General features: G+C 56.0%; 50 protein-coding genes and 1 other RNA gene (2 of these 51 cut by a window edge). 24 read left to right on the plus strand and 27 right to left on the minus strand.

The window, feature by feature from the left end; all coding sequences use genetic code 11:
• From Q334_RS0106815 to Q334_RS0106830, 4 genes are all read right to left on the minus strand, one after another.
• A protein-coding gene (locus Q334_RS0106815) for an aldo/keto reductase (protein ID WP_376836921.1) crosses the window boundary here: on the minus strand, nt 1-667 show its 5' portion. 122 nt of this gene lie to the left of the window's left edge; 667 of the gene's 789 nt are visible here — the first part of the coding sequence; its start codon is at nt 665-667; its stop codon lies beyond the left edge, outside the window.
• Nucleotides 667-1815 carry an FAD-dependent oxidoreductase gene (locus Q334_RS0106820; protein WP_027312551.1) on the minus strand — a complete coding sequence of 383 codons (1149 nt, stop codon included), beginning with the start codon at nt 1813-1815 and terminating at the stop codon, nt 667-669. The genes Q334_RS0106815 and Q334_RS0106820 overlap by 1 nt, the downstream gene beginning before the upstream one ends.
• Nucleotides 1812-3167, minus strand: a complete 1356-nt coding sequence (locus Q334_RS0106825; protein WP_027312552.1) for a sigma-54-dependent transcriptional regulator — start codon at nt 3165-3167, stop codon at nt 1812-1814. The genes Q334_RS0106820 and Q334_RS0106825 overlap by 4 nt, the downstream gene beginning before the upstream one ends.
• Nucleotides 3168-3269: 102 nt before the next feature.
• Nucleotides 3270-5081 (minus strand): autotransporter domain-containing protein, encoded by a 1812-nt coding sequence (locus tag Q334_RS0106830; protein WP_027312553.1) that lies wholly within the window; start codon nt 5079-5081, stop codon nt 3270-3272.
• Between the two features lie 310 nt (nt 5082-5391).
• Here Q334_RS0106830 and Q334_RS0106840 point away from each other — a divergent pair, with 310 nt between their 5' ends.
• From Q334_RS0106840 to Q334_RS0106850, 3 genes are read left to right on the plus strand one after another with little or no spacing between them, the layout of a single operon-like run.
• A complete protein-coding gene (locus Q334_RS0106840) occupies nt 5392-6348 on the plus strand; it encodes a magnesium transporter CorA family protein (RefSeq protein ID WP_027312554.1) in 957 nt (318 codons plus the stop codon).
• A gap of 18 nt (nt 6349-6366) precedes the next feature.
• A complete protein-coding gene (locus Q334_RS0106845; protein WP_027312555.1) occupies nt 6367-6933 on the plus strand; it encodes an NnrU family protein in 567 nt (188 codons plus the stop codon).
• 12 nt (nt 6934-6945) lie between these two features.
• Entirely contained in the window at nt 6946-7695 is a 750-nt protein-coding gene (locus tag Q334_RS0106850) for an SDR family oxidoreductase (RefSeq protein ID WP_027312556.1), read from the plus strand.
• Between the two features lie 76 nt (nt 7696-7771).
• On the opposite strand, the gene Q334_RS0106855 is transcribed toward Q334_RS0106850, so the two are convergent.
• Both Q334_RS0106855 and Q334_RS0106860 read right to left on the minus strand, forming a co-directional pair.
• Nucleotides 7772-11143: a mechanosensitive ion channel domain-containing protein gene (locus Q334_RS0106855; RefSeq protein ID WP_027312557.1), complete on the minus strand. Its 3372-nt coding sequence runs from the start codon at nt 11141-11143 to the stop codon at nt 7772-7774.
• 93 nt (nt 11144-11236) lie between these two features.
• Complete coding sequence (locus Q334_RS0106860; protein ID WP_027312558.1) at nt 11237-13519, minus strand: ATP-binding protein; 2283 nt, start codon at nt 13517-13519, stop codon at nt 11237-11239.
• Nucleotides 13520-13635: 116 nt separating this feature from the next.
• On the opposite strand from Q334_RS0106860, the gene Q334_RS0106865 reads away from it, so the two are divergent.
• Entirely contained in the window at nt 13636-14553 is a 918-nt protein-coding gene (locus Q334_RS0106865) for an AEC family transporter (RefSeq protein WP_027312559.1), read from the plus strand.
• Nucleotides 14554-14658: 105 nt separating this feature from the next.
• Here Q334_RS0106865 and Q334_RS0106870 read toward each other — a convergent pair whose 3' ends face one another.
• Nucleotides 14659-15120, minus strand: a complete 462-nt coding sequence (locus Q334_RS0106870) for an EVE domain-containing protein (protein ID WP_027312560.1) — start codon at nt 15118-15120, stop codon at nt 14659-14661.
• Nucleotides 15121-15220: 100 nt separating this feature from the next.
• Between Q334_RS0106870 and Q334_RS20605 the strand changes: the two genes are divergently transcribed.
• Nucleotides 15221-15352 (plus strand): hypothetical protein, encoded by a 132-nt coding sequence (locus Q334_RS20605; protein WP_281172998.1) that lies wholly within the window; start codon nt 15221-15223, stop codon nt 15350-15352.
• A gap of 43 nt (nt 15353-15395) precedes the next feature.
• Here Q334_RS20605 and Q334_RS0106880 read toward each other — a convergent pair whose 3' ends face one another.
• From Q334_RS0106880 to Q334_RS0106890, 4 genes are all read right to left on the minus strand, one after another.
• A complete protein-coding gene (locus Q334_RS0106880; protein ID WP_027312561.1) occupies nt 15396-16022 on the minus strand; it encodes a 5-formyltetrahydrofolate cyclo-ligase in 627 nt (208 codons plus the stop codon).
• A gap of 9 nt (nt 16023-16031) precedes the next feature.
• Nucleotides 16032-16216: non-coding RNA, 6S RNA (gene ssrS, locus Q334_RS20260), on the minus strand.
• 68 nt (nt 16217-16284) lie between these two features.
• The gene (locus Q334_RS0106885; RefSeq protein ID WP_027312562.1) at nt 16285-16581 is read right to left on the minus strand and encodes a cell division protein ZapA; all 297 of its coding nucleotides are present in this window, start codon (nt 16579-16581) and stop codon (nt 16285-16287) included.
• Entirely contained in the window at nt 16578-16787 is a 210-nt protein-coding gene (locus Q334_RS0106890) for a hypothetical protein (RefSeq protein ID WP_027312563.1), read from the minus strand. The genes Q334_RS0106885 and Q334_RS0106890 overlap by 4 nt, the downstream gene beginning before the upstream one ends.
• Before the next feature lie 103 nt (nt 16788-16890).
• Here Q334_RS0106890 and Q334_RS0106895 point away from each other — a divergent pair, with 103 nt between their 5' ends.
• Genes Q334_RS0106895 through gcvH form a run of 5 tightly spaced genes read left to right on the plus strand, consistent with a single transcriptional unit; the run spans nt 16891 to nt 21694 of the window.
• On the plus strand, nt 16891-17469 hold the full coding sequence (locus tag Q334_RS0106895; protein WP_035461034.1) for a UPF0149 family protein: 579 nt from the start codon (nt 16891-16893) through the stop codon (nt 17467-17469).
• A gap of 18 nt (nt 17470-17487) precedes the next feature.
• Nucleotides 17488-18810, plus strand: coding sequence for a Xaa-Pro aminopeptidase (pepP, locus tag Q334_RS0106900; RefSeq protein WP_027312565.1), 1323 nt, complete (start codon nt 17488-17490; stop codon nt 18808-18810).
• A 1-nt stretch (nt 18811) separates the two neighbouring features.
• Entirely contained in the window at nt 18812-20053 is a 1242-nt protein-coding gene (ubiH, locus tag Q334_RS0106905; protein WP_027312566.1) for a 2-octaprenyl-6-methoxyphenyl hydroxylase, read from the plus strand.
• Nucleotides 20054-20063: 10 nt separating this feature from the next.
• The gene (locus tag Q334_RS0106910) at nt 20064-21272 is read left to right on the plus strand and encodes a UbiH/UbiF/VisC/COQ6 family ubiquinone biosynthesis hydroxylase (RefSeq protein WP_027312567.1); all 1209 of its coding nucleotides are present in this window, start codon (nt 20064-20066) and stop codon (nt 21270-21272) included.
• Between the two features lie 26 nt (nt 21273-21298).
• A complete protein-coding gene (gcvH, locus tag Q334_RS0106915; protein ID WP_027312568.1) occupies nt 21299-21694 on the plus strand; it encodes a glycine cleavage system protein GcvH in 396 nt (131 codons plus the stop codon).
• Between the two features lie 87 nt (nt 21695-21781).
• Here gcvH and Q334_RS0106920 read toward each other — a convergent pair whose 3' ends face one another.
• Nucleotides 21782-22663, minus strand: coding sequence for an HDOD domain-containing protein (locus tag Q334_RS0106920; RefSeq protein ID WP_027312569.1), 882 nt, complete (start codon nt 22661-22663; stop codon nt 21782-21784).
• Nucleotides 22664-22907: 244 nt separating this feature from the next.
• Here Q334_RS0106920 and Q334_RS19910 point away from each other — a divergent pair, with 244 nt between their 5' ends.
• Together Q334_RS19910 and Q334_RS0106930 are read left to right on the plus strand one after the other, a co-directional pair.
• On the plus strand, nt 22908-25208 hold the full coding sequence (locus Q334_RS19910) for an ABC transporter substrate-binding protein (protein ID WP_051527585.1): 2301 nt from the start codon (nt 22908-22910) through the stop codon (nt 25206-25208).
• Nucleotides 25209-25261: 53 nt separating this feature from the next.
• The gene (locus Q334_RS0106930; RefSeq protein WP_027312570.1) at nt 25262-26458 is read left to right on the plus strand and encodes a class I SAM-dependent rRNA methyltransferase; all 1197 of its coding nucleotides are present in this window, start codon (nt 25262-25264) and stop codon (nt 26456-26458) included.
• A gap of 70 nt (nt 26459-26528) precedes the next feature.
• Here the strand turns inward: Q334_RS0106930 and maoP are convergent, their stop codons facing one another.
• Both maoP and Q334_RS20415 read right to left on the minus strand, forming a co-directional pair.
• On the minus strand, nt 26529-26888 hold the full coding sequence (gene maoP, locus Q334_RS18310; protein ID WP_051527586.1) for a DUF413 domain-containing protein: 360 nt from the start codon (nt 26886-26888) through the stop codon (nt 26529-26531).
• 192 nt (nt 26889-27080) lie between these two features.
• Complete coding sequence (locus Q334_RS20415; protein ID WP_051527587.1) at nt 27081-27959, minus strand: LysR family transcriptional regulator; 879 nt, start codon at nt 27957-27959, stop codon at nt 27081-27083.
• Between the two features lie 166 nt (nt 27960-28125).
• Between Q334_RS20415 and Q334_RS0106945 the strand changes: the two genes are divergently transcribed.
• The 5 genes from Q334_RS0106945 (at nt 28126) to hemW (ending at nt 33326) form a co-directional block, all read left to right on the plus strand.
• On the plus strand, nt 28126-29163 hold the full coding sequence (locus Q334_RS0106945; protein ID WP_027312571.1) for an NADP(H)-dependent aldo-keto reductase: 1038 nt from the start codon (nt 28126-28128) through the stop codon (nt 29161-29163).
• A 25-nt stretch (nt 29164-29188) separates the two neighbouring features.
• Entirely contained in the window at nt 29189-29893 is a 705-nt protein-coding gene (locus tag Q334_RS0106950; RefSeq protein WP_027312572.1) for a response regulator, read from the plus strand.
• On the plus strand, nt 29893-31353 hold the full coding sequence (locus tag Q334_RS0106955; protein ID WP_027312573.1) for an ATP-binding protein: 1461 nt from the start codon (nt 29893-29895) through the stop codon (nt 31351-31353). The genes Q334_RS0106950 and Q334_RS0106955 overlap by 1 nt, the downstream gene beginning before the upstream one ends.
• 98 nt (nt 31354-31451) lie before the next feature.
• On the plus strand, nt 31452-32042 hold the full coding sequence (gene rdgB, locus Q334_RS0106960; RefSeq protein ID WP_027312574.1) for an RdgB/HAM1 family non-canonical purine NTP pyrophosphatase: 591 nt from the start codon (nt 31452-31454) through the stop codon (nt 32040-32042).
• 147 nt (nt 32043-32189) lie between these two features.
• Complete coding sequence (gene hemW / locus Q334_RS0106965; protein WP_027312575.1) at nt 32190-33326, plus strand: radical SAM family heme chaperone HemW; 1137 nt, start codon at nt 32190-32192, stop codon at nt 33324-33326.
• A 233-nt stretch (nt 33327-33559) separates the two neighbouring features.
• Here hemW and Q334_RS0106975 read toward each other — a convergent pair whose 3' ends face one another.
• The gene (locus tag Q334_RS0106975; RefSeq protein WP_035461036.1) at nt 33560-34192 is read right to left on the minus strand and encodes an arylesterase; all 633 of its coding nucleotides are present in this window, start codon (nt 34190-34192) and stop codon (nt 33560-33562) included.
• Here Q334_RS0106975 and Q334_RS0106980 point away from each other — a divergent pair.
• Together Q334_RS0106980 and Q334_RS18320 are read left to right on the plus strand one after the other, a co-directional pair.
• Nucleotides 34191-34901 (plus strand): ABC transporter ATP-binding protein, encoded by a 711-nt coding sequence (locus Q334_RS0106980; RefSeq protein ID WP_027312577.1) that lies wholly within the window; start codon nt 34191-34193, stop codon nt 34899-34901. The two genes, Q334_RS0106975 and Q334_RS0106980, sit on opposite strands and share 2 nt — an antisense overlap.
• Entirely contained in the window at nt 34891-37362 is a 2472-nt protein-coding gene (locus tag Q334_RS18320; protein ID WP_051527588.1) for an ABC transporter permease, read from the plus strand. Before Q334_RS0106980 ends, Q334_RS18320 begins: the two co-directional genes overlap by 11 nt.
• A 102-nt stretch (nt 37363-37464) precedes the next feature.
• Here Q334_RS18320 and Q334_RS18325 read toward each other — a convergent pair whose 3' ends face one another.
• Together Q334_RS18325 and Q334_RS0106995 are read right to left on the minus strand one after the other, a co-directional pair.
• Complete coding sequence (locus tag Q334_RS18325) at nt 37465-38793, minus strand: sensor histidine kinase (RefSeq protein ID WP_051527589.1); 1329 nt, start codon at nt 38791-38793, stop codon at nt 37465-37467.
• Nucleotides 38794-38885: 92 nt separating this feature from the next.
• Complete coding sequence (locus tag Q334_RS0106995; RefSeq protein ID WP_027312578.1) at nt 38886-39590, minus strand: response regulator; 705 nt, start codon at nt 39588-39590, stop codon at nt 38886-38888.
• A 177-nt stretch (nt 39591-39767) separates the two neighbouring features.
• Between Q334_RS0106995 and Q334_RS18330 the strand changes: the two genes are divergently transcribed.
• Nucleotides 39768-42566: a putative bifunctional diguanylate cyclase/phosphodiesterase gene (locus tag Q334_RS18330; protein ID WP_051527590.1), complete on the plus strand. Its 2799-nt coding sequence runs from the start codon at nt 39768-39770 to the stop codon at nt 42564-42566.
• A gap of 71 nt (nt 42567-42637) precedes the next feature.
• Here Q334_RS18330 and Q334_RS18335 read toward each other — a convergent pair whose 3' ends face one another.
• From Q334_RS18335 to Q334_RS0107040, 8 genes are all read right to left on the minus strand, one after another.
• Nucleotides 42638-44239: an acyl CoA:acetate/3-ketoacid CoA transferase gene (locus Q334_RS18335; RefSeq protein WP_051527591.1), complete on the minus strand. Its 1602-nt coding sequence runs from the start codon at nt 44237-44239 to the stop codon at nt 42638-42640.
• 122 nt (nt 44240-44361) lie between these two features.
• Complete coding sequence (locus tag Q334_RS0107010) at nt 44362-45750, minus strand: sigma-54 interaction domain-containing protein (RefSeq protein WP_027312579.1); 1389 nt, start codon at nt 45748-45750, stop codon at nt 44362-44364.
• Entirely contained in the window at nt 45722-46423 is a 702-nt protein-coding gene (locus Q334_RS0107015) for an ABC transporter ATP-binding protein (RefSeq protein ID WP_027312580.1), read from the minus strand. The genes Q334_RS0107010 and Q334_RS0107015 overlap by 29 nt, the downstream gene beginning before the upstream one ends.
• Nucleotides 46424-46426: 3 nt before the next feature.
• Nucleotides 46427-47194 carry a high-affinity branched-chain amino acid ABC transporter ATP-binding protein LivG gene (gene livG / locus Q334_RS0107020; RefSeq protein ID WP_027312581.1) on the minus strand — a complete coding sequence of 256 codons (768 nt, stop codon included), beginning with the start codon at nt 47192-47194 and terminating at the stop codon, nt 46427-46429.
• Nucleotides 47191-48462 (minus strand): high-affinity branched-chain amino acid ABC transporter permease LivM, encoded by a 1272-nt coding sequence (locus Q334_RS0107025; RefSeq protein WP_035461082.1) that lies wholly within the window; start codon nt 48460-48462, stop codon nt 47191-47193. The genes livG and Q334_RS0107025 overlap by 4 nt, the downstream gene beginning before the upstream one ends.
• On the minus strand, nt 48462-49388 hold the full coding sequence (gene livH / locus Q334_RS0107030; protein WP_027312583.1) for a high-affinity branched-chain amino acid ABC transporter permease LivH: 927 nt from the start codon (nt 49386-49388) through the stop codon (nt 48462-48464). The genes Q334_RS0107025 and livH overlap by 1 nt, the downstream gene beginning before the upstream one ends.
• A 220-nt stretch (nt 49389-49608) precedes the next feature.
• Nucleotides 49609-50724 (minus strand): branched-chain amino acid ABC transporter substrate-binding protein, encoded by a 1116-nt coding sequence (locus Q334_RS0107035; protein WP_035461038.1) that lies wholly within the window; start codon nt 50722-50724, stop codon nt 49609-49611.
• A gap of 216 nt (nt 50725-50940) precedes the next feature.
• A complete protein-coding gene (locus Q334_RS0107040; RefSeq protein WP_027312585.1) occupies nt 50941-51312 on the minus strand; it encodes a diacylglycerol kinase in 372 nt (123 codons plus the stop codon).
• A gap of 59 nt (nt 51313-51371) precedes the next feature.
• Here Q334_RS0107040 and Q334_RS0107045 point away from each other — a divergent pair, with 59 nt between their 5' ends.
• Both Q334_RS0107045 and gshA read left to right on the plus strand, forming a co-directional pair.
• Nucleotides 51372-53711 (plus strand): Tex family protein, encoded by a 2340-nt coding sequence (locus Q334_RS0107045; RefSeq protein WP_155888971.1) that lies wholly within the window; start codon nt 51372-51374, stop codon nt 53709-53711.
• A gap of 102 nt (nt 53712-53813) precedes the next feature.
• Complete coding sequence (gshA, locus tag Q334_RS0107050; RefSeq protein ID WP_027312587.1) at nt 53814-55373, plus strand: glutamate--cysteine ligase; 1560 nt, start codon at nt 53814-53816, stop codon at nt 55371-55373.
• Between the two features lie 113 nt (nt 55374-55486).
• On the opposite strand, the gene Q334_RS0107055 is transcribed toward gshA, so the two are convergent.
• Entirely contained in the window at nt 55487-55903 is a 417-nt protein-coding gene (locus tag Q334_RS0107055; RefSeq protein WP_027312588.1) for a flagellar basal body-associated FliL family protein, read from the minus strand.
• 130 nt (nt 55904-56033) lie between these two features.
• Here Q334_RS0107055 and Q334_RS0107060 point away from each other — a divergent pair, with 130 nt between their 5' ends.
• Entirely contained in the window at nt 56034-56546 is a 513-nt protein-coding gene (locus Q334_RS0107060; RefSeq protein WP_027312589.1) for a disulfide bond formation protein B, read from the plus strand.
• 57 nt (nt 56547-56603) lie between these two features.
• Nucleotides 56604-57080: an Rsd/AlgQ family anti-sigma factor gene (locus Q334_RS0107065; protein ID WP_027312590.1), complete on the plus strand. Its 477-nt coding sequence runs from the start codon at nt 56604-56606 to the stop codon at nt 57078-57080.
• On the opposite strand, the gene Q334_RS0107070 is transcribed toward Q334_RS0107065, so the two are convergent.
• Nucleotides 57068-57671, minus strand: partial view of an HAD family hydrolase gene (locus tag Q334_RS0107070; RefSeq protein WP_051527592.1) — the 3' portion only. The gene runs 212 nt beyond the window's last position; the window shows 604 of its 816 coding nt (coding positions 213-816); its start codon lies off the right edge, out of view; it ends in the stop codon at nt 57068-57070. The two genes, Q334_RS0107065 and Q334_RS0107070, sit on opposite strands and share 13 nt — an antisense overlap.

Raw genomic sequence — 57671 nt, forward strand, 5'->3', positions numbered from 1 at the left:
GTACCGGGTCATTATAGGCATCACTGAGGTGGCCGGAAGCCAGGGCCTTTTTAATCAAGATGCCTTTACCGTGCGCGGCGGCATAGTCGATCACCGCCAGCTCATCCTGCTGATTCAAATTGAGGGTGACCATGGCACAGTCGCTTTGTTGTAGTGCCAGTAAGCCGCCCGCCACGGTTTTGCTGGAGATGCCGGTGGCGCGCAGTTTACCCTGTTGCTTCAGCTCATTGAGTACCTCTAAGGCACCATAGCGTTCGATGTTCGCCACATCATTGCCATCGGAGTGCAGCAGCATGATGTCGATCACCTCGGTCTGTAGTCGTTGCAGGGAGCGCTCCACCGAGTGGCGGATATGTTCGGGGGTGTAGCAGTACTGTGATTGGCCCTCGCTAAACTCTTCCCCCACCTTGGAGCAGATCAGCCAGCGCTGGCGCTGACCGCGCAGTAGCTGACCGAGGCGCTCTTCGCTACTGCCATAGGCGGGAGCGGTATCGAGCAGATTGATGCCCAGCTCCTGGGCCAGCGCCAACAGATTGGCGGCCTCTTGATCGCTGGGAAGGGCAAAGCCCTGGGGATACTTCACCCCCTGATTACGGCCAAACTTGACCGTCCCCAGTCCAAGGGGAGAGACCTGCATGCCGGTTTGGGCAAAGGGACGTAGCGGCATCATAGCAGTTGCTCCCAAATCGGTTGGCTGATGGCCGGTTGGGGCAGTTCGCTGGGCAGCTCATAGCACGCTAGCCCGGCGGGAGGCGCCAGCATCGGCAGCACCTGATCACTGAGGTTGGGGGCCAGCGCCAGCTTGGTTGGCCAGCAGAGGATAAAGTCGCCGAGATCTTCCGCATAGGCGCTGTCTGGTCGGCTGAGGCTATTCTGTTTGGGTTCGGCACGGTTAATCCGCAGGGTGGCCCAGTCTGCCTGGCCCAGGTCGACCCAGGGCAGCAGCTGTTGCAAGCTGTGTTTGGCATGGGCGATCTGCTCGGCTTCGCTGCGTTCGACGCCGGATTCCGCCACCTCACCGCCGATATACCACACCTGACTGCCATCGCTGTGGGGGTGGCTGGTGATGGTGGCCAGCGGCTTGCTGCTGGCACCAATGCAGTGGGCAAAGAGGCTGTCCGGGTAGCGGTGTTTGACCATCACCATATGCAGGGGGCGGCGTTGCATCGGCGTCTTTAAACCCAGATGCTGCTGCAGCGCCTCGCTGCCTTCCCCGGCACAGAGTACCTGGCGGCGGGCACGAATCTGCAGGCTGTATTCCGGCCAGTACCAGTGGTCGCCCTGCCAGCGCAGTGTTTCCCCGGCACAGCCTTGCAGCTGTTTACCCGCAACCTGTAAGCAGGCCAGCACCGAGGGCACATCCAGCACCAGCTCATTGAGGCGATAGCAGTTGCCCTTAAACTGCGGATGCTGGAACAGTGGCGGCAGGGGGGCATCGTTATTGACCCGTCCGCGCAGGGCCTTGCTGGCAAAGAAGGAGGTCAGCTTGCTGCTGAGGCTGGCGGTGGACCAAAGATAGTGGGCATCGCTGAGCAGTCTGGCCTGGCGCAGGTCAATCTCATCCTCACCGGCCAGGGCGGCCTGCCAGCGGGCCGGCATCTCGCCGATGGCGTTGGCGGCGGGAGTCAGCATGCCATTGAGGGCGTACTTGGTGCCGCCATGAATAATGCCCTGGGAGCAGACACTCTGTTTGCCGCCGAGGTTGGCGGCCTCTAACAGCAGGGTTTGATAACCGCGCTGCTCAAGACGTCGTTGTAACCAGAGGCCGGCAATGCCGCCGCCAATAATGAGTACATCGACTTCAATCCGCTTCATAGGTAATCCTGTTTATCTAAGCCGTATTTGCGCATCTTATCGGTCAGGGTTTTACGCGGCAGTCCCAGCGCTTCCATGGTGTCTTTAATGGAGCCGTCGTGGCGGCTCAGTTCGGCATGGATCAGCATTTTCTCAAAGCGTTCCACCTGCTCCGGCAGACTGGCCGGCTGACCGGGGCTGTCTTCGGTAATCAGGCGGTCAAACTCGAACACACAGGCTTCACCGAGCAGCACATAGCGTTCCGCCAGGTTGCGCAGTTCGCGCACATTGCCGGGCCAGTGATGGGTGAGCAGGCTGTGGATACGGCTGGCGGACAGGGGCAGCACTTCACGTTGATAGTGGGCCGAGGCCACCAGAGCAAAGTGGTGGAACAGCAGGGGGATGTCTTCCCGCCGTTCGCGCAGGGGCGGAATCATCACCTCGACGATATTCAGCCGGTAATAGAGGTCTTTACGGAATTCGCCGCTTTCCGCCAGGGTGAGCAAATCCACCTTGGTGGCGGCAATGATGCGGATATCCAGCGGCACCAACTCATTCGAGCCCAGGCGCTCCAAGGCCCGTTCCTCCAACACCCGCAGCAGCTTGATTTGCAGGTTCATCGGCATCGACTCAATTTCATCAAGGAACAGGGTGCCGCCGTTGGCATGTTCGAACTTGCCGATGCGTCTTTGCTTGGCATCGGTAAAGGCGCCGCGCTCATGGCCGAACAGTTCGGACTCCATGATGCTCTCTGCCACCGCGCCACAGTTGATGGCGACAAAATTGTGCTGGTGGCGTGGGCTGTTCTCATGGATGTAACGGGCCACCAGTTCTTTGCCGGTGCCGGTTTCGCCGTGCAGCAGCACGTCGGCGGAAGTCGGCGCGATCTGGCTGATCAGTCGGCGCATATGCTGGATGCTGGGGGCTTTGCCGAGAATACGGGGGCCCAGGGTGGAGTGGGTGGCCAGTTCCTGGCGCAACTGGCGGTTTTCCAGGGTGAGGCTGCGCTTTTCCACCGCCCGTTTGATCACATCTAACAGCAAATCAGCGGGAAAGGGTTTTTCGATAAAGTCGTAGGCGCCATCGCGCATGGCATTGACCGCCATGGAGATATCGCCATGACCGGTAATCAGAATTACTGGCAGATCCGGGTCGAGCTGGCGCACCTGTTGCTGCAGGCTCAAGCCATCCAGCCCCGGCATATTGATGTCGGTGACAATCACCCCTGGCCAGTCTTGATCCAGCAGTTCAAGTGCCTGCTCGGCCCGCTCCAGGCAATGCACCTGATAGCCTGCCAGCTCCAGGGTTTGGCTGGCAGCAAGGCGAATGTGTTGTTCGTCGTCGATAAAGATAATCGGGCGTGGCGCGCTCATGCTTTGAATCCGGCCGGGAATGCCTGGGCATGATAGCAAAATGTGCTGCGGAGGGGATCAGGCTATAGAGGCCCCCGCACCTTGGCGGGGGCCTGTCACAGCTTAGAAGGGTAACTGCAGGCTAAGATTGACGCGGGTGTCGTCGCGTTGATCGTGGGCCAGATAGTGGTTGAGACTGAGGTTCAGCTTACCCAGTTGACCCACCTGGGTTTGAGCACCCAGGACCAGCAGGGCATAGCTGTCATCCTCGGCTGCCACCGGCAGGCGATAACTGTAGTTGCCCAGCCCAGCTTGCTGCTCGCGGGCCTGGTTTTGTAGCTCATGCTGCCAGCGCAGGCTGGCATAGGGTTGCCAGGAGGCGCCCTGGTATTGAGCTTGCCAACCCAGGCTGGCTAGGCTGGAGCGCAGTTTTTGTGCGCCATAGCTGATGGCGGTGGAGCTGCCTTCAGCATCGCTTTCTTTGAAAGCATCGATATTAATCGATTGAAAGCTCAGGCCCGCCAGTGGCCCATGTTGCCAGGCGCCCTGCTGGAAGTGATAGGCCAGTTGCAGATCCAGGCCGAACTGGCTGCCTGCGGTATTGCCATCAATACTGCGCTTGGCCTGCCCCAGACTAACCTGACGGCGGGAGTCCTGATCCAGGCTACCAACATTAAGGCTGCCCTGTACCTGCCAGGGTCCATGTTGCCAGGCGCTGTAAGCACTTAGGCTGAGATCGCTCTGGCTGAAGCTGCCATTTTGCCCCCAGTCACCATCACTCTGTTGGCTATGGATCGCCAGACCAAACAGGTGGGTATCACTGTAGCTGGCATCCCAGCCCAGGGTCAGGCTGTAGGGGCGGCTATCCAGGGCCAGATTATCAGCCTCATGTTTACCCAGATTGCCCTGCAACCAGAAGCGCGAATCACTGCGATCGGCTAGCCGCTGTTGGCTGTGGTTTTGCAGGCTCTGTTGCAGACTACGCTGCTGATACAGCGCCTGGTTAGCTAATTGAGCGATTTGGCCCGGGGCGGTCAGCAGGCTCTGGTAATAGTCCGCCAGAATCAGGTGGCCAGCACTGGTGGGGTGAACACCATCGGCGTACATGGAGGCTGCCGCTGCACTGGCAGTAAAGTTGACCCCCTCAGAGCACACCAGGGAGCTGGTGGTACCGCAGACGGGAAGGGTGGCATTGGTAAAGCCGTAACGTAGTGGATTGGCCGCGACTTCGTTGAGCAGGCTGAAGGTGTCGGCGGGGATAAAGTTCACCCCATTGCTGAGCAGGCTGGCATAGAGTGTATCGCCGTAGCTCTTGGACAGCGTGGTCAGGCTGGCGGCGGCACTGGCACCTAGCGATTGGCCATAGGGGGTTTTGCCGATATCGGGCAAATTGGGCACCAGAATGTAGCGCGCTCCTGCATTCTGCAGGCTTTTCAGCGCCGTGACATGGCTGCCAATGGTGCTTTGGATATAGCTGGGAATACTGGTGCTGGGCAGGGTGGCTGCCCAGAAAATGTCGTTCGCCCCACCCCAGAAGGTGTAGAGGGTATTGGCATCGGCGACGCCGCCGGTGCTGCTCAAATAACTATTGAGCTGAGTGGTCAGCGGTGGTGCACTCTGGGGGGCAGCGCTGGAGCCTACTCCAGGACTGCCGGCAATCCGCGCGCCGCCGGCGGCATAGTTAGTGCCGGCCTGATTACTGGGCAAGGCATTCAAGCCATAGCGCAGTGCCAGGTACTCTGACCATACCAAGCCTGGGTTGGTGGTGAATTTGCCACCGGCGGGGTTGGTGCCGGTCACATCGGTGTGGTTTTTGAAGTAGCCAGAGTCGGTGAGACTATCGCCAAAGAAAATGGTGTTATTAAAGCCATTGGCCTGGGCCAGGGAAGCGGCACTGACTGCAAGAGCCAGGCTGCTGAGTCGGCAAATGCGCATAGGAATCCTCGATCTTATTGTTATTCAATATCTGCACAGGTTTGAGGGCCTACCAACCCAGGGCATGCCATAGCGAATGCTATGCTGCCTTTGCATGGCGCTGGGTTGGCAAGGCTGAACAGGCATCTTTAAAAAAGCGCGGTTGCCCGGCAATGGCATAAAACGGCAGTTTTACTGACATTTATCGCCGCTTTGGCTAGGTTTTGTCGTGCGTTTGTCGCGTTGTCGATTCTGCTGTCTAGCAGCGAACTTGCTTCCTGCAACATAGCTCAGGACAATCAGAGCGCAGGATCTGGGATCAGGAGGAGCCATGTTTAGAGTGTGTCATTACCAACCGGGTAAGGAGCAGAGCCTGAGCTTTAGCGAGCAGCTACCCGGCCAGTGGCCGCCCCCTGCCGATCAGCAGGTATGGATTGATGTGGGGCTAGCCGACCAGGATGAACGCCAACTGCTGTTGCAACTGGGGATTGATCCGCTGGTGGTGGAGGATATTCAGCATCCACGTAAGCCCCCCAAGCTTGAGTATCATGCGGACTACACCTTTGTGCTGTTACGTGGCCTGGATGCGCAAACCGATAGCCGTACCCTGAAAACCATTCAGATTGCCTTTCTGATGGGGGATAACTGGCTGATTACCTGCCACCGTGGCCGCTCGCGCAGTGTTGAGGAAACCTGGCAGCAGTTGCAGGGTTATCAACAGCCCTTGCAGGCATTGCAACAGGCGCGTGCGGTGATGCAGCGTATTCAGGATCGTTATGTGCCGATGCTGATGGAGCTGGAAAGCCGCCTCGGTGAGGTGGAGGAGGATCTGGCCGAGCACGCCGATGATCGCCTGCTGACGGAGTTAACCGGTTATAAAACTCGTCTGCGTCGGCTCAAGCGCACCTTTACTTACCATGAGCGTATTTTTTCCCAATGGCGTGAGGATGTGGAGGAGGAGCTAGGTCAGACCGAGCGCAGCCTGCTGCGCCTGTACGAAACCGCTGAGCGCTTGCACAGTTTAGCCTCGCTTTATTACGACTGGGTGGGAGATCTCAGTGAGGGTTATCTTTCCCTCAGCTCCCATCGACTCAATAACATCATGAAAGTGCTCACCGTGATTACCGCAATTTTTGTGCCCCTGAGTTTCCTGGCGGGACTCTATGGGATGAACTTCGACAATATTCCGGAGCTGCACCATCCTTATGGCTACTTCATCCTGCTGGGGGTGATGGTGGCGGTGGTAACCTGCCAACTCTGGTGGTTTCGCCGTTCACGCTGGCTATAACACTGCAAAGGAGAGGCTATGAGCTGGTTAGTGCTGGGGTTAGGGCTGTTTTTTGCGATTCATCTGTTGCCGATCCTGGCACCCGCGGGGCGTGAACAGCTCCGTTTGCGTCTGGGGGCACAGGGCTATCGTGGCAGTTTTGCGCTGTTGGCGGCTATCGGCTTGGGGCTGATGATTTACGGTAAAAGTCAGGCCCCCTTTATCAACCTGTGGCTGCCGCCTCTGTGGGGGCAGCACCTCACCATGCTGTTGATGCTGTTGGCCTTGATCAGTCTGGTGACGATGTGGCTGCCCTCCAACCTTCGCCGCCTCAGTCCCCATCCGTTGCTCTGGAGTGTGACCCTGTGGGGGTTGGCGCATCTGGCCAGTAATGGTGATTTGGCCTCAGTGTTGTTGTTTGGCAGTTTTGTGCTCTATGCCCAAGTAGCTCGCCTGAGTCAGAATCGGCGCGGGGCGCAGGCCAGTGTACGGCGCTGCGGCCTCTGGCGTGAGCTGGTAGTGCTGGGAGTTGCCTGTTTGGCCTATGGCGCCTTGCTTTGGGGACATGGCTACTTTGCCGGGATTCCGCTAATTGCTTTGTCTTAAAGAGGGGTAACTATGAGCCAACCGGTGATGTTGATTACTGGCGCCAGTCGAGGCATTGGCGCAGCAACGGCGATCCTGGCCGCCCGTCAGGGTTACCGGGTGGTGATTAATTACCGTAGCCAGGCCCAGGCCGCTGCGGCGGTGCTGGCCGAGGTGCAGGCCGCGGGACAGGATGGTTGTTGTATCCAGGCCGATGTCGCGGAGGAGGAGCAGGTACTCCAGCTCTTTGCTGAACTGGATCGCCGTTATGGTCGGCTCGATGTGCTGGTCAATAATGCCGGCATCCTGGAAACCCAGATGCCGCTGCTGGAGATGAGCCTGGCCCGATGGCAGCGGGTGATGGCGGCCAATGTGTATGGCACTTTTTTATGTAGCCGTGAGGCGATCAAGCGAATGGCGCTGAGTCGTGGCGGTCAGGGTGGTGCCATTGTCAATGTCTCGTCCTTGGCAGCTCGTTTGGGCGCGCCGGGAGAGTACATTGATTATGCCGCTGCCAAGGGGGCGGTGGACACCATGACGGTTGGGTTAGCCAAGGAGTGCGCGGCTGAGAGGATTCGGGTCAACGGGGTTCGCCCTGGTTTTATCTATACCGATATCCATGCCAGTGGCGGTGAGCCAGGGCGGGTGGATCGGGTGAAGACTGCGGTACCGATGCAGCGTGGTGGTCAGCCGGAGGAGGTGGCCGAGGCCATTTTGTGGCTGGCCTCGGCCAAGGCCAGCTATACCTCCGGCAGCTTTATTGAGGTGGCCGGAGGACGCTGAGGCGCCTCGTTTACCCAGACGCCCTGTTATCCAGAGGGGAGCCGGACAGGCTCCCCTTATTATTCAGGGTGGGGAGCTATTCCGCATTGGGTTTCAGTTTAGGTGGTGGCAATAGCTGGGAGTTGTCCGCCGGTTTACGTTTTACCCGATGCTCACATTCCTGCTTGATATGCACATCCAGTTGCGGGAAGGCAATCTCCACCCCCTGCTCCCGGAACAGCTGATTAATGCGATTGTGGATCTGGTGACGGGCTGGATTACGGTGCCCCATGTCCGCCACAAAAACCCGTAATTCGAATTGCAGGGTGGAGTCGGCAAACTGCAGGAAGAATACCTCTGGCTCGGGGGTGGCAAGCACCAGTTGGCACTCCTTGGCGGCTTGTAGAATCAGGCGTTCTGCCAGGGCAGTATCAGAGCCATAGGCCACACCGATGGTGATCACCACTCGGGTAGTGGAATCGGACAGGGTCCAATTGACTAACTGTTGGGTAATAAAGGTTTTGTTAGGAACGATGATCTCCATTCGATCCCAATCGACGATGGTCGTGGCCCGGGTTTTGATTTTGGTGACGGTGCCGGTCAAACCGTTGATGGTGACGGTGTCGCCGATGCGGATGGGCTTCTCGAAGAGCAGAATCAAACCCGAGATAAAGTTGGCAAAAATCTCCTGCAGGCCAAAGCCTAACCCCACACCGAGGGCGGCCACCAGCCACTGTAGTTTCGACCAGTCAAAGCCGATGATGGCAAAGGCCACCAGTACCCCCACCACGATCAGGCAGTATTTGAGCATGGTGGTCAGGGCATAGCCGGAGCCGGGAGAGAGTTGAATCCGTTGCAGCACCAGTATTTCCAAGAGGCCGGGCAGGTTGCGCACCGCTACTACCGTGAGTAGCAGGGTGAGCAGGCTAAATAGCAGGGCCTTCAGGGTGACGGGCTGAATCTGATCCACGCCCTGGATGCTGACGCTGGTTTCCCACAGGGTGATTTGATCAAGAAAGTTAAGGGAGGTGAACAGGTCTCCCCACAGTCCCCACAGGGTAAGTAACAGTCCCAGGCCACTAAAGAGTCTGAGTACCTTGCGTGACTGTTCACTGATGGTTTGCAGATCAATCAGGTTTTCGTCGGTGGGCTCCAGTGCCGCTTCGTTACTGCTGGGCAGGTTGGCGCTTTCTTTATCTTTGGCCCGTTGGGCGAGGATTTCCGCACGTTTGGCTTTGGCGCGGGCAAAGGCCAGGCGACGTTCTTCCAGTAGCAGCCAACGCCGTGCCAGGGCGTGCAAGCTGAGGAATATCAGCAGTGACAGCAGCGACAACTGTAATAACCATTGCAGGGTAAGGGCGCTGAAGTAATAGCCACGGGCAGCCAGTAACAGCAACAGTAGCTGGCCGCCGGCAGCAACCAGGCGCAACCCCTGGAATAAACGTAGGCGCAGGCTGTTATGGCTGTCTTGCTCTAACCACAGGGCGGGAGTCGCCAGCAGGCGCCAGTAAGCTCCCGCCAGCAGTACACACACCAGCATAAAGGCAGCACGGCCCAGGGTATTGCGCAGGGCTTCGTTATTCTGTGCCTCGGTAAAGGCAATCAGCAGTACCGCCAGCAATGAGGGCAAGACGATTCCGCGCAGGCTGCGAATCACCCGTTCTACCTGGGCTTGCGGCCAGTTAAAGTGGGATAAAAACAGACCGTTGGGGGCCGCCAGCTGGCGCAGACTGAGCCACACCCAGCCAAACAGGCTGACAATGACTAAGCCTTCGCCTAATGCCAGCGCCAAATCCAGCTCAGTTTGGGCAAGCAGCCAAGCGAGCAAAAAGCCAGCGGTTGGCAGGGGCAGGCTGGCAAATAAAGCCGTGAGCAGGACTTCCAGGCTGAGCAGAAAGTTATCCTGGGTGACTTTGCCCAGCTTGCGTTGGATACGCTCATACAGCTGCTGGGGTTGGCGGCGTCCAGGGCGATAGAGGGCAAACAGCAGGGTGAGTCCCAGTACCCCCAGCCCCAGGTTGGCCGGTTGTTCCAGAAGGGCATGGCCGATGCGTTGCCAGGGATAGGGGGCCAATAGCCACTGCAGGCTTTCGCTGGTTTCCAGCAGCCACAGGCTATACAGCGGTCGGGCCGAGGGAACCCAGAGCAGGTGCTCTTTGATTAAGCCTTCGAATTGCTCCAGACGCTGCACCAGCTGGGTGTTGGTCAGGTCGAGTTGAGCCAGCTCACGGACATAGCGCTCGGTGCCGGCCTGCAGGCGTTGCAGCAGTTGGTAGCGCAGCTCCAGCAGCTCTTTGAGGGTTTGCCGATCCTGTTCATTGAGCTCGCCAAATTCGGGACGGCTGACATAGTCTGCCAGCACTAATGCCCGGTCGCTGAGCTTGCTCAGTTGCTGCTCATAGTCGTAATGCTGTAGTTGCACCTGCGCCAGTTCACGGCTGACCTGGCTAACCGGCAGGGCACGGGGGAGGTCGCGTAGCTCGGCCCTCAGGGTTTCGCCAAAGGCCAGGCTGACTTTGAGCCATTCCAGTTGTTTTTTCAGGTCATTGAAACGCTGTTGCAGGCGTTGCGACTGTTCTTCCAAGAGTACCCGCTGCTTCTGGCTGTCATCGATCTGACTGGTGAGCAGGTTGAGTTCATCGCTCAGGCGCTGGTTATAACTAAGGGCATCTTTTAACAGCGGCGGGCTGTCTGTGGCTGCATCGGTCAGCTTGCGGTTGGCCTCGATGGTTTTCTCCGTCTCGGCCCGGCGCAGGGTGCTGATATGCTCTTGCAGGCTGGCGATACGCTTTTCCAGGTCGGCGGTTTGGCGCTCCAGCAATTGACGGCGAAGGTCCGCCAGGGTGGAACGGTTGGGGGCACTGAGTTGTTCCAGTTCCAGCATCCGCACCTGACTGCTAAGGGCATCGCGACGGGTGCTGAGCTGCCATTGCAGTGCTTCGGCGACGGGGCCGTTACTGCCTTTGCGGTTTTCTTGGCTGAGGCTGTCGAGGGTGGCATCCAGCTCGGCTTTACGCAGGCTGAGTTCTTCCCGTAACGATAGGCTGCGGCTGCCGATCAGGTTGATTTCGGTGCGTAGGGCGCTCAGCTGATTTTGCAGTTCATAGAGCTCAGCATTATGCAGGGACAGCTCCTGCTCGAGTTGTTCCAGCTTCAAGGAGCGGTAGTCTGGCAGTTCGGCGGTACGGTATTGGTTGAGCTCTTTTTGCAAGCGGCCGTTAGTCTGACTAAAGCCTTTGAGCAGGCGATCATATTCCTCGATCTGTGCCTGATACTGTTGGCGCTCCTGCACCTGTTGAATAACTTGCGAGTAGAGCTCACGCAGTTGGCGGGTCTGGACGCTGCTGTCATTGGCATCCAGCGCATCCAGTTTGCGCTGTGCCAGGGCTGCCGGATCAATAGGATCATTGGCCGCCAGAGCCAAGGGTAGCCAGAGACTAAGTAACAGAAGGGTAATGAACCTTTTCATGGGCAAACCTAGGGGGCACCTCAGTAATCCTGCTAACACCGCGAGTGCCACGCCGATGTTGCGGGAGCATCACCTGTCGCCCTTGCTTGTCGCTTAGCCGATCATGCCTAAGCGGGGGGCGGGAGCCTGGGCGCAGGGCAGTACGATACTGAATTCTGCCCCGCCAGCCGGGTGATTGCGTACGCTTAATTCGCCGCCGAGATTTTCTATGATTCGGTGGGAAATGGATAGCCCTATGCCGAGTCCTTGGCCCATGGGTTTGGAGGTAAAGAAGGGTTCAAACAGGCGCGGTAGATGTTCGCTGGGAATGCCTGGGCCCTGATCCAGAATGCGTAGGGCATAGCGTTGCTCTGCCAGGTTTTCGCCCTTGATCAGAATCCGTCCCTGCGGCAACTCTTGCATGGCTTGGGCAGCATTGGTGAGCAGATTGACTAGCACCTGTTCGAGCTGCAGCATGTCGCCCTGTACCCATTGTTGGCGACAAGCAGGATCAATACTGAGTTCGATGCGTTGTTTATCCAGCAGGCCTTGCATGATGGCCTGGGCACCTTCCAGTACCAGCTGCCATTGCACGGGTTCTGGCGTGCCGCTGGATTTACGGGCAAATACCTTGAACTGGGCAATTTGCTTGGCCATTCGTTCGGTGAGCTGACGGATGGCGCTGAGGTTAGTGTCCACCTGTTGATGTTGCCCTCGGGCCAACAGGGTTTGGGCATTGTCGGTGTAACTGCGGATAGCCGCCAGCGGCTGGTTAAGCTCATGGTTGATACCGGCGGACATCTGCCCCAACAGGGCCAGTTTGGCGGTCTGGATCAGCTCATTCTGGGTGCGCTGGTGTTCAGCGATTTCCTGCTGTAAGCGTTCGTTGGAGCGGGTAAGGTCGGCGGTGCGCTCTTCGACTCTGCTTTCCAGTTTGTCGCGGGCCTGACGCAAGGCTTCTTCATACCGTTTACGTTCGGTGATGTCGTGCACGGTGATGAGGAATTTACGTTCGTCCTGTAGATGCATGTCGCCAATCACCCACTCCATCGGGAAGGCAGTGCCATCCTGACGGCGACCACGGGTTTCCAACAGGCTGATGGGCTGGCGGGCCGGATCACGTTGCAGTTTCAGATGTTGGAGTTGTTGCCAGCACAGGCCGCGATCCTCGGGTTCAATCAGGCGGCTAAAAAATTCCCCTTTAATGGCTGCCCAGTTGTAGCCAAACAGAGATTCTGCCATGGGGTTGAAGGATTCAATCCGGCCTTCGCTATCAAGGGTAATCAAACCGGCATGGGTGTTATCAATAATGGCCTGGATACGTGCCTTGTTAAGGGCATGGGTCTGGCTGGTATGGTGGCGGAATGCTTCCCGCTCGTGGCGTATCCGCCGGCGCAGGCGGATAAATACCAGGGTGAGTACTGCCGACAGATACAAAAAGGCCACTAACAGGGCGTTATAGGCCACTTGGGCGTAGGCTGAGCTGAGCTGGGTAAAGGCAATCAGGTTAAAGTCGTATTCGGGCAGTGGGTTGCTTTGCAGCAGGTAGTCGGCCCCCTCTACACCATCCAGGGTTTTGGGATCGGCCGCTTGGCCTTCCAGTAGGGTGATCAAGCGGGTTTGCTCGCTGAGCTGACGGCCTTCCAGTACCGGTAACGGTGAAAGTTCTTGATCGCCATAGCGCAGACTCTGCATGAGCCGATCCTGATCGGAGCGACTAAGGGGAGACAGGGTTTTGAGCTGCCATTCCGGGCGGGTGCTGATGAAAATCACCCCATCCTTATCGGTCACGACAAATTCACTTTGATCTTGCTGCCACAGGCTTTCCAGCTTGGAGAAGGCCACCTTGACCACCACGATGCCGAGAATGTCGGCCCCCATATGAATGGGGTAGGAGAAAAAGTAGCCCCTCACCTTGGAGGTGGTGCCCAGAGCGTAATAGCGTCCAGGTTTACCAGCCATGGCTTGGGTAAAGTAGGGCCGGTAACTGAAGTTTTTGCCGACAAAGGAGTCATCCTCCATCCAGTTGCTGGAGGCCAGGGTGTCACCGCGGGTGTCCATCAAATAGATCACCGAAGCGCCAGCGATGTCATTGAGGGTGCGCAGGCGCTGATTGATCTGGCGCTGAATCTGTATATCGCCGGGCTGGAGCAAGGCGCGGGTGAGGTCAGGGTGAGTGGCGAGTAGCTCTGGCAGGTATTCGTATTTGGAGAGCTCGCGCTCCAGGCTGATGCGAAAGCGTTCCAATTGACTATTGCTTTGGCTCTGGAGTTCATCCATCGCACTGCGATGAGTCCAGTAAGCGGTTTGCCAGACCAGAATGACGCCCAAGGCAATCGCCACCAGTACCCCCAGGGATAACCATGTACGTCGGGAGTGAATGACAGGCAATTGCATAGCAGCTCCAACTGAAGTGGTGGGGGCGTCTGGCGTTAGTCTAACAGGCCAGGACTGTGTTGATTATTCCTTAGTCGCGCCTGACAATCGAGCCTGGCAGCAGGGAGGAGTCAAAGATGCAGGCCATATGGGGGGCGCTGGGCCCAGTTTTTATGATGGTAATGCTGGGTTGGGGATTGCGGCGTTTAGCCTTTCCGGGGCCTGAGTTTTGGCCTCTAGTGGAGCGCTTTACTTACTATCTGCTGTTTCCAGCGTTGCTGGTGCATAAATTGGCCACCGCTGATTTTAGTGCAGTGGCGGTGGCTAAGGTGGGGTTGGGGGTGCTGTTGTTGCTGGGGTTGGGCACCTTGCTGCTGTACCTGTGGCAACGCTTTCGCCCGGAACCAGGGCCAGTATTTACCTCGGTGTATCAGGGCGGTATTCGCTTTAATACCTATGTGGGGCTGGCGGCGGCAGAGCAGCTCTTTGGTGCTCAGGGCCTGGCGGTGGCGGCACTGATTATGGCGGTGATGATTCCGACGGTGAATGTGCTCTGTGTGTTGGTATTTGCCCGTTACGGCAGTCAGCAGGCACCTGGTTGGCGGCAAACGCTGCAGCAGTTGCTGCGAAACCCACTGATCCTGGCCTGTGTGCTGGGGATGTTGCTCAACGCCAGTGGCCTCGGCCTGCCCGGTTGGAGTGCAGATACATTGGCAATTCTAGGGCAGGCGGCACTGCCGCTGGGGCTGTTAGCTGTGGGGGTGGCGATTGATTTGCGTGCATTGCAGGGAGCCTCTGCGCCGCTGCTGGTTTCCAGTATTTGCAAGTTTATCGCCATGCCATTACTGGCCTGGCTGCTGGCTTGGGGGTTGCAACTGGGAGAGCTAAGCAGTCAGCTGCTGGTGGTGTTTGCTGCCTTGCCGACCGCTTCCTCGGCTTATATTTTGGCGCGTCAGCTCGGTGGAGCCGCACCCTTGATGGCTAATATCATCACCCTGCAAACCCTGGCGGCGATGCTGGCGTTGCCATTATGGCTGGCACTTTTGCTGCACTAATTCTCTACCTACGCATAGATATTGCATTGACCGGCCTGCTCTAAGCGCGGCAATAACAGCGATAGCGCAGGCCGGTATTGCGCGATCAGGTTCAAGCTAGAGCCGTCAGGGTTTGAGGTGTTGCATAATCCATTGCCATTCAAACTCACTGACCGGCTGTACCGATAAGCGGCTGCGTTTTAGCAGTGCCATCTCGCTCAGAGCTGGACAGGTTTTTAGTTGTTGCAAGCTGACCACCTTAGGCCAGCGTTCAACCAGCTCGACCTCAACCTGGAACCAGCGGGGATTATCCGGGCTGCTTTTCGGATCAAAGTAGGGGGATTCGGGTTGCCAGGCACTGGGATCCGGGTGAGCGGCACGGCAGACTCGCACCACTCCTGCAATACCGGGTACAGGGCAGCTGGAATGGTAGAAGAAAGCCAGGTCATCCAGTTGCAGTTGATCACGCAAATAATTACGCGCTTGATAGTTACGTACACCTTCCCAGCCTGTGCGCTGTTGCGGGGATTGTTGCAGGTGGTCGATGCCAAAGGTGTCGGGTTCACTCTTGAGTAACCAGTAGGCCATGACGCCTCCTTTTATTTTGTTACCGATCTTTTAATCAAGGAAGAATATGCTACTTTATGGTGCAATTTTTGTACGGCGCTCTGGGAGGAATAGCGTTGCCATGAACAGTCGGCCCGACATGCTGACCCTGCTGTTTGTCATTTTTCTGGCGGGAATCTTTATCACCAGTTATAGCCAGAGTGACCTACAACTGACTTTTTTGATCCAGCAGTTGTTTGGTACAGCGAGTTAATCTCCCCAGCTTTCTCAAACCCCGTCAGTGTACGGGGTTTTTGTTATTCTTTGCTGCCGTCTGTGGGCATGGCCTGATAAAGGCGGCTATCAGTGAGAATGGCGCTTAGCGGAATATCCCAGCTGGCCAAAGGTAAGTGTTCCACCTTTTGGCACTCATGGGCTAAACCGAGCAGGCGGGGTTTGCCCCAGTTAGGCTGGCGATTTAAAAATGCGAAGGTGCGGTCATAGTAACCGCCTCCCATACCCAGACGCCCTCCCTGTGGATCAAATGCCACCAGAGGCATGCACACCAAGTCCAGCGTCCAGGGGAGTCGGCGCCGATGTGGCTGTAACGGCGGCTCCGGAATACGGTATTGATTAAGCCGCAGACGGGTATCCTGTTGGTAAGGTAAAAACCACAGGCGGTTATGACTCAGTGGGTGCAAGACCGGCAGATAGACCTGTTTACCCTGTTGCCAGGCCAGCTCAATCAAGGGGCGGGTATCAATTTCACCATCATTACTTAAATACAGTGCCAGGTGACGACTGCGTTTAAACCAGGGATGCTGGCTAAAATGACGAACCAGAGCCTGGGCAGCATGACGCTGTTGAGCAGGGCTGAGTGCCCGTCGACGTCGACGCATTTCACGCCGCAGTTGCTGGCGTATATCGTTACTGGAAGAGGACATGAAAGAAGAGAACTCCCCGATGATGCCGTTATCCGCTTAGACCCTGAACCATAAGGTTCAGAGCGGGAGCGCCTGAAGTTCTGGAAGGCTTTCCGTCAAGCGGACATGCACAGAAGAACTCACGAGACACCCCCTGGCAAAGGTGATTATCGGCTCAAGGGATTTAGCAGATGTATCGAACACCCCAGGGAGCTTGAGCCGATTATACACCTCTGAAGGCAGATGTCAGGACTTGACATTAGCCCGATCTAAACCGCATGACTTAGTCTTCGTCGTGGTTTAGCACCTGCTCCAGTTTGGAGGTTAGCTCCCGTGCCTGGCGATCCACCTGTTCAGAATCGCGTTGCAATTGCAGTAATTCGTGGGCGAGATTGAGCGCGGTCATCACGGCGATACGCTCCAGCCCGTAAACTTTGCCACTGTGTTTGACCTGACGCATGCGTTGGTCGAGTAAACGGGCGGAGGCGATCAGCTCATCGCGTTGCTCTTCGGGGCAGTTGATCAAAAACTCTTTGTCCAGAATCTGGACATTAACGGTAGTAGTCAAAGGGCGACTCATAGATTGGGCTCCAGACCCTCAAGGCGTTGCAGCAATTGCTGCAGGCGTTGACGGGCGAGTTGGTCTTGCTCTTGCCAGTATAGCTGTTGTTGTTGCCAAGCTTGAGCCTGACGCCGTAACTGCTGGTTTTCCTCCTGTAAAGCGCGGTAGCGTTGCATGAGGTTGTCGAGGCGCTCGGCCAAGGTATCCAGTTCGCGGTGATGCATGGTAAGCACTAACTAAGTGGCTGCGGTTTCCTGCCCAAGGGGGCGGGTAGTATGATAATGGAGCCCTATGCAATTTGCATGAGTCTCAACTCAGGTTCTGCTAATGTCTTCACCTACACATCAATTGCCCAATTTCGACGCCTTGAGCGATCTATTTATCAAGCTCGGCGCCCTGGGCTCCCCCTCCGAACTCCACGGCATGCTCTGTGGATACCTCACTGCTGGCACCCGTTGGCCGCTGGACGAGTGGCTGCAACAGGCCGCCCGTATGCTCGATATCGAGCCCCAGCAGGGTCATGACAGCAAAACTCTATTGTCGCAGCTGTATGAGGCGACCCTGGCGCAGCTACAGGATGGCATGTTTGATTTTAGTTTAGTGTTGCCCGATGAAAGCTATAGCCTAGATGAACGTGCGCAATCCTTAGGGGGGTGGTGCTATGGCTATCTCAATGGCTTTGGCCTGGGGGGTGGCAGCTTAACGGATAAAACCTCGGCGGATGTCAAAGAGTCGTTGGAGGATTTCAGCCGTTTCTCTCAGCTCAGTGAAGTTCAGTTGGATGAGCAGGACGCTGACGAGGCCGACTTTACCGAGGTCTATGAGTATGTACGGGTTGCCACGGTGATGATTTTTATGGAGTTTAATGCCGTTCAGGCTGAGCAAACACCGCCCACCATTCACTAATTGAGTACAGGCGAGTCTATGCAAACACTGGCTTTTAGCGAATATGGCGAACGTCGCGCACGTCTGCTGGCGGCCTTGGGAGAGGATGGGGTCGCCCTGATTCCGGCGGCTGAGCCGAGCCTGCGTAACCGTGATGTGGATTTTTATTTTCGTCAGGATAGCGATTTTTATTATCTGACCGGCTTTGCCGAGCCCTATGCCTGGCTGGTGCTGCTACCGGGACGGCAGGAAGGCCAGGTGGTGATGTTCTGCCAGCCACGGGATAAAGAGCGAGAAATCTGGGACGGCTATCGTGCCGGCCCTGAAGGCTGCATGGAGCGCTTCGGTGCAGACCAAGCTTTTAACCTGGACCAGTTGGATAGCCAGCTGCCGCAGTTGCTTGCTAATCGTCAGCGCCTGTATGTGGACTTGGGGCAGCAGCCTGAGCGGGATAAACGGGTGCTGAGCTGGTTACAGCAAACGGCGGCCTTGGCCCGACAGGGGATGACGGCTCCGCAGCAGATCCAGTCACTCGCCTCCATCCTGCATGAGATGCGCCTGTTTAAGAGCGCGGCGGAGATCGAGATGATGCGTGCTGCCGGCCAGTTGTCGGCGCTGGGCCATCGCGCCGCGATGCAGCAATGTCGTCCAGGGATGTGGGAATATCAGCTCGAAGCAGCAATCAACCATGTCTTTATGCAGCATGGCAGTCGTTGGCCTGCCTATAACGCCATTGTCGGTGGGGGGGCGAATGCCTGTGTGCTGCACTACAACGACAACAACCGCCCTCTGCAGGAGGGGGATTTGGTGCTGATCGATGCCGGTTGTGAGCTGGATTACTATGCCGGTGACATTACCCGTACCTTCCCAGTTAATGGCCGTTTCAGTGCTGAGCAGCGGGCACTCTATGAGGTGGTGCTGCATGCCCAGCGGGCCTGTATTGAATTGGTTCGCCCCGGCACGCCCTGGGATCAGGTGCATGAAGCCTCCACCCGCTTACTGACCGAAGGCCTGTTGGCCCTGGGGCTGCTGCAAGGTGAGCTGAATGAGCTGGTCGAGACCGGCGCCTATAAGCGTTTTTACATGCACCGCATCGGTCATTGGTTGGGCATGGATGTACACGATGTGGGTAGTTATCGTCAGGCTAATGGTGCTTGGCGTGAGCTGGCAGCGGGGATGGTGATGACGGTCGAGCCGGGGCTGTATATTGCGCCGGACGATGAAAGTGTGGCGCCGCGCTGGCGTGGTCTGGGGATTCGTATTGAAGATGATGTGCTGGTCACGGCTGAGGGGCCAGAAGTGCTCACCGCCGCAGTACCCACCGCTATTGATGAGATTGAAGCCCTGATGCAGGGAGGCTGAGATGGACTATGACCTGGTAATCGTCGGTGGTGGCCTGGTAGGGGCCAGTTTAGCCGTTGCTTTGCTACCGGCGAGCCAGCGTTTTGGTTGGCGGATGGCGGTGGTGGAGCCCTTTCCACTACCGGCCCAGGCTGCCCCTGACTTTCAGCCCAGCTTTGATGCCCGGGGCACCGCTTTCTCCTATGGTACCCGTTTGCTCTATGAGGAGATGGGGGTGTGGCAGGCGCTGTCCAGTCAAGCGGAGCCGATTCGGCATATTCATGTGTCTGATCAAGGCCGCTACGGTGCGACTCGCCTGCATGCGGATGAAGAGGGGGTGCCGGCGCTGGGCTACGTGGTGGAGAATCACTGGGTCGGCCAAGTGTTACTGACTCACCTGCAGCAGCATGGCGGTGAGCAACTGCATTGGTATTGTCCCGCCCAGGTTGAACACCTGCAGGCATTGGCTGGCGGCATGCAGGTACAGCTGCAGGATGGTCAGCAGCTGCGTGCCCGTTTAGTGATTTTGGCAGATGGCGGGCGCTCGCAATTAAGTGAACGTCTGGGTTTGGAATATCAGGAAAGTCCCTATCATCAGCATGCCCTGGTGACCACGCTGGCCAGCCGCCAGCCTCATCAGGGTTGGGCATTTGAACGCTTTACTGGCGAAGGTCCCCTGGCATTGCTGCCATTACCGGCCTATCAGGGCCAGTCCCGTTCGGCCTTGGTTTGGACCACACCGGAAGAGCTGATTGATGAGCGCATGGGTTGGGATGATCAGTACTTCTGTCAGCAAGTCCAACAGGTGTTTGGTCAGCGTCTGGGACGCTTTACCCAGGCCGGTGAGCGCTATCACTATCCGTTGAAACTGCGCTTGGCGAAGGAGCAGGTGCGTCCTCATCTGGTGGTGTTGGGCAATGCGGCCCATGCGCTGCATCCCATCGCCGGACAAGGCTATAACCTGGCGTTAAGAGGGGTGATGGCCCTGGCTGAACAATTGATCCACAGTCATCTGCAGGGTCAGGAATTGGGACAGCTCAGTAGCTTGCAGGCCTATTTGGCCAGCCGTCAGCAGGATCAATGGCAGACCATTGCCTTCAGTGACAAGGTGATGAAGTTGTTTTCCAATACTCACCCGGCGTTGGGATTGGCACGGGATTTAGGCCTGGTTGGTCTTAATCTGTGTAGCCCGGCCCGTCATCAATTAGCCAGGGCGGCGATGGGCTTGCAGAGTCCATTGGTGAACCTGGGGCTGCCACAATGAGGCTCAGTCGATGAAAAATGAGAAGGTGGCGGAGTTTGACCTGATTGTGGTGGGGGCCGGTATGGTCGGCGCCGCAGCCGCCTTGGGTGCTGCCCGTCAGGGGTGGCAGGTCGCCTTAGTCGATCCTCAGCCTCTGGTGTTGCAGGAGCCTGTACTGACGGAACAGGTCGATGACTATGATCTGCGAGTCAGCGCCCTCACCGAGTCGAGTCGGCAGTTGTTGGAGCACTTGGGGGTATGGGGGGCAATGCAGGGCTGGCGGGTTTGCCCTTATCGCCATATGCGGGTATGGGACGGTGAAGGCACCGGTGCGATTGAATTCAATGCCAGTGAGTTGCAGCGCCCTAACCTGGGACACATTGTTGAGAATAGAGTGACCCAGCAGGCACTATGGCAGGCCATTTTGCAGGCTGGAATCGCACATTTTGCCGGTAAGGTGACGGCCTTGACGGGAGTGCAGGCGGGCCAGCGTCAGTTGCAACTGGACACGGGTGTCAGTCTGCAGGCACGACTCATCGTTGGCGCCGATGGTGCTTTGTCCAGTGTGCGGCGCTTGGTGGGGATTCCCTTACTGGAGCGTGATTATGGTCACCATGCACTGGTGGCCAGCATTGCGCTGCAGCAGAGCCATGACTATGCCGCCTGGCAGCGCTTTATGCCGACCGGGCCCTTGGCTATTCTGCCCTTTGCTCATCCCCAGCACGCCTCCATCGTTTGGTCGACATTACCCGAGCAGGCGGATGCCTTGCTGGCGCTGTCTGCTGGGGCGTTTGCTACGGAGCTGACCCAGGCGTTAGAAGGACGTTTGGGCCAGGTGCAGGCGGTTAGTCAGCGCATGGCGGTGCCACTACGGATGCGTCATGCCCAGTATTACTGGCGCGATGGCGTGGTGCTGTTAGGGGATGCCGCACACACGATTCATCCTTTGGCGGGGCAGGGGGTAAACCTTGGTTTTAAAGATGTGATGGCACTGTTGGAATGCCTGGCGTACGCCTGGCAGCGCCAACTTAATCCTGGTATGGCGAGGATCCTGGCGCGTTACCAGCGCCAGCGCAAACTGGATAACTGGTTGGTGCAGGGGGCAATGGGTGCTTTTAAGCAGGTCTTTGCCAGTCGCCACCCCCTGTTGACCCTGGGGCGCAACCTTGGCCTTTCCACAGTGAATGATCTACCTTTGCTAAAACAGCAGCTCGCGGCCCAGGCGATGGGCCTGCATTAAGTGAATACATTGAGGAGACGTTGTAAATGAGCCAGATTCCCAGTGAGCTCAAGTATGTCAGTACCCACGAGTGGATACGTCTTGAAGATGATGGCAGTGTGACCATCGGTATTACTGATCATGCCCAACAGTTACTGGGGGATGTGGTCTATGTCGAGTTGCCGGAAGTGGAAACCACCTTTAACGCCGGTGATGATGCGGGTGTGGTGGAGTCGGTCAAGGCCGCCTCTGATCTTTATGCGCCCCTGTCTGGTGAGGTGTTGGAAGTGAATGAAGCTCTGGCCGATACGCCGGAGATGGTTAACCAGGATCCTTACGGACAGGGCTGGTTTTTCCGCATGCGTCCCTCTGACCCCGATGAGTTGTTAGAGCTGCTCGATGCCGATGCCTATGCGGAGCTGTGTGAGGAGGAAAGCGCATAAGCGCTTGGCTATCCGTATAGCCTGTGAATAAAAATGGCGGCCCTGAGCCGCCATTTTTATGTATCCACAATTGCAGAATCGTTTAGCTTAGAGCCGCCACTGGTAGTTATCGGAGCGTAGGCCCATATCATTGAGGCGTTCGGTTAGGTTGGCCAGTTCGTCTTCATCCAAATGCAGATGATCGAGAATGGCGCTCTGCCATTTGAGCCATTCCAGGTCTTTCTCCTGCTTGCCCAGTACACGATAGAGACCACAAATGTGCTCAGCGGTTTTGAGTACTGCAATCAGGGTGCGCTTGCGCTGGTCTTCATCATGTTTGAACACCTGGAGCAGATTATGGTGATCATAGATAGCGCTGCAGATTTGCTCAGGCAGGTGCCAGGAGCGTGCTAGGAAGTAACCTACTGTTGCATGGTTGGTGGAGAGAAATTGATCTTCCACCTGATTGATTTTGCCTTTTTGATAGCCCACTGCGATCACCGCCCGGTAATCACGGAAGCGCTTGAGCATCATGGGAATGCCGACATTGTGGAACAGTCCCAGGGTGTAAGTCTCTTCGGGGTTAGCAATGTTCAGTTCACGGGCAAGGGTCACGCAGGCCAGGGCGACATCCTGGGCGGTATCCCAAAAACGTTGCAATACCTCATCCTGCTCATTGCCCATCGCCTTGCGTAAAGACAGTGCATTGACGATGTTGAGAGTATTGCTTAGCCCCATCAGGTTAGTGGCATGCTGAACTGAAGCAACCTTACGCGGCAAGCCAAAAAATGGAGAGTTCACCGTCTTCAGAACGGCGGCGGCCAGGCCCACATCCTGGCTGATAATATCGGCAATCTCGCTTTGGCTGGGCTCAGGTTTGGCGCACTCCATATGCAGGTCAACCAAGACCTGAGGTTGGGGTGGAATGCTCATGCCCTGTAGGGCCTTGGAGATTTTTTCATCATCCAGGGATGGCATCTGATCAGACATAGTGCAACAACTTCCGTGAACTGGTAACGCGACTTGGGAGTATACCCGAGACGGGAGCTTTATAGATAAAGATGAGGTATAAAGTTTTCTCGCCTTAGGCATTTTGTTGGTTAGAAAAAAAACAATATCAAGGGACGTCCCGTGACAAAGTGGCAGTGGAATATGCAAAGCAGGGAGTCTTGGACTGCTGTGCATCCACGCAGGTGGACGGCACCGACACAGCAGTTAGGCAAAGGAAGCATCTATGCGCTGGTTGTGGTTATGGGTGATAGGGTTAGCAGTTAGCACCCCTCTGACCTGGGCTGAAACCCGGGTGAGTCTGCAATTGAAGTGGCAGCATCAGTTTCAGTTTGCGGGTTACTATGCGGCGCTGGAAAAAGGCTATTACCAGCAAGCCGGCCTGCAGGTGGAGTTGCGCCCAGCCAAGCCTGGCATGGATGTGGTCGATGAGGTGTTGTCAGGACGTGCCGACTTTGGTGTGGGTAACTCGGATTTGCTGCTCTGGCGGCAACGGGGCTATCCGGTGGTGGTGTTGGCGGCCATTATGCAGCACTCACCTTTAGCCCTCGTGGTGCGAGATGACTTCGGCATTCGCAATGTGCATGACCTGCTGGGGCAGCGTGTCATGTTGGAGCCAAACTCGGCTGAAATTCTGGCTTACTTTCGTCGTGAGCAGCTCGATACCAGTCAATTCGAGTGGGTACCGCACTCCTTCAGCATGGATGAGATTATCAATGCTAAGGTGCAGGCCGCTTCTGTCTATATCACCGATGAACCCTTTGAGCTGAGCAATTTGGGGGTCAGTCACCGCATCTTTAGCCCGGCGGCGGCTGGTATCGACTTTTATGGTGATAACTTATTTACCCGCGAGGCGCTGCTGGAGCAGCAAGCTGATGTGGTACAAGCCTTTCGGGCTGCCAGTTTAAAGGGCTGGGAATATGCTATGGCTCACCCGCAAGAGGTAATGAGCTGGCTACGTCAACGTTACCCCTCCTCCCATACGGATGAGCACCTGCTGTATGAAGCGCAGCAAATGCGTCATTTGGTGCAACCGGATATCGTTCCCCCTGGTTACATGCATGTGGGTCGTTGGCGCCATATCGCCCAGGTCTACAGTGAGGTGGGCATGTTGCCTGCTGACTTTGAGCTGGAAGGTTTTCTCTATGATGAGGGTAGTCCTGGGCCGCGTTGGCTCTATGTCACTATCTTTGTAGTGTTGTTATTGGCCTCCGTCATTGCACTGGTGGCGCTCTATATCTTCCTGCTTAACCGACGTTTAAAGGAAAGTGAACAGCACTATCGACTGTTGGCCAAGCATGTCTTTGATGTGATTTGGACGGTGGATATGCAGGGCAACTTTACCTATGTCAGCCCCTCCGTTGAACGTTTGCGCGGCTATCGTCCCGATGAGGTGATAGGGCGCTCCCTGCGTGATGCACTGTGTCCGGATTCCGCTCGTTGGGCCTGGAAAGGCTTTCAGTATTTCCAGCAAACCGGCATGGTCGAGCGCCGCAATTGGGAATTGGAGCAGCCTTGCAAAGATGGCTCCAGCGTCTGGACCGATGTCACCATTAACATTCTGCGCGATGAGTTGGGGCGGCCAGAAGGTTTGGTAGGGGTAACCCGGGATATCAGTGATCGACGCCGGGTACGGGATGCATTGGTGACCCGAGCAGCGGCGATTGAAGCTGCCGCGGAGGCGGTGGTGATTACCGATGCCAGAGGGCTGATTGAGCATGTTAACCCTGCTTTTGTGCGTATGACGGGGCACACCCAGGAGTCGGTGATTGGCAAAACCCTGCTTAAGGTAGGGGTGCTGTTACGGGATCAGCGCTTGAAAAGTATTATTCGAGTGTTGCGTAAACAGCAGCAATGGCGGGGAGAGACCCTGGTGCAGTCGCGCTGGGGAGGCCAGGCCGATGTCTCCATGACAGTGGCAGCACTGCATAACGATCAGGATGAAGTCACACACTATGTGGTGGTTATGCATGACATCACCGAGCCGAAACGCCTGGAAAAAGAGCTCACTCGTTTGGCGCATTATGACAGCCTGACTGGTCTGCCAAATCGGGCTTATTTCTTTAAATTGGGCCGCCAGGCCTTGGCTAAGCCTGGAGCCAGGGCGGGCCTGATTTTTATGGACTTAGATGGCTTTAAAGCAGTGAACGACCTGCATGGCCATGAGGCAGGTGATCAGCTATTACAGCAAATTGCGGCGATGCTACGCGAACGAGTGAGTGATTCGGCGTTAGTGACCCGAATGGGGGGGGATGAGTTCCTTTTGCTGTTACCTCACCTGGAAAGCCCGTTACAACTTGAGCAGGTGGCGGAGGCCATTTTACAGGAGTTGCGCCATCCGCTGCGTTTAAGTCCGGCGGTGGTGCAGGTTGGTGCGAGCTTAGGGCTCTGTACTTATCCGCAGCCGGCGGCATCGCTGGAAGCCATGATTCGTCTGGCAGACCAAGCCATGTATGGCGCCAAGCGTGCGGGTAAACAACAATGGCACTGGGCAGAGACTGTGCAGCAGCCCACGGATGAGTCCTGAGGCGGAATCCCCTATACTGGGCGCCTTTTTTGATGAGTATGAGGAGAGGGGAGATGTCTCTGCCGGTTTTACGTTTATTACCCAAGGCAGATCGTCGCCTGCGTGCGGGTCACCTGTGGATTTACAGCAATGAGGTCGATGTGGCGCAAACGCCATTGAAGGGCTTCAGTGCTGGTGAGCAGGTGTGGGTAGAAAATTCGGCTGGCAAAGGTATGGGCGTCGCCTATGTCAACCCTAATACCCTGATCTGTGCCCGCTTGATCAGTCGCGATGCCAAATACCCTCTGAGCAAGTCGCTACTGGTTCACCGCCTGAATCTAGCCTTGTCCCTGCGCGAAAAAGCCTTTAGTAAGCCCTATTACCGCTTGGTGTACGGTGAGGCAGATGGTTTATCCGGCCTGGTGGTGGATCGTTTTGGTGATTACCTGGTAGTGCAGATTTCCACAGCTGGTATGGAACTACAGCGGCAGGCCATCGTTGAGGCACTGGTGCAGGTAGTGAAGCCAATGGCCATTCTGTTTAAGAATGATGGCAAGTTCCGTGCAGTGGAAGGACTGGCGGAGTATGTAGAAGATGCCTACGGCAGCATGCCAGATCAGGTGGAACTGGAGGAAAATGGCGTGCGTTTCCTGGCGCCGGTAAGGGAAGGGCAGAAGACTGGCTGGTTCTATGACCATCGCCTCAATCGGGCCAGAGTGCAGCACTATGCGCCGGGGTTGAAGGTGCTGGATGTGTTTAGCTATGTCGGTGGTTGGGGAGTACAGGCAGCGGCGGCGGGTGCCGCCAGTGTGACCTGTGTGGATGCTTCAGCGCTGGCACTACAGCAGGTGGCGGCCAATGCGCAACTCAATGGTGTTGGTGAGCGGGTACAAACCCTGAAGGGTGATGCTTTCGAGACCATGAAGCAGCTGATCAACGAAGGGGAGCGCTATGACATGGTGATCCTTGATCCCCCCGCTTTTATTCAGCGTCGTAAAGATATTGCCAATGGTGAGCAGGCCTATCAGCGTGCCAATCAGTTAGCAATGCGTTTGCTGGCTAAAGACGGCTTATTGGTATCGGCCTCCTGTTCCATGCATTTGCAAACAGAGCGCTTGCTTGACATGGTACGGGCCACAGGGCGGGCAACGGATCGTCACGTAGTCTTGTTGGAGCGAGGTGGCCAAGGAGCGGATCATCCGGTACATGCGGCCATTAGTGAAACCGAGTATCTCAAGTCCTTGTTGTTCCGGGTAACGCCAGCGTTCTAGTGGCTCCCCAAAAAGCATCAAGCCCATCCTAGGATGGGCTTGATCGTTAAGGCAGAGCAGAGGACGAGTTTTAATCGTCGTCGTAGTCAGACCCACCTTCGGAAAAGTCAGTATCTTCCCCTTCACGCACAGAAGACAGGCTCATTGAGGGCACATAGGTGTCGTCATTGATCTTCTTCAGGTATTTCACCCAGGCGCGATGCATATCGTTGTCTGCCGGTGCCTCACCCTTCACCACTGACATCAGCTGGTGGTCATCGGGATCAACCGGAGGCAGCAGGCCATCCATCAGGGCACGGAACAGGGTGCCATACTGGGTGATCAGCTTGGTTTCTTTGATGGAGAAGTCACCTGAACCAGCCAGGCCATAGGGGTAGTTCTCATCATCAAAGTACGGCTTTTTCAAATAGTACTGGCGGTCTTTGCTCATAGACGGTTCATATACCTGAGACAGATGCTTGGCAAGCCTTTCGACTCTTGACAAGAGTCATTAATGGTCACAAAGGTTGCCCATACCAAGTTTGCGGCGATTGTCTAGGATGCCTTGCGGGCAGTACAACGAAAATTTTTGATTATTTCAATTAATATTTTTGATTAATGTGGCTGTAGTACAGTGCACTCTTTAGGACGTCGTACTGCAGTTGACCGCTGTCTTTTGGGCGCGTTGGTAGAGGATTTCCATCACCGCGGTAATGGTGTCCTGATAAGCCGCATTAGTGTGATAGACCCCATACACATCGCGACGAATACAGGGGCTCTCCTGTACCAGGTGTAAACGCTGCTCGGCTAAATAAGGGCGAACCAAACGGCGGGGCAAGTAGGCATGCCCTCCTTGTTGCAGGATCAAATCCAGCGCCATCCGGCCATGGCTGGTAAACAGCCATGGCTGCCAGTTGTTGCCTAGTTGTTGTGCGTGTTCCAACTGAAAAGCGGTGCCCCAGTCCACCATGATATATCCCTGCTCCAGGGCTTGAGTGGCCGTCAGCCCAGGCTGGCTGGAAACCATGACCAGTTCCAGGTGAGTCAGTTGGCGGGAGACCAGCTCCTGTGCTTTGGGGGGATCATAGAGCAGGGCAATGTCGAGGGTGCGGTCAAGCAGTTTACGCACCAGTACATCGCTGCTGTGAATGTCCGCGCGTAGCACTAATTCAGGTAGGGATTCATGCAAGTGTTGTAAGGCATCCTGTAGTAGGGTGTCCCACAGTCCGGCGGTGCTGGCCAAATTCAGGCTAACGCTTTGACGTCCCCGCAAAGCAACGTCCTGGCGTGCGCGCTCCCAAGCTTGCAACACATTATCGGCATGTAATAACAGGCTCTCACCGGCGGCCGTCAGTTGGATATTATTGCGTTGACGGTTAAACAGCTCACAACCGAGCAAACCTTCCAGTTGGCGAATGCGTGCACTCACCGCCGATTGAGTAAGGTAGAGGTTATCCGCTGCCCGGCCAAAATGGCGGGTTTTACAGACCTCCAGGAAGGTTTTCAGCAATTCAATATCCATTAACAATCCACAGCAGCTAAGCGCATTAAGCGCCCAGGTTAATAACGGAAAAGGCCTGCGATTGCAACTTGCAGGCAGCGCTGGGGCGGAGTATAACCGCCCCTTGCAGTTTGCGGCAGGGATAGCGCCCGCCGCCCTGCCAGGATGAGCAGACAGGAGCCGCCGTATGCAATACCACCCGATCCCCCACTCCGATTTGAAGGTCAGCAAAATTTGCCTGGGTACCATGACCTGGGGCGAGCAAAACAGTGAGGCTGAGGCCCATCAGCAACTTGATTATGCCCTGGCGGCAGGGGTGAATTTTATTGATACGGCGGAGATGTATCCGGTGCCGCCACAGCAGAGCACCCAAGGCCGAACTGAAAGCTATATTGGCAGTTGGTTGGCCAAAACCGGCAAACGGGCCGATATCGTCTTGGCGACTAAAGTGGCTGGGCCTGCGGATATGGTGCGCTACCTGCGTCCACAGCAACAACTGGACAAACGCAATATCCAGCTGGCGTTAGAGGCGAGCTTGAAGCGTTTGCAGACCGACTATATCGACCTCTATCAGGTGCACTGGCCGAGTCGCCAGACCAATTTTTTCGGCAAGCTGAATTATCAGGCGACGGATGAGGCGGAAGTCACTCCTATCCTGGAAACCCTGGAGGCGCTGGCGGAGCAGGTAAAAGCGGGCAAGATACGTTATCTGGGTTTATCCAATGAGACCCCTTGGGGGGTGATGGAGTACCTGCGCCTGGCGCGTGAGTACCATTTGCCAAGAGTGATCAGTATTCAAAACCCTTATAACCTGCTTAACCGCAGCTTTGAGGTAGGACTAGCCGAAATCGCCCACCGTGAAGGGGTCGAACTGCTGGCCTATTCCCCTCTGGCCTTTGGTGCCCTGTCTGGTAAATACCTCAAAGGGCAGTGGCCACAGGGGGCGCGGATGACGCTGTACAAACGCTTTGCCCGCTATTTCACGGAGCAGGGGATTGCCGCGACGGAGGCTTACGTGGCTCTGGCGCAGCAGCATGGCCTGAGTCCTGCGCAAATGGCCTTGGCCTATGTTAACCAGCGCCCCTTTGTTGCTGCTAATATCATAGGAGCTACCAGTTTGGAGCAGTTGCAGGAAAACCTTGGCAGCCTGACGCTGGAACTCTCCGCTGAACTGCTTGAGCAGCTGGAAGCGCTGGGGCGGCAATACTCCAACCCATGCCCCTGATTATCAACCAGAAAGATAAGGTGCTATGACCTCCAAGCGCGTATTGATTGTCGATGATGACGAGGATATCCGTCAGCTATTGTCGGATTACCTGAGTCGTCATGGTTTTCAGTGTATGACCGCGGCCGATGGAGAGGCCTTCGAACTGGTTTTTCAGGACTTTACCCCCGATTTGGTTATTTTGGATGTGATGATGCCCGGCGACGATGGTTTTACCCTCTGTCGCCGTCTGCGTCAGCATTCGCAGATTCCGGTGGTAATGCTGACCGCCAGTGCCGATGACACCGATCGTATCCTCGGCCTGGAGCTGGGGGCGGATGATTACATCGCCAAGCCTTTTAATCCGCGTGAACTGTTAGCGCGGATTAAGGCTATTCTGCGGCGTACGCAAAGTTACGGCGGTCAGGCACGTTATCTGCGCTTTGGCCCCTGGCAGCTGGATCGCACCACCCGTGAACTGGTGAGCCAAAGTGGTGAGCGCCAGGATGTATCGGGAGCGGATTTTGCCCTGCTATCGGTGTTTCTCAGCCATCCACAAAAGGTGTTGTCGCGGGATGAGTTGTTTGACTTAACCCGTGGCCGAGATGCGCCGCCGTTGGATCGTTCCATTGATGTGCATATCTGCCGTTTGCGTCAGCGCCTGGGCGAGGACGCCAAAACCCCGCAATTAATTAAAACGGTACGCGGCGCCGGTTACATCCTGGCGGTGCCAGTGGAAATGGTGGGCTAGTGAATAAACGCTGGTGGTTGCCCCGCTCACTGCGCGGTCGTTTCGTGCTGCTAATGCTGGGTGGGGTGCTGCTGGCGCAATTGATCAGCTATGGCGTCTGGTCGGCACAGGTGCGTAACAGCCACCTGGATCTGGTCGATCGGGTCTCGCGTAACCTCGCTTATAGCCTAGTTTCAACCGTACAGTTCTTTACCTCTCTGCCATTAGAGTACCGCCATCTGGTGTTAGATCAGTTGCGCAAAATGGGGGGAACGCGCTTTTTTATCAGCATCAACGATCATCTGATTCTGGTGGATGACATTGAAGACAGCCATGAAAAGCGCCTGGTGGTGAGCAATGTCTATCGTATCCTGCGCCAAGAGCTGAATGTGAAGTCAGTGTTGGTGGAGTTCTCTAAACCGGAGAACCTGCGGGTGTTGAATAATGAAACGCTGGCCATGGACTTACCCCCGCGCTGGGCCCAATCGTTGCTACTTGATCCACTTTCTTCGCCAGTCATGGTGGTGCAGATGCAGCTGGATTCATCGGCTTGGCTCTATGTGGCGACAGTGTTACCGGTACCTGGCTTTCTGCAGACTGGGGGCTGGTTAGCGGCAGATAAGCTGGCCTTTCTGAGCATTATGCTGCTGGTGGTGATTATCCTCAGTTTTATCGGCATTCGCTGGATGACCCGTCCTCTGGCGCATATAGCTAAAGCGGCGGAAGACTTGGGGCGGGATCTGGAGCAAGCGCCACTGCCTGAGTCCGGCCCTTCCGAGGTTGTGGCCACAGCCAAAGCCTTTAACCTGATGCGTGAGCGTATTCAGCGCTATCTGGAAGACCGCGAACGCCTGTTCTCTGCGATTTCCCATGACTTAAAAACGCCGATCACCCGACTGCGGCTACGTGCCGAGCTGCTGGATGATGACAACCTGCGTGAGCGTTTTGGTAAGGATCTGGCCGAGTTGGATCTGATGGTGAAAGGAGCGTTGCAGTGTGTGAAGGACACGGACATCCATGAAAATACCGAGACGATTCAGTTGGCTGATTTACTGGAGCCGATGCTGGCGGATTATCAGCTACAGGGGCGTCAAGTGCGGCTCAGTGGCCAGGCGCGGACGATTATGGGCAAACCGCTGGCATTGAAGCGCTGTTTTACCAACCTGATCGACAATGCACTGTTTTATGGTGAGCGTTGTGAGATTCAGCTGGAGGATGACGACAGCGAATTGCGGGTGCGGGTGCTGGATAATGGCCCTGGTATTCCCGAAGCGTTGTTAGAGCAGGTTTTTGAACCCTATGTGCGGCTGGAGCGCTCCCGCAGTCGTCATACCGGTGGCAGTGGCCTGGGGTTGGGCATTGCCCGTCATATCGTTCATGCCCAGGGGGGGCGTTTAACCCTGAGCAATCGTGCGGAAGGGGGGCTGGAAGCCTTGGTGCGCCTGCCCCGACAAACACAAAATGATGATGTACCGCATTGAATCCAGCCTAGGATAGCGGTACCAAATACACAGGTCTTAGTGGTTGCGACTGAACTAGGACCCTTTCACTGACTAACCAGTAATAGAAGGCGACGACCATGCAACAGCTAGTCCTGGCCAGCGGTAATCGCGGCAAACTTCGTGAGTTTAATCAGGTGCTGGGTGGGCTTGATTTTGAAGTGGTGCCCCAGTCAGCCTTTAGCGTACCGGATGCAGTGGAGTCGGGGTTGAGCTTTGTTGAAAACGCCATCATTAAGGCTCGCCACGCCGCCCGTCTAACTGGCCTGCCAGCCTTGGCCGATGATTCGGGGCTGGAGGTGGATGCCCTGAAAGGCGCGCCGGGGATTTACTCGGCCCGCTATGCTGGCGAAGGTGCCAGCGATGAGGATAACTGCGCGTTGCTATTGGAGCGGATGCGCCATATCCCTGAATCAGAACGGCAGGCCCGTTTTCACTGCGTGCTGGTCTATATGCGCCATGCCGATGATCCCGTGCCTTTGATCTGCCATGGGGCCTGGGAAGGCCGGGTTTTATTTGAGCCCCGGGGTGAGGGTGGCTTTGGCTATGCCCCGCTGTTTTGGGTGCCACAAGAAAATTGCAGTGCCGCCGAGTTAACGCCGGAGCGGAAAAACCTGCTCAGTCATCGTGGTCGCGCCCTGGCGCAGCTGTTGCAACGGCTGGAGCCATAACCTTTTTTGATGCAATACGTGACGCGGCGGCCTTATCTATGACTGTGAGTGAGGGCTGCCTTGACTTGGGAGAATGCGGGGGCTGGGCTAGAATAGCGCCCCCCAGGCCCCTAGTGGGCGACCTTAAGCTCTAAGATGGGCTGATTTATGTTGCAGTTGCCGCCGTTAAGCCTCTACATCCACATCCCCTGGTGTGTGCGTAAGTGCCCCTATTGTGATTTTAACTCCCATGCCCAGCGTGATGAGCTGCCCGAGCAAGCCTACGTGCAGCGGTTGCTGGCGGACTTGGAGGCGGAGTTGGCGGGTGCCCAGGGGCGTCCCCTTAGCTCTATCTTTATTGGCGGCGGAACCCCTAGCCTCTTTAGTGCCCAGGCGATTCAACAGCTGCTTGATGGGGTGCGAGCCCGTATTTCCTTGCAGCCAGGGTGTGAAATCACCATGGAGGCCAATCCCGGTACCTTTGAGCAGGCCCGTTTTGCCGGCTATGCCGAGGCAGGGGTCAACCGTTTGTCGGTGGGAGTGCAGAGTTTAAATGCTGAGCACTTACAGGCCTTGGGGCGGATTCATAATCCAGAAGAAGCCTTGGCAGCCCTGGCCTGCCTGCCGCAGTTAGGTATCGATAACTTTAATGTGGATTTGATGCATGGCTTGCCGGGACAGACGATTGAGCAAGCATTAACCGACCTACGCCAAGCCTTGGCATTAGCCCCACCTCATCTCTCCTGGTATCAACTGACCATTGAACCCAATACCGAGTTTTACAGCCGTCCTCCGCGTTTACCGGAGGATGAAACCCTGTGGGATATCCAGGAACAAGGCCATGCTCTGTTAGAAGCAGCCGGTTATCGCCAATATGAAACCTCCGCCTACGCCAAAGGCCGACAGGCGCAGCACAATCTGAATTACTGGCAGTTTGGTGATTATCTGGGGATAGGGGCGGGGGCCCATGGCAAGGTGACCTGGTTGAACCAGGGCCGTATCGAACGGCGGTGGAAAACCCGAATGCCGCAGCATTATCTTGACCCTGCACGTTTACTGGTGGCGGGTAGTCAGGAGGTCACGGCAGAGGAGCTGCCCTTTGAATTTATGATGAACGCCTTGCGCTTGGTGGAAGGTGTGCCCCGTAAATGGTTCGAGCAGCGCACCGGGTTGTCGCTCAGTGTCCTGTCAACGCAGGTCGAACTGGGACAAAACCGGCAGCTGCTCGAAATGAACGGAGCTGTGTTTAAACCGACGCCACTCGGGCGGCGTTATTTAAACGATTTGCTGGAGCTGTTCATCTAGCCTGGGCAAGGTTCGCATCCTGGCCCCCTAACCCGCGACTAGCCTTCCTTGTGGCGTCCTGCAGCCTCATCCGCTGAGGTGGGCATCCTGCCTCCTTGTATCCGTCCGGATACATCCTGAAACTCAGCATAGTCGCTCCCCTTGGTAGCGACTATCAGAAAAAGTCTGAATTTAGTCGGCGCTGAGGGGCCGTAATACGCTTTGGTAACCCTTTACAGGACGGGGTGTTGGAATTATTTGGTTACCAGACTGTTGTCTTTGTCAGCATTCAGTAAAGGCAGTAGCCAGTTCCCTACATGCTTGGCCAGAATGGGTTGGGCTTGGGCATTGGGATGAATGCCATCGCTTTGCATTAGCTCTGGGTTGAGCGCCACGGGTTCAATAAAGAATGGCAATACCGGCACAGCTAAGGTTTGCCCGAGTGTGGTAAAGAGTTGGGCGAAAGCATCGGCATACTGAGGTCCATAATTGGGCGGAATACGTACACCGAGTATCGCCACCCGGGCGCCCTGGGCTTGAGCCAATTCGACCATAAGAGTCAGGTTCTGTTGCAGGCTGGCTAGTGGCAGGCCGCGCAAACCGTCATTGCCGCCCAGCTCCAGCAGCACCCATTGGGGTTGATGCTGCTCAAGCAGTGCGGGCAGTCGGGCCAGGCCGCCACCGCTGGTTTCACCGCTCATGCTGGCGTTGATCAGCCGCCAATCTGGTGGCAGTTGCGGCTCTAACAGCTTGACCCAGCCCTGCTCTGCCCGCAGGCCATAGGCAGCACTGAGGCTGTCACCGACTATCATCAGGGTACTGGCTTGAGCCCAGCCACAGAGGCTTAGCCAGCCCAGTAACAGGAAACGAAAAAAAGGATTGCGCATGACGACCCTACCCTCAACAGATGTTCAACCTTTGTTGCTTGCCGACCATATCGGCAAAGTGGTGCAAACGCAATCAGGCCCTTTGACCTTGCTGGCGGATGTCAGCCTGCGGGTGGAGGCCGCGCAAACCCTGGCGATTTTAGGCCGCTCCGGCGCGGGCAAGTCGACCTTGCTGGGATTGCTGGCGGGCTTGGATGTGCCGAGTGAGGGAGCGGTCTGCTTGGATGGTAATAATCTGGCTGTCCTCAGTGAGGAGCAGCGTGCGGCTTTGCGGGCACGTTATCTCGGCTTTGTTTTTCAATCCTTTCAGCTGTTGGCAGATTTAACCGCGCTGGAAAATGTCAGCCTGCCACTGGCGCTTTGCGGCCACCCACAAGCCGAACAGGAGGCGCGTTACTGGTTGCAGCAGGTCGGGCTAGGGCAGCGCCTAAACCATACTCCGCGCCAGCTTTCAGGTGGTGAGCAACAGCGGGTGGCACTGGCCAGAGCCTTTGCCGGGCGTCCGCGGGTACTGTTTGCCGATGAACCGACGGGCAATCTGGATGAGCAGACAGGCGCACAAATTATGGAGTTGCTGTTTAACCTCAACCAGGAACTGGGCACAACCCTGATCTTGGTGACCCATGATGTCGAACTGGCGGCCCGTTGTCAGCGGCGTATCTATTTGGAAGCAGGGCAAATCCAACAGGAGGTGCAGCATGAAGGCTGACAGTCGGCCAACTGCTGGCAGTATCCTGCAATATGCCCGTTTAGGGTGGCGTGACCGTGAGTTGCGCCTACTGGTATTAGCAATCTGGCTGGCCTGTGCGGCCACCACCATGATCAGCTTTTTTGCTGATCGGTTGGAGCGTGGCTTGCAGACGCAGGCGGGGCGAATGCTAGGGGGGGACTTGGTGATCCGCAGTAGCCGCGAGGCCCCAGCAGCCTGGTGGCAGCAGGCGCAGGCATTGGGCTTGGCTGCGCCGGTGGAGGTGTTCGAATTTCCCTCGATGGCGGGGGCTGGCGAGCACTTTGCCTTGGCCAGTATCAAGGCAGTGGGTGAGGGCTATCCGCTGTATGGCCAGGCACAAATTCAGCGTCAAACTCAGGCCGAGCCGGAAACGCTGCAGCGTGGCCCCCAGCCTGGCGAGGTGTGGTTAGAGCCTCGCTTGCTCGACTTGCTGCAGCTGCAGTTGGGGGATGAGCTGCAACTGGGTTATGCCAAGCTCAAAGTAGCGGCGTTGCTGCTGGAAGAGCCCGACCCGGTGTTTGATTTTTCCAGTCTGAGTCCGCGGCTGATGATGCATGCGGCGGACTTGCCCAGTACTCAGCTTATTCAGTCGGGTAGCCGGATTCGCTACCGTTATCTTTTGGCGGGCAACGGTGCTGAGATTGAGCGCTTTAAGGCCTGGCTGGAGCCGCAGTTAGGGCCGGGGGTGCGAATCCAAGATCCACAGCAGGGCAATCCTCGCTTAGCCGCTGCGCTGGAGCGGGTGCGCCAGTATTTGTCCCTGGGTAGTGTGTTGGCGGTGGTGCTGGCGGGAATCACCCTGGCGCTGGCGGCGCGTCACTACAGTCAACGTCATGTTGATGAGATTGCCCTGTGGCGCTGCCTGGGCCTGAAGCGTTCGACTCTGGCCTGGATGCTGGGCGCCCGTCTGGGCTGGCTGAGTTTGTTGGCGGTGTTATTGGGGGTGGCCAGTGGCGCCCTGGCGCAGCAGGGGCTGGTGCTGATTTTCGCTGACTGGCTACCGAATCCCATGCCGGCGTTGAGCTGGGTGCCAGCCTGGAGCGGGGTGCTAACCGCGCTGTTGTTATTGGGGGCGCTGGTGTTGCCGGATTGGTGGCAACTGTTGAAGGTCAGTCCCCTGCGTGTGTTCCGTCGCGAGATCAGTTGGCCGCAGTTAGGACGCTGGCTAAGTCTGGGCCTGGCCTTGCTGGCATTGTTAGGCTGGCTGTGGCTGCAAAGTCGAGAGCCCAGGCTCACCCTGGCGATGGGGGCGGGTTTAGTGGTGGCGTTAGGGCTGATTTATGGTGTGGCCTGGCTGCTGGTGAAGGCATTAAAAGACCGTCTGGGTCAGCGCCTGCCGCTGGGCAGTTGGGCGCCGTTGCAAATCGCCGCCTTTAGCTTGGTGGGCATTGCCATCGGCTTGGCGATGTTGATGCGCACTGAATTGATTGCTAGCTGGCAACAACAGTTGCCGGAGCAGGCGCCTAATTACTTTGCCCTGAACATTCAGCCCTGGGAGCGGCAGGCAGTCGCTGACTTTATGCAGCAACAGGGCTGGGATGATAACCCCCTCTATCCGCTGGCCCGTGGGCGGGTGGTGGCGATTAATGATCAGCCTGTGGAGCAGCAGCCAGGGGTGAGTAAGGAGGGGCGTCATACCCTGGAGCGAGAGCTTAACCTGACCTGGGCCGAGCAACCGGGCAACGATAATGCAATCCTAGAGGGACAGTTCTGGCCTGCGGACAGCCAGGGGGCAGAATTTTCCGCTGAACAGGGTTTTGCCGAGAGTTTGAATTTAAAACTGGGGGATGAGCTGCGCTTTGATATTGGCGGCAGCCTGGTCAGTGCCAAGCTCACCAGTATTCGCACCGTGGATTGGAACTCATTTAATCCGAACTTCTTTGTCATTTTTTCGCCCAAGGTGTTAGGGGAGCTGGCCAGCGCGGCGATGACCAGTTTCTATGTGGCACCGGAGCAGGAGTCGAGGCTGACGGAGTTTAGCCAGCGCTGGCCAACGGTGAGCCTGGTGGGAATCAACCCCCTGCTTGAGCAGTTCCGCCGCATCCTCAGTCAGTTGACGCAGGCGGTGCAGTACCTGTTTGTATTCTTGTTGCTGGCGGCCTGGTTGGTGTTGGTGGCGGTGATTCAGATTAATCTACCAGAGCGCCAGCGGGAGCAATTGGTGCTGCATACCCTGGGGGTACCCAGAGCCTTGTTACGGCGACGTTTGCGCTGGGAGTTTCTCTGCCTGGGCGGCCTGGCTGGCGTGTTGGCGGCGGTGGCAACCCTGTTGCTGGGCTGGCTGGTGTTTGTGCTGCTGTTGGGGTGGGGCATGCCACAACCCTGGTGGTTAGTGTTCTGGCCGGTGCTGGCGGCGTTGATGGTCACCTTACCTGCCTTATGGATGCTAAGGGGAATTGGCCAGCAACCGCCCTGGCAATGGCTACGGCAGTTGGATTAAGGCTGGCGTTAGTGAGGAGTAGCAGCGAGTTGAGAGCCGACAGAAGCCCCGCTTGGGGCTTCGCTGTTTACGCCGATTGGTAGGGAGGAAGGTTGCCGGCAATTAGGGCGGCGGCAGTTGGTAAGGACACTCCTGCGCCTCAGGCAGTAAGGTTAGCTGCATGATAGTACCGCCAGCGGGATTATCCTGTACCGCCAGGTGCCAGTCGTAGAGTTGGCAGAGCTGACGGACAATGGCAAGGCCGAGACCGCTGCCGCCGGTATGCTGGTTGCGTGAGCTTTCCAAACGATAGAAGGGCTCAAAGATGCGCTCTTTGGCTTCATCCGGAATCCCAGGGCCGCGATCAATAATGCGTAGCATCAGCTCGGGGCCGCGCATGCTTAGCTCCACCCGTACTAGCGCTTCACCGCTGTAACGCAGGGCATTTTCGATCAGGTTAGAGGCCACCCGCTTAAATGCCAGCCAGGGCAGCTGTAATTGCTCTGGCAAGCTGCTGGTGTCGCCCAGCTCGATCCGCTCCGGGTGAATATCCTGTAGCTCCTCCAGTAACACCAGTGTGTCCAGGGTCTCTGCCTGTTGGGGTTCAAAGCCGCGGGCCAACATCAGGGTATCGCCGATCAGGCGGTCCATATCCCCCAGGTTGCGGGTCAGGCGCTCACAGAGTTCCGGGTTGCTGCCATCATCCAGCAGTTCGATGGCCATCCGCATTCTGGCGATGGGGGTGCGCAGATCATGGGAAATGCCCGCCAGCAAGGTGGTGCGATGTTCTAACAGCTCCCGTACTTCTTTACCCATACGGTTAAAACTACGGGCGACGATGGCCAGTTCTTCCGGGCCACTTTCATCCAGGGGCTCAAAATGCAGGCCTTTACCGATGCGCCGGGCGGCGCGGGCGGCAGCCACCATGGGGCGGGTAATGCGTGAAACAACGGTGACGGAGGCAAGCAGGATCAACAGGGAGGCAAATCCGAGCAACAGCAGCGCCATGGCGGGAGGCAGTACGGCCCGACGCTCCTGGGCAAAGCCAATATAGATATCGCCGGTGGGCAGGTTGAAGGTGGCCCAAATCAGGCGTGCATCACTTTTATCCCGTGCCAAGCGCACTGGCGTCTGCAGACGTTGCGCTAAGGATTGCCCCAACATATTCAAAAACAGGGTGGAGTGTTGCAGGGGGGCGGTATCGGGTTGGGAGCGGGTGAGCAGTAGCAAATGCTGCTCTGCCAATTCCAGCTGGTAATAGGAGCGGCTGTAAGGGGGCAGCTCCACCCAGGTTTCTGCGGCGAGCACCATCAGTGCCGCCTGATCGTCTGCTGCTTGTCTGGCCACCGGCAAAATAAAGTATTGCAGAGTAACTAGAGCGAAACAGAGCAGAATACCGATCACCGCTAGAGCCAGGGTGAGGGATGTTCGCGCCAGAAGTGATTTCAGCATGAGAGTGTGCCTGGACTGAGGGGGCGCTGAGCGATGGCTGAGCCAGATAGGCGCAGCAGTAACCGCTGCGCCACGACAGGTTGAGCTTGGGATCAGCCTTCGGGATCGGGTACGAAGAGGTAGCCCTTGCCCCAGATAGTTTGAATATGGTGCAGCGAGCCGGAAGCTTTCTCTAACTTGGCACGTAGGCGCGTCACCCGCACATCGATACTGCGATCAAAAGGAGAGCGGTCATACCCCTTGAGTTGGGTGACCAGGGTGTCACGATCCAATACCTGGTTTGGATGCTGCACCAGGATTTCCAGCAGTTCATATTCGCTGGTGGTGAGGTGAACCAGCTCACCGTTACGGGTGAGTTGGTGGCGCTGGGTGTCCAGCACAAATTCGCCAAACTTATAACGCTGGGCCTGGCTTTCCCCTTTACTTTGTTGAGGACGGCGTAAGACGGCGCGCACCCGGGCTAACAGTTCACGTGGGTTGAAAGGCTTGGCCAGATAGTCATCAGCACCGACTTCCAGGCCAACGATGCGGTCAATGTCTTCGCCCTTGGCGGAGAGCATGATAATCGGCAGAGGCTGCTGGGCTTTTAAGCGTTTGGCAATGGATAAGCCATCTTCACCGGGTAGCATCAGATCAAGAATCATCAGATCAGGCCAGCCTTTTGCCAAGATGGCATCCATCGCAGGAGCAGCATCGGCACAGCTGACCTGGAAGTCGTTATTGCTTAGATAACGGCTGACGAGTTCACGTAATTCCTGATCATCATCGACCAGCAGAATATGGGGGATAGCACTCATGCAAACACCTCCAGCACAGGGAATGCTCCAGATCCGCCCAAGGCAGGCGGCAAGGCTCCCATGATACTGAATTTTGCCGCTTTTGCAGGAGTTGGCCGATAAAAGATACTAATGTTTCTTAGTGTAACTTTTGCGTTTACAATGGTCGCTCTTCTTATCCTGATTGGAGTAGCAGGGATGTTCAATCAGTTCGTCAGCCGCATCTTACATTTAAGTCCGCTGTGTTTAGCCTTAACCCTAGCAGTGTTGCTCCAAGCCTTGTTAGGTGGCAGCTTGAGCTGGCTTTATCGGCAGGCGGCGGATGAACAGTTGCAGCTATTGCGCAAAGATATCGCCCGCATTCTGGTGGTGGCCGCGGAGCAGGTGGATGTCCCCCTGCATCGTCGCTTAGAGCGGGATCAACAGACCGGTGGACCACTGTATCGGCAAGCGATTGAACCACTACTCAAGATCCATAAATCCTTACCAGAAATTAATTATCTTTACACCATGGTGCGTCGCGGCGGTGAACGTTACTTCGTGTTGGACACGGCCTTCTATGCCGATGAGTTAAGCAACGAGCAGATTCTGAAAGCCAGCCGGGTGATGGAGCGTTATACCGGCGGTAGTGATGAAGACCAGGCGCTGTTTGCCAGTTTGGAACAGGGCAAGGTTTATGTGTTTGAGCGTCCCTATGTGGACTACTTTGGCGAGCACCTTAGCGGTTTTGCCCCCTTGCAGGATGAACAGGGGCGGCTAGTGGCCATGTTAGGGCTCGACTTCGGTATGGAGCAGCTGGATAAGCATTTGCGCGATATCCGTACGGCCTATATCAGCACTTTACTGTTATCGATCTTGGTCTCCGCTCTGTTGGCCTGGCTGCTTTATCGCGTTCGTTCTGCTGCGGCGCGGGCGGAAAAGCGCCGTATGCAGTTGGAGCAACAAACGAAAGAGCAGGCCAAGCGCACTGAGCTGATTCTCGATTCCATCATTGATGGCGTGCTGGGGCTGGATGCCCAGGGGCTGATTATCAGCGCCAGTCGGGTGGTGGGACGTATCTGGCAACGTCCAGTGGCGGAGTTGCGTGGGAAAAACCTGACTAGCCTGATTGATGGCCCTGATCAGCCACTGTTGCTGTCTTCCCTGGAGCGAGCCCGGCAGGGACAGCATTGTCGGATTGAGGTGCAGGGACGGCGTTTGGAAGATCAACTCTTTCCGCTGGAGATGACTCTGAGCCCGGGCCATCAGGGGGAAAGTGCCTGGTTTGTGGTGGCTGTGCGGGACTTGAGCCGGGATATGGCGATTGAGGATGAGCGTCACCTGGCTGCCCTGGTGTTTTCCAATATGGCCGATGGCGTGATGGTGACAGATCCGGATGGCCGCATCCTGATGGTGAATAAGGCGTTTAGTGAGATAACTGGCTATCAACCAGAGCAGGTACGGGGGCGCTCGGCGCGGCTGCTACAGTCTGGCCGCCATGATGCCTCGTTCTACCGCTCCTTCTGGCAAAGCCTGCTGCAACAGGGACACTGGCAGGGTGAAATCTACAATCGCCGTTACAACGGCAGTGTTTATCCCGAATGGCTGACCATTAATGCGGTGTATGACCGTGCTGGCCGCCTGCAATACTTTGTCGGCGTCTTTACCGATATTACTCAGCGTAAAGAACAGGAGGCGCGCCTGCATCAGCTGGCCAACCAGGATCAGCTGACCGGGCTGGCTAATCGGGCTGCCTTTCAGGAGCATTTCAACACTCTGCTGTTACAGGCCCGTTGCCAGGAATTTGGCTTTGCCTTGCTGTTTATGGATCTGGATGACTTTAAGCGGATTAATGACACCCTGGGGCATGCGGAAGGGGATAAGCTGTTGCGCGGTGTGGCGCAGCGCTTGTTGAAGCTGATTCCGGAGGAGGCGCATCTGGCCCGTATTGGTGGGGATGAGTTTGTCATTCTGCTGCCATTGCATCAGGGTGGGCAGGAGCAGGAGGTATCCGCCCGCTTAGCCGCGCGGATTCTGGAAGATTTCCGCCATCCCTATGTGTTGTCTGAGCAGGAAGTGGTGATTGGTACCAGCATTGGCATCAGCCGTTTTCCGCAGGATGGTCAGAGTATGGAGATGCTGCTCAAACAGGCTGATATGGCACTCTATGATGCCAAGTCGCGGGGGCGTAATGCCTATCACTTTTACACCACGGCGATGCATGCCCAGGCAATGGAGCGGATGGCGCTGGAAACCCAGCTCCATCAAGCTATGCAACGGGAAGAGTTGCGCTTGGTGTATCAGCCCCAGGTTTGTATTCGCACCGGTCAATTGCTAGGTATGGAAGCGTTATTGCGGTGGCAGCATCCGCAATGGGGGGAGGTGAGTCCGCTACGCTTTATTCCGGTGGCGGAAGAGTCCGGCATGATTATTCCGTTGGGCAACTGGGTGCTGGAGCGGGCCGCTCGGCAGTTGGCCCAGTGGCGTGAACAGGGTATTGAGCTACCGCGTTTAAGCGTCAACCTCTCACCCCGGCAGTTCCTTAACAGTAAACACCTGTTGCAGCAGGTGAGCCAGTTGCTGCAACGCTATCAAATACAGCCGCAGCAATTAGAGCTGGAGATTACCGAGAGTATCCTGATGGACTCCAGCCATGCCTCTCAGCAAGCGATCCGTCAGCTGGAAAGCATGGGAGTATTGTTGGCGATTGATGACTTTGGTACGGGCTATTCCTCGCTGGGCTATCTGCAAAAATTCCGTCTTCATCAGCTGAAAATAGATCGTTCCTTTATTCAGGACTTGGCCAGTAGCCAGCATCAGCAGGCGATTGTGCAGGCGATGATTCAGATGGGACATGCCCTGGAGATGGAAGTGATTGCGGAAGGGGTAGAAACCGCCGAGCAATTAATTCTGTTGCAGCAGCATGACTGTGATGGTGTCCAGGGGTATCTCTACTCCAAACCACTGGAAGTCACTGCAGTGGCTGACTTTATCCATACCTTTCAGCTGCAGGTATAGCGACTAAAAAAATGCCTGCAGCTGGGCTACAGGCACTAAAAGCCGGCATACCGGCTTGCGCTATTGATGGTTTAAGGGCAGCTAAGCTGACGCCAGAGCTGGCGTAATTCCGCCAGTGGCTGGCTGCCCTGGTGATTCAGATGCATCGGCCCCTGACGGAACAGGCGCGAATCCATCAGTCGTGGCGGCTCCGGCAGTAAGGGACGAAAGCCCATGAGCTCCAGTACGTCTTTATGCAAGTCCACCCCTGGAGCAATCTCACTCAAAATGAGGCCTTCAGCACTGAGTTGGAAGACCGCCCGCTCAGTGATAAAACACACCCGTTGTTGGCGTTGGTTGGCATAGCGACCATTAAAGGTCAGGTGCTGTACCTGCTCGACAAACTTGCAGATCTCGCCATTGCGGATAATGTGCAGCTGGCCATCGCTAATCCGAATATCCTGGGGACCTGAGGTGAAGCTGCCAAGGAAATACACTTCCTTGGCATTTTGACTGATATTGATAAACCCACCGGCACCGGCCAGCTTATTAGCAAAGCGGCTGACGTTGACATCACCCCATTGGCTGACTTCCGCCATGCCCAAGAAAGCCTGATCCAGACCGCCGCCATCATAGAAGTCAAACTGGGCGGGTTGATCAATGATCGCTTCGGCTCCGGCAACCGCGCCAAAACTCAAGCCACTGGCGGGATGCCCCCCAATCGCACCCGGTTCGATCGTCAGGGTAACGCGCTGTAGGCGCTGCTCTTCGGCGGCGACCTGGGCAATTCCTTCAGGCATGCCGATACCGAGGTTCACCACCGCACCCTGGCCGAGTTCGAGTAGGGCGCGGCGACAAATCAATTTGCGCAGATCAAGCGCGCTGCTTTGCCACTCAGGTTGATAGCTGATTTCATGGCAGTAGGCTGGGTTATAGGTTTCGCTGAAGGTTTGCGGGTGGTCACCGGGCTCGGCTAGTACCACATGATCCACCAGAATACCGGGAATCCGTACCCGGTCAGGGGGTAATAGATGCTGCTCGGTGAGGCGCTCAACCTGCACGATGACCTTGCCACCGCTGTTATGTACCGCCTGGGCAATGGCCAGGGCTTCCAGTGGCAGGGCTTCTTTTTCCATTGAGATATTGCCCCGCTTGTCGGCGGTAGTGCCCCTTAAAAAGGCGACGTTGGCGGCAAAAGTGGGGTAGAACAGGTACTCATCACTACCGAGCTGCAGCAGCTTGACCCGTTCCTGCTGGCTCCGTTGATTGAGGCGCCCCCCCTGATAGCGTGGGTCGACAAAGGTATGCAAACCGACCTTGCTGATGGTGCCGGGGCGTTTGGCGGCAATGTCACGAAACAGGTGGCAAATAATACCCTGTGGCAGGTTATAGGCTTCGATGGCTTCCTTTTGCACCAGCTGGCCCAGTTTGGGTACCAGGCCCCAGTGGCCACCGATGACGGTTTTTAGCAGCCCTGGCAGAGCAAGATGGTTGAGGCCGCGTTCTCCCCCATCGCCTTGACCAGCGGCATACACCAGGGTGAGGTGGCGGGGTTGGCTGCTTTGTTGAAAGCGTCTAGCTAAGGCTTTAGCCAGGCTTTCGGCGAAGCCAATACCGACAAAACCACCGGTCAGGAGGCTGTCATGATCTTTGATGAGCGCGGCGGCTTGGTCGGCACTGATAAGTTTCTGCATGACATCCTCCCTAGGCAATGGCTGTGATATTGCAAAGCCGATGCCATAAAAAATCCTTAATAAAATCAAATGCTTATATTTTTGATTGTAGGAAGTGTGTCTTATTCTTTAGACAGTATTGTCTATTTTTTGTCTAGGTTGTGTTTGCGCAGTTTGACATAGAGAGTGGCCCGGCTGATGCCCAGGTGTTTCGCTGCTTGGCTACGATTGCCTTGGCAGAGTTGAAGTGCTTGCAGCAATTGCTGACGCTCCTGGCGCAGTTGTTCATCGGCCAGGCTGGTGTGGGCTTGTTGGGGTTCGAGGCCAAGATCGGCAGGACTGATACTGGCATTCTCGCTTAGCACTTGCGCACGTTCTAAGCGATTACGGAGTTCACGGATATTGCCAGGCCAGGGGTGCTGAGCCATGGCGCTGAGGGCTGCAGGGCTGAGACTCAGCGGGGGCAGGTTGGTTTGACGGCTAATCTGCTTGAGTAACGCCTGACTGAGTTCAGCCAGATCCTGCAGTCGCTCACGCAGGGGTGGCAGCGTCAGTGATAGAACATTAATGCGATAGTACAGATCGGCACGGAACTGTCCCTGGGCAACTTTGTCTTCCAGATGCTGTGAGGTGGCAGCAATGATGCGGACATCGACGGGCTCCAGTCGGTTACTACCCAAGGCCTCGACTTCTCGCTCCTGGAGTACGCGCAGGAGTTTGGCTTGGGTTGAGAGTGGCATATCGGCAATTTCATCGAGGAACAGGGTGCCTCCCTGGGCTAACTGTAATTTGCCCTGACGGCCTTTAGGATCGGCGCCGGTAAAGGCACCGGGGGCAACACCAAAGAGTTCGGCCTCCACCAGGGTATCGGGTAGGGCTGCCATATTGATGCCGACAAAGGGCCCCTGGCTCCGACTGCTGGCGGCATGAATGCCCTGGGCTAGCAGCTCTTTGCCGGTTCCGGTTTCTCCCAGCAGTAATAAGGTGGTGTCCAACAGTGCGGCACGATGGGCCTGACGCTTAAGGCGCTGCATGCTGTCGCAGCTGCCGATCAGGTCATCCAGGGCATATTTGCTGGGGCGGAGCAGGGTGCTTTGCAGTTGTTGACGCAGTCTGACCGCTTTATTTAAGAACGGATAGAGGGCGTCTAGCTGGTCATAGAAGACAAAGCCAATGGCACCGGTAACCGCACCTTCGGCATTTTTCAGGGGTAAACGTGTTACCACACACCAACGTCCCTCGATCTGCATCAGATCAAGAAAGTTAGGCTCGCCACTGGCGACCACCCGGGCCATTTGCGAATTGGGAATCAGCGTCTCAATCGAGCGTCCGAGCACCGGGGTGTCAGCAGGCAGGCCTAATAATGGCCGGTAGCTTTCACTTAGCCAGATTATCCGACAGTCTTGGTCAACGGCGATGGAGCCTTGGCAGAGATTATCAAACATGGCAACCAGACCGGTGGGATCACCGGTCTGGCTGAGGAGCTGCTGGAGCAGAGGAGAATTAACCACCGAGGTAGGCTTTACGCACATCCTCGTTGGCTAGCAGCGAAGCACCGGAATCGGCCAGGACAATCTTACCGTTCTCCAGTACGTAGCCACGATCCGCCAGACGCAGTGCCTGGTTGGCATTTTGCTCAACCAGGAAGATGGTCATGCCTTGATCACGCAGATGGCCGATGATCTCAAAAATCTGCTGAATGATGATCGGGGCCAGACCCAGTGAGGGTTCGTCCAGAATCAGCAGGCGAGGCTGCATCATCAGGGCGCGGCCGATCGCTAGCATTTGCTGCTCACCACCGGACATGGTGCCTGCCCGCTGGTTGATCCGCTCTTTCAGGCGGGGGAAGAGTTCAAATACGTAGGCTTCCGTCTTTTTAAAGGTCGCCTGATCGATAAAGAATCCACCCATGTGCAGGTTTTCTTCCACCGTTAGGCCAGGGAAAATCCGTCGACCTTCGGGGACTACCGCCAGTCCTTTACGCATGATGTCGTGGGTCGACATCTGGGTGATGTCTTCCCCTTCAAAGGTGACCTTGCCACTGGAGGCGCGGGGATCACCACAGACGGTCATCAGAATGGTGGTTTTGCCGGCGCCATTGGCGCCGATCAGGGTCACGATTTCCCCTTTGTTCACTTGCAAGGAGATGCCTTTCAGCGCCTCAATTTTGCCGTAGTGAGTGTGTACGTTTTCCAGGGTTAGCATGCCTTACTCCTCACCCAGGTAGGCCTTGATGACATCTGGATTAGCGCGGATTTCATCCGGGGTGCCCATCGCCAGGGGGGCGCCCTGGTTGAGTACCACGATCTTGTCAGAGATCCCCATTACCAGGCTCATGTCGTGCTCGATCAGCAGGATGGATAGCCCTTCCTGTTCACGCAGACTGACAATGAGTTCATCCAGGTCTTTGGTTTCCTTCGGGTTGAGGCCTGCAGCAGGCTCATCCAACATCAATAGTTTCGGTTTGGTGACCATGCAGCGCGCAATTTCCAGGCGACGCTGCTGGCCATAGGCCAGATAACCGGCTTCCCGGTTGGCGTGTTCAAGCAGGTTAACCCGCTTAAGCCAGGCCACGGCGTTATCCATTGCCTGTTCTTCACTCAAGCGGAAGTTGGCGGTCTTGAATAGGCCAGAGAACAGACCGGTATTGACGTGCATATGCTGGGCAACCAGCAGGTTCTCGATCACCGTCATACTGGTGAACAGGCGCATATGCTGGAAGGTACGGACAATACCTTTACGGGCAATCTTGTAACTGGGCAGGCCATGTATCGGCTCACCCCGGTAAAGGATGCTGCCTTCTGTGGGCTTATAGAAGCCACTTAAGCAGTTAAATACCGTGGTTTTACCCGCTCCGTTAGGGCCGATGACCGATACGATCTCTTTCTCGCCGACGCTTAAACCCACGCCATTGACCGCTAACAGGCCACCAAAGCGCATGGTCAGGCCGGTAACTTCCATGATGGGGGTACTCATGCTTTACCTCCTTGTGGAAGTTCCATATGAGGACGTTTCATCGGCAACAGACCATCGGGACGCCATATCATCATAAAGACCATCAGCAGACCGAACATCAGCATGCGGTATTCCTGGAATTCACGGGCCAACTCGGGCAGTACGGTCATCACGATCGCAGCACAGATCACCCCTAGCTGGGAACCCATACCACCTAATACCACGATGGCCAGCACGATGGCCGATTCAATAAAGGTAAAGGACTCGGGGCTGATAAAGCCTTGGCGGGCAGCGAAGAAACTCCCGGCAAAACCAGCGAAGGCTGCGCCAATGGTAAAGGCTGACAGCTTAATGGCGGTTTTGTTGAGACCCAGAGAGTGGCAAGCAATTTCATCCTCACGCAGGGCTTCCCAGGCACGACCCACTGGCATCCGCTGTAAGCGGTTGATCACAAACAGGGTAATCAGCACCAGCACAGCCGCCAACAGATAGAGGTAAATCACCTTATGGTCGTTGGAATAAGCAATGCCAAAGAACTCATGGAAGGTGCTGCCGCCTTCTTCCGACGGACGACGAGCAAACTCGAGGCCGAAGAACTCAGGCTTAGGAATCCGGCTGATGCCGTTGGGGCCGCCGGTTAACCAGGTCAGGTTATTGAGCAGGATACGGATGATTTCACCAAAGCCGAGGGTAACGATGGCGAGGTAGTCACCACGCAAACGCAATACCGGGAAGCCCAGGATGTAGCCAAACAGGGCCGCCATAATGCCGGCGATGGGGAGCGCTTCCCAGAAGCTAAAGCCAAAATACTGGTTCAGCAGAGCGTAACTGTAAGCACCTACGGCATAGAAGCCGACATAGCCCAGGTCGAGTAGACCCGCAAAACCCACTACGATGTTGAGGCCAAGGCCAAGCATCACGTAGATCAGGGTCAAGGTAGCTAAGTCCACTGCGCTACGGCTGACCAGGAAGGGCCAAATCATCAAGGCGGCGATGGCCAGTAAGGTTAGTGCTTTGCGACGACCTTCACCGGCTTTGCCTTCTGGCAACAGGTGGCCCACTTTAGGCATGGAGGGCAGGGCGCCCACTAACGCATCCATCTGAGAGCGGAACAGCTGCCAGCAGAAAATAAAAGCGGTAGCGGCAAAAATCCATGTCCAGGTATTGTCCTGGGGAACATAGATCTTAAGACCCGTACCTTCAGATTGCAGACGCACCCCTAGTGCCAGGGCGGTCAAAACCAGGGTCATAAAGGCGGCAAAAAGCGCCGTTTTTAGACGTTGAGACATCATATCTTCTCCACCTCCGGCTTACCGAGTAGTCCGGTGGGACGGAACAACAGAATCAGCACCAGCAAGGAGAAGGCCACAACATCTTTGTATTCTGTGCTGAAGTAACCCGCGGTAATGGCTTCGGTGATGCCTAGAATCAGGCCACCGAGCATCGCTCCTGGAATACTGCCGATACCGCCCAATACCGCTGCGGTAAAGGCCTTCAAGCCAGCTAAGAAGCCGATGTAGGGGTTGATCACACCGTAATACATACCCAGCAGAATACCGGCTACTGCAGCTAGAGAGGCGCCGACGATAAAGGTGATGGCAATGATGTTATCGGTGTTGATGCCAAGCAGGTTACACATGCGACGATCCTGGGCAACTGCACGGCAGGCACGTCCCATGCGGGAGCGAGAAATAAACAGGTGCAGACAGCTCATGGCGATAAAGGTCACCACGAAGATAATCAGCTGCATATAGGAGAGAGAGACTTGGAAACCTGCGGGGTCACCGAAGCTCCAACCACCACTGACCAGACTGGGCATGGCGATATCGCGTGAGCCCTGGGCCAGGCGAATATAGTTTTGTAGGAAGATTGACATCCCGATAGCGGAAATCAGCGGGATTAGTCGATTACCCCCCCGCAGCGGCCGGTAAGCCACCCGCTCAATGGTCCATCCATAGGCACTTGCAACAATCATGCTGATCAGCAGGGCTCCCACCATAAGCAGGAACACGGAATCGATGCCGAACATCATCAGGGCAGCCATAACGATAAAACCGATATAGCTGGAGATCATGTAGACCTCACCGTGGGCAAAGTTAATCATGCCGATAATGCCGTACACCATGGTGTAACCAATGGCGATAAGCGCATAGGCACTGCCCAGAGTAAGGCCATTCAGCAATTGCTGGGAAAAATAAAGAATGGCTTCTGACATGGAAATCTAGACCTCAACTACACCTCCTTTGCTTGTGGCAAGGAGATGGGCCGATGTTTGTTATAGTAATGAGCACCCTGGTTTAGCGGCGCAATTTGCTTAATACGCAACAAGCCAGAAGGTAGGCGAAAGTGCCTACTGCTGGCCTGTTGTGCCTGGCAAATTACGCTTGGCTAAAGACAACGGGTCCCAGTCTTAGGCCGGGTACCCTGCAGCTGGCTTATTCAGCAGCTGATTTGGTACCGTCGGCGTGCCAGTTGTAAATGATGAAACTGAAGTCTTTCAGATCACCCTTTTCGTCATAGCTCAGGTTGCCGATGGCGGTATCGTGGCTGTTGCTACGAATCCACTCAGCGACGGCCTCAGGTTCAGTACCTGCAGCTTTCATGCCATTTGCCATGATTTCAACCGCAGCATAGGCGGGGAACACGAAGGGACCAGTGGGGTCCTGGTTTTTAGCTTTGATCGCCGCAACACGGTCGGCGTTGACGGGATCCTGGTCAAATGCCTTGGGCAGAGTAACCAGCAGGCCTTCGGAGGCTTCACCAGCGATGGCGCTGATGTCTTTGTTACCTACACCCTCAGGGCCCATGAACTTAACGTTCAGACCTTTTTCTTTGGACTGACGCAGGATCAGACCCAGTTCAGGGTGGTAGCCACCGTAGTAAACGAAATCGATGTTTTCTTTCTTCAGTTTGTCGACCAGGGCGGAGAAGTCTTTGTCACCTGGGGTAACACCTTCGAACATCACCACATTGATACCGTTGCTGGTAACGTAGTCACGTACCGCAGTGGCCAAGCCTTCACCGTACTGTTGTTTGTCGTGAATAACCGCCACGCGCTGGGGCTTGGCTTTCTCAACGATGTACTGGCCGGCGGTGGGGCCCTGCAAGGAATCCAGACCAATGGTACGGAAGATCAGCGGATAGCCTTTCTCTGTGATGGTCGGGTTGGTAGAGGCGGCGGTAACCATCAGGATACCTTCGTCGCTGTAAATGTCGGAAGCAGGCTCAGTGGAGCTTGAGCACAGGTGACCTACGACAAACTTCACCCCATCGTTGACGATCTTGTTGGCGATCGCTACGGCTTGTTTGGGATCACAGGCATCGTCATAAATAACCCCTTCCAGGGTGTCGCCGTTAATGCCGCCAGCTTTATTGATGTCTTCAATCGCTTGCTGGGCACCAATCAGCTGCATGTCACCATACTGCGCAACAGGACCTGTTACCGGGCCAGCCAGACCAATCTTGATGGTACCGGCCTGAGCCAGGCCAGCCATCCCTAGAATGATGGCGGAGGTACTGATGCTGAGCAGTGTCTTGTTGAATTTTTTCATTATTAGTATCCCTTTATCTCGGCAGCGCCCTGGGCCTTGGCCGGGGTGCCGAACAATCTGCTTCACGAGTTTGGGGTTAGGGCTTGAGGCCAGAGGCCGTCGCCACAGGTTAGACCATCCCTACTCTAGCTAAACCTTGAGTGGCGTCAACTAAATTTCAGAACGGAGCAGAGGAGGGGAGTGGTGAATATAATTGAATAGACACATCGTCTAGTGTCATCCAAATGCCTTGTTATATAGCAGGCTGCCCCAAACCAGGGCGGCCAGCCCCAAACTGATAAAGACCGCAGCGGACCCCATATCCTTAGCTTGTCCAGAAAGAGGGTGGACTTCAGCACCAATGCGATCGACAACGGCTTCTATAGCGGAGTTGAGTAATTCGCAAATCAGGATCAGCAACAGGCTGGCAACCAACATTAGCCAGGTTAACAGGGTATCGGCCAACCACCAGGAAAAGGGCATTAACAGTGCAGCCAGCGCCAATTCCTGGCGAAAGGCGGCCTCCTGTTTAAAGGTCTGACAGAGCCCCTGCCAGGAGTAGCCGGTGGCTTTGATAATGCGGCTAAAACCCTGATTCTTGTATGTCATAGTGATAAACCTGTCGTGCTATGCTTGCGGCCTGATTATGGCCTTTGTACAGGACTCGCATGAACAATGCATTGCAGATCGCGCCTTTGTCACAACGCTTGGCGCAGGAGTTAAATATCCGTCCGGCGCAGATTGAGGCGGTGATGAGTTTGCTGGCCGAGGGGGCAACGGTGCCCTTTATTGCCCGTTATCGCAAAGAACGCACGGGCGGACTGGATGATACTCAGTTGCGTACCCTGGCTGAGCGGTTGGAGTACGGCCAGGACTTAGATAAGCGTCGCGAAGCCATTGCCGCCAGTCTACAGGCCCAAGGTGTAAATGAGGCAGGATTATGGCGAGCCCTGAGTCAGGCTACGACCAAGCAAGAATTGGAAGACCTGTATCTACCCTATCGCCCCAAACGGCAGAGTAAAGCGCAAAAGGCGCTGGCAGCCGGTTTAGGCGCAGTAGCGGAGCGCTTATGGCAAGGTCAGGCCCCCTCATCTCAATGGCTGGCAAATTATATTAATGCCGAGCAGGGCTATGACAGCGTTGACGCGGTGTTAGCCGGAGCAGAGGCGATTATTCATGAGCAGATCACTGAGCAGGCCAAAGTGTTGGGGCCACTGCGGGAGTGGCTGCAGCGTCAGGGTTGGTTGCATGCTCGGGTCAAGCGTGGCCAGGCCAGTGAGGATTCCAAGTTTCGGGATTACTTTGATCATGGTGAACCCCTCGCTAAAGTGGCTTCTCATCGCCTATTGGCGATGTTGCGTGGTGAACGTGAGGGCGTGTTGGTCTTGACTATCCAGGCTGGCAAGGAGCAAAGCTGGCAAGGGCAAGCGTTGGAGTTGTTGCGTAAGAGTTTGCAGCAGTTGGGCTGGTGGCCGGCACGGCCCTCCGCCTGGCTGGAGCAAAGCTGTGTCAGTTGCTGGCAAGAGCGTCTGTTGCCTGGGTTGGGGAAAGAGGTGTTAGCCCTGAAGCGTGAACAGGCGGAGCAAGATGCTCTGCAGGTGTTTGCCCTGAACTTGCGTGATCTGCTGTTGGCTGCGCCGGCGGGCGGTAAGGTGGCTTTGGGATTGGATCCCGGTTTGCGCACTGGGGTGAAGGTTGCGTTGGTGGATCATACTGGCCGGGTATTAGCGACCCAGACTATCTATCCCCATGCACCCCAGAAGCGCTGGGATGAAGCTTTAGCCCAGTTGCAACGTCTTTGTCGGCAACAGCCTGTTGAATTGATTGCAGTAGGCAATGGCACCGCTTCACGCGAAACTGAGGCCTTGGCGCGGGAATTGGCGGCCAAGTTGCAGCCTCAACCCCAGGTGGTGATGGTCAGTGAAGCCGGGGCATCGGTGTACTCCGCCTCGGCCTTGGCCGCGCAGGAGTTGGCGGAGTTGGATGTCAGCTTGCGTGGTGCAGTATCCATTGCGCGACGTTTGCAAGATCCCCTGGCGGAGCTGGTCAAAATTGATCCCAAGGCGATCGGGGTGGGACAGTACCAGCATGATGTGAACCAGTCGCGTTTGGCTACGTCTTTGGACGCGGTGGTGGAAGATTGCGTCAATGCCGTGGGGGTAGAATTGAACACCGCCTCTCCGGCGTTATTGGCTCGGGTGGCGGGCTTGAGTCCGGCCTTGGCGGAAGCCATTGTGGCCTATCGGGATGAGCAAGGTGCTTTCTCAACTCGTCAGCAGCTGTTGAAGGTGCCCCGTTTAGGGCCCAAGACTTTCCAGCAGGCCGCGGGTTTTTTGCGGATACGGGAAGGGGCTGAGCCTCTGGATGCGTCAGCAGTACACCCGGAGGCCTATGCGGTGGTCGCCAAAATGGCGGCACGGGTTAAGGTGCCGGTGCGCAGTTTGATTGGTAATGATGCTCTGTTGCAGGAACTCCGTTTGAGCGAGTTTGTCGAAGGCGACATTGGCGAATATACCCTCAAGGATATTGTGGCGGAGCTGCGTAAGCCGGGTCGTGATCCACGGCCAGAGTTTGTCTCGCTAGCCTTTGATGAACGAGTCCAGAGTCTGGATGATCTGGAGGTGGGGATGCAGTTAGCCGGCGTAGTGACTAACGTTACCGACTTCGGCGCCTTTGTTGATATTGGCGTGCATCAGGATGGCTTGGTGCATATCTCCCAGCTCTGTGAGCGCTTTGTCTCCCATCCGCGGGAGGTAGTACAAAGTGGCCAGCATGTGCAGGTGCGGGTGCTGGAGGTAGATAAAGCGCGTAAGCGTATCAGCTTGACGATGAAAGCTGAGGCGGCTGCGCCGGATCGGCAGGTTGCTACAACAGGCCAGCCGAGTAAGGGACAGTCCAAGCCGGGGCGATCCCACTCTGCAGCGACAGCCAATACGACAGCATCGACGGCGGTCGAAAGTGCACTGGCTCAGGCACTGCGTGGTGCCGGAATGAAAAAGTCTCGATAAGAGGCAGGGGAGCCCGCTACTGGCGGTGACTTTGCCTGTGCTAGCGAGTTTTAGCGAAAGAAGTGGTAGGGCAAGCCCTTACCCTGAAGTAGGAAGCAGACATTGAGCGCATTGTTACAGCAACGTCTGGCCTGGATGCGGGCCGAGGGAGTGGGGGCCACGTTAAAGGGCATCCGCCGTGGCATCGAGAAAGAAGGGTTGCGCGTCGGTCAGAATGGCCGGCTGAGTCATGCACCGCACCCTCAGGCTCTGGGCTCAACCCTGACCCATAGTTACATTACGACTGACTATGCGGAGTCACTGCTGGAGTTTATTACCCCGGCCCTGGCTGAGCCGGAGCAAGTACTGGAGTTTCTGCAGGATTTGCATCGCTTCAGTTATCAGCATCTGGGACAAGAGGTGGTGTGGAATGCCTCGATGCCTTGCTATTTGGCCGGTGAGCAGGATATTCCCATTGCTCAATATGGGCGTTCTAATATTGGTCAGATGAAGAGCATTTACCGCCAGGGGTTAGCGTACCGCTACGGTAAAATTATGCAGACCATTGCTGGCATCCATTACAACATGTCGCTGCCCCAGGAATTCTGGCCAGTCTATCAGCGCATGACAGGGATGGAGGGCAGTCTGCAAGAGGTGCAGTCGGCGGGCTACTTCAGCCTGATTCGCAATTTTCGCCGTCACTTCTGGTTATTGTTATATCTGTTTGGCGCCTCCCCGGCGGTGAGCAGTAGTTTCCTGGCACGTAATGCCTTTGGTTTGGATGAACTCGGTGGACAAACGCTGGTAGCCCCTAATGGCACCAGCTTGCGCATGAGTGATATTGGCTATTCCAACAATGCCCAGTCATCACTGAATATCTGCTACAACAAACTCAGCACCTATGTTGAGTCCTTGCAGCATGCGGTGCGCACCCCTTATCCCGCCTATAGCCATATTGGCACCAAGGTAGATGGCGAATATCGCCAGCTTAATACCAATATTTTGCAAATTGAGAACGAGTACTACAGCGAAATCCGCCCCAAGCGTACCACCCGTGCCGGCGAAAAACCCTTGCAGGCCCTGGCCTCCCGTGGGGTTGAGTACGTTGAAGTGCGGTGTCTGGATATCAACCCCTTTATGCCCGTGGGGATTGATGCAGCGCAAATGCGCTTCCTGGATGCTTTTTTGGTGTTCTGTCTGCTCAGCAGTGACGAAGACATTGGCCGCTTGGAATGCGAGCGTCTGGCCTATAACCGCAAACTGGTGGTGCGGGAAGGTCGTAATCCGCAACTGCGTCTGGTGGAAGAAGAAGGCATGGTTAGCGTAGCCAATGCAGGTCAGCGTTTGCTGGATCAGGTGATGCAGGTTGCACAGCTATTGGATGAGCATCAGGGCGGTAGTGCTTACATGAATGCAGTGGTGGCTGAAAGCGCTAAATTGATTCAGCCGGAACTGACACCCTCGGCTCAGGTACTGGCAGGGATTGAGCTGGAAGGTGATTACGCCAGCTGGGCGTTGAAGATCTCTAGTCAGCAACGCGAAGCGTTATTGGCGCAACCTTTAGATGCCGAGCGCGAGGCCCTGTTTATGGCGGAGAGCCAGGCTTCATTACAAGCGCAGGCGGAGCAGGAAGCTAAGGATGAACTCAGCCTGGATGAGTTTCTGCAGGCGTATTTTCGCTAATTGAGTTAAGTGTTACAGGTACTAATGAAAAAGGGCAGCTAAGAGGCTGCCCTTTTGCTTGCTAACAGGTTGAGCAATGCTCGCACTGCTAAGTCGATATGTAGAAATCTGGGTTAATCCTGGATAACAAAGCTTGGCATAAGCAGGTTGGTAACGTGGGGTTGACCTTCTTCTTCGGTCAGGACCTTTTGTACCTCTTCCAGTGCAGCTTTACGCAGTTTTTCCCGCCCTTCGATGGTCTTGATGTCTTCTTCTTTTTGCTTGCTGAACAGCAGTACCAAATTGTTACGAATTTGCGGACTATGGTGTTTGACCAAGGTGGCGCCATCGGCGGTGGCTGCACGCAAGGTAATAGTAGCTTTAAGGTACTTTAAACGGTTTGCGCTTTCGCCGAAGTTCACCACCAATGGCTCATCAAACTCCACATAATAGGCGCTGGGAGCTGCGGGAGCACTTTCCTCAGCTAGGACAGGACTGATAAATAAAACACTAAAAACGGCGGCAATAACTTGGCGGCCAAGGCGAGTCATGGTTGTTGATCCTGGAACAAAAACGGTTGAATGGTTGTCACTATAACGACTCTGGGATAGGTTGTCAGTTGGTGTGACACACCCTGTGTAATTACTACAGTTGGACACAAAAACTACAAGAGGCGCGGGAATGAAGGTAGCGGATCGGGCAGTAAATGGCGTTATTGCATTGGGCTGTGGCGTCATCTTGGCTATCGCTTTTTATATGGAATATCAGATGGGGTTAGAGCCCTGTCCACTGTGCCTGATGCAGCGGGTCATGTTTGCTGCTGCCGGTTTGTTGTGTTTGCTGGCTTTTCTCCACAACCCTGCTGCGACGGGGCAGCGCCTCTATGCGGCGCTGGTGCTGTTATTTGCGTTGGGGGGGGCGGCCTTGGCGAGCCGCCAGCTGTGGCTGCAGAGTTTGCCCGCAGAGGAAGTCCCCGCCTGTGGCCCTGGCATTTACTTTATGCTTGAGCGTTTTCCCTTCACCGAAGTGTTGCAGTCGATGATTATGGGTACTGGCGACTGTGCCGAAGTACAGTGGACGCTGTTTAGCATCAGCATTCCCGGTTGGGCTTTGATCGGCTTTATCGGTTTGGCGTTGTTGGCATTAGCACAAATGCTGCGCAAGCGAGATTTAAACCCTTGGTTGAAAACCTGATTGGCAGCTGCAACACATCTTGGTAGAGTGCTTGCAGTAGCTGCAGGAGACCGAGCCATGTTGGAACAATGTCGCACAGCCAAGGAGCGCTGGGGAGGCGTAAACGAGCTAATCGATACCTGGTTGCATGACCGTCAGGACTTGTTAGTTAGCTACTTTATCCTGTCAAAACGCGACCAGGATCAGCCATTAGAAGTTCGTCTGAAGGACTTCTGCGGGCGGTTGGTGGACTACGCATCGAAGGGGCACTTTGAGATTTATGAACTGCTATTAGAAGAGGCTGAGGCCTTTAATGATGGTGGTCTTGAGGTGGCAGCCACTTTGATGCCCAAGTTGGAAGCTGAAACGCAAAATCTGCTCGATTTTAATGATGATTTCTGTACCGACGAGCTGTCCTTGGCACAGGAAGAAGCCTTACCCGAGCGTTTGTCTAGGCTGGGTGAAGTATTAGAAGAGCGCTTCCGTCTGGAAGATCAGTTGCTGGAAATGCTGCATTACGCCCATAAAGATAAGCTGACTGATCAAGCAGTTTGATCCTGTTGGCTGACCAGCCAGGTCGCCAGCTCAGCAAATCCATAGCCACCAGGCTGGCCAGTCAACCAGCCTGGGCGTGCTGCTAAGGTCGCCAGATGGGACTGGATATTGGCCACCCCCACACTGAGGGGGAATCGGGCAAACATGGGCTCATCATTCGGTGCATCCCCCACATAAAGTACTTGCTCTGCCATGGCCGCCTGGCTTAAGCCAAAGTGCTGCTGTAATACCCGTTCGCTCATCCGCCATTTGTCGTACCCTCCCTGACTAACATTGATATGAATGGAGCTGGCTTTGGCAGTCAATTGCAACTGCTGTAAACGCCTCAAGAGGGCGTTGGCCAACTTGGGTTGAGGGGGGTGTTGATCCTGGGCATAGTCGATGGCTACATCGGTTAGCCGGTAGTGTTGATCCTGGGCGAGGCGAAGTGGGGGGTAGTCAGCGAGCACGGCCTGCACCTGTTGCAGTAATTGCTGCTGTCGTTGGCGCATCAGCGACTCTGCTTGCCAGTAGTCATAGCGCAGTTGCCCTCGCTCATTTTTGTAGAGGTAGCAGCCCCCGCCTTCACAAATTACCCCTTTCACCGGCCAC

Origin of the sequence: Balneatrix alpica DSM 16621 (assembly GCF_000619885.1) — a bacterium.
GTDB classification, from domain to species: Bacteria; Pseudomonadota; Gammaproteobacteria; order Pseudomonadales; family Balneatricaceae; genus Balneatrix; species Balneatrix alpica.

Coding starts and splice junctions, on each gene's coding strand:
- Q334_RS0106840 (WP_027312554.1), top strand. CDS start 5,392: ATGTTTAGAGTGTGTCATTACCAACCGGGTAAGGAGCAGAGCCTGAGC.
- Q334_RS0107015 (WP_027312580.1), bottom strand. CDS start 46,423: ATGCTAACCCTGGAAAACGTACACACTCACTACGGCAAAATTGAGGCG.
- Q334_RS0106820 (WP_027312551.1), bottom strand. CDS start 1,815: ATGAAGCGGATTGAAGTCGATGTACTCATTATTGGCGGCGGCATTGCC.
- Q334_RS20605 (WP_281172998.1), top strand. CDS start 15,221: ATGAACAGTCGGCCCGACATGCTGACCCTGCTGTTTGTCATTTTTCTG.
- Q334_RS0106860 (WP_027312558.1), bottom strand. CDS start 13,519: ATGCAATTGCCTGTCATTCACTCCCGACGTACATGGTTATCCCTGGGG.
- Q334_RS0107065 (WP_027312590.1), top strand. CDS start 56,604: ATGTTGGAACAATGTCGCACAGCCAAGGAGCGCTGGGGAGGCGTAAAC.
- Q334_RS0107010 (WP_027312579.1), bottom strand. CDS start 45,750: ATGTGCGTAAAGCCTACCTCGGTGGTTAATTCTCCTCTGCTCCAGCAG.
- Q334_RS0106880 (WP_027312561.1), bottom strand. CDS start 16,022: ATGTCCTCTTCCAGTAACGATATACGCCAGCAACTGCGGCGTGAAATG.
- Q334_RS0106870 (WP_027312560.1), bottom strand. CDS start 15,120: ATGGCCTACTGGTTACTCAAGAGTGAACCCGACACCTTTGGCATCGAC.
- livH (WP_027312583.1), bottom strand. CDS start 49,388: ATGTCAGAAGCCATTCTTTATTTTTCCCAGCAATTGCTGAATGGCCTT.
- Q334_RS0106830 (WP_027312553.1), bottom strand. CDS start 5,081: ATGCGCATTTGCCGACTCAGCAGCCTGGCTCTTGCAGTCAGTGCCGCT.
- Q334_RS0107045 (WP_155888971.1), top strand. CDS start 51,372: ATGAACAATGCATTGCAGATCGCGCCTTTGTCACAACGCTTGGCGCAG.
- Q334_RS0106930 (WP_027312570.1), top strand. CDS start 25,262: ATGTCTCTGCCGGTTTTACGTTTATTACCCAAGGCAGATCGTCGCCTG.
- Q334_RS0107025 (WP_035461082.1), bottom strand. CDS start 48,462: ATGTCTCAACGTCTAAAAACGGCGCTTTTTGCCGCCTTTATGACCCTG.
- Q334_RS0106910 (WP_027312567.1), top strand. CDS start 20,064: ATGAAAAATGAGAAGGTGGCGGAGTTTGACCTGATTGTGGTGGGGGCC.
- Q334_RS0107060 (WP_027312589.1), top strand. CDS start 56,034: ATGAAGGTAGCGGATCGGGCAGTAAATGGCGTTATTGCATTGGGCTGT.
- Q334_RS0107040 (WP_027312585.1), bottom strand. CDS start 51,312: ATGACATACAAGAATCAGGGTTTTAGCCGCATTATCAAAGCCACCGGC.
- maoP (WP_051527586.1), bottom strand. CDS start 26,888: ATGAGCAAAGACCGCCAGTACTATTTGAAAAAGCCGTACTTTGATGAT.
- hemW (WP_027312575.1), top strand. CDS start 32,190: ATGTTGCAGTTGCCGCCGTTAAGCCTCTACATCCACATCCCCTGGTGT.
- ubiH (WP_027312566.1), top strand. CDS start 18,812: ATGGACTATGACCTGGTAATCGTCGGTGGTGGCCTGGTAGGGGCCAGT.
- gcvH (WP_027312568.1), top strand. CDS start 21,299: ATGAGCCAGATTCCCAGTGAGCTCAAGTATGTCAGTACCCACGAGTGG.
- Q334_RS0106865 (WP_027312559.1), top strand. CDS start 13,636: ATGCAGGCCATATGGGGGGCGCTGGGCCCAGTTTTTATGATGGTAATG.
- livG (WP_027312581.1), bottom strand. CDS start 47,194: ATGAGTACCCCCATCATGGAAGTTACCGGCCTGACCATGCGCTTTGGT.
- Q334_RS0106945 (WP_027312571.1), top strand. CDS start 28,126: ATGCAATACCACCCGATCCCCCACTCCGATTTGAAGGTCAGCAAAATT.
- Q334_RS20415 (WP_051527587.1), bottom strand. CDS start 27,959: ATGGATATTGAATTGCTGAAAACCTTCCTGGAGGTCTGTAAAACCCGC.
- Q334_RS0106885 (WP_027312562.1), bottom strand. CDS start 16,581: ATGAGTCGCCCTTTGACTACTACCGTTAATGTCCAGATTCTGGACAAA.
- Q334_RS0106975 (WP_035461036.1), bottom strand. CDS start 34,192: ATGCGCAATCCTTTTTTTCGTTTCCTGTTACTGGGCTGGCTAAGCCTC.
- pepP (WP_027312565.1), top strand. CDS start 17,488: ATGCAAACACTGGCTTTTAGCGAATATGGCGAACGTCGCGCACGTCTG.
- rdgB (WP_027312574.1), top strand. CDS start 31,452: ATGCAACAGCTAGTCCTGGCCAGCGGTAATCGCGGCAAACTTCGTGAG.
- Q334_RS0107055 (WP_027312588.1), bottom strand. CDS start 55,903: ATGACTCGCCTTGGCCGCCAAGTTATTGCCGCCGTTTTTAGTGTTTTA.
- Q334_RS18330 (WP_051527590.1), top strand. CDS start 39,768: ATGTTCAATCAGTTCGTCAGCCGCATCTTACATTTAAGTCCGCTGTGT.
- Q334_RS0106895 (WP_035461034.1), top strand. CDS start 16,891: ATGTCTTCACCTACACATCAATTGCCCAATTTCGACGCCTTGAGCGAT.
- Q334_RS18320 (WP_051527588.1), top strand. CDS start 34,891: ATGAAGGCTGACAGTCGGCCAACTGCTGGCAGTATCCTGCAATATGCC.
- Q334_RS0106850 (WP_027312556.1), top strand. CDS start 6,946: ATGAGCCAACCGGTGATGTTGATTACTGGCGCCAGTCGAGGCATTGGC.
- Q334_RS0106825 (WP_027312552.1), bottom strand. CDS start 3,167: ATGAGCGCGCCACGCCCGATTATCTTTATCGACGACGAACAACACATT.
- Q334_RS0106995 (WP_027312578.1), bottom strand. CDS start 39,590: ATGAGTGCTATCCCCCATATTCTGCTGGTCGATGATGATCAGGAATTA.
- Q334_RS0106980 (WP_027312577.1), top strand. CDS start 34,191: ATGACGACCCTACCCTCAACAGATGTTCAACCTTTGTTGCTTGCCGAC.
- Q334_RS0106950 (WP_027312572.1), top strand. CDS start 29,189: ATGACCTCCAAGCGCGTATTGATTGTCGATGATGACGAGGATATCCGT.
- Q334_RS0106855 (WP_027312557.1), bottom strand. CDS start 11,143: ATGAAAAGGTTCATTACCCTTCTGTTACTTAGTCTCTGGCTACCCTTG.
- Q334_RS18325 (WP_051527589.1), bottom strand. CDS start 38,793: ATGCTGAAATCACTTCTGGCGCGAACATCCCTCACCCTGGCTCTAGCG.
- Q334_RS18335 (WP_051527591.1), bottom strand. CDS start 44,239: ATGCAGAAACTTATCAGTGCCGACCAAGCCGCCGCGCTCATCAAAGAT.
- Q334_RS19910 (WP_051527585.1), top strand. CDS start 22,908: ATGCGCTGGTTGTGGTTATGGGTGATAGGGTTAGCAGTTAGCACCCCT.
- Q334_RS0107035 (WP_035461038.1), bottom strand. CDS start 50,724: ATGAAAAAATTCAACAAGACACTGCTCAGCATCAGTACCTCCGCCATC.
- Q334_RS0106890 (WP_027312563.1), bottom strand. CDS start 16,787: ATGCATCACCGCGAACTGGATACCTTGGCCGAGCGCCTCGACAACCTC.
- Q334_RS0106920 (WP_027312569.1), bottom strand. CDS start 22,663: ATGTCTGATCAGATGCCATCCCTGGATGATGAAAAAATCTCCAAGGCC.
- Q334_RS0106845 (WP_027312555.1), top strand. CDS start 6,367: ATGAGCTGGTTAGTGCTGGGGTTAGGGCTGTTTTTTGCGATTCATCTG.